Annotated in this window: 52 protein-coding genes (1 of these 52 only partly in view); 34 read left to right on the forward strand and 18 right to left on the reverse strand. The window is 72.2% G+C overall.

The window, feature by feature from the left end; translation table 11 throughout:
- From ACFVSL_RS10350 to nirB, 6 genes are all read right to left on the reverse strand, one after another.
- A partial coding sequence (locus ACFVSL_RS10350) for an NAD(P)/FAD-dependent oxidoreductase (RefSeq protein ID WP_386940764.1) occupies nucleotides 1-1,256 on the reverse strand: 1,256 nt, incomplete at its 3' end.
- Entirely contained in the window at nucleotides 1,253-3,415 is a 2,163-nt protein-coding gene (locus ACFVSL_RS10355) for a molybdopterin oxidoreductase family protein (RefSeq protein WP_386940766.1), read from the reverse strand. The genes ACFVSL_RS10355 and ACFVSL_RS10350, both read right to left, overlap by 4 nt.
- Before the next feature lie 11 nt (nucleotides 3,416-3,426).
- Nucleotides 3,427-4,833: an MFS transporter gene (locus ACFVSL_RS10360; RefSeq protein WP_386940768.1), complete on the reverse strand. Its 1,407-nt coding sequence runs from the start codon at nucleotides 4,831-4,833 to the stop codon at nucleotides 3,427-3,429.
- Nucleotides 4,834-4,972: 139 nt separating this feature from the next.
- Nucleotides 4,973-6,103, reverse strand: coding sequence for a uroporphyrinogen-III synthase (locus ACFVSL_RS10365; protein WP_386940770.1), 1,131 nt, complete (start codon nucleotides 6,101-6,103; stop codon nucleotides 4,973-4,975).
- Complete coding sequence (gene cobA / locus ACFVSL_RS10370) at nucleotides 6,100-6,873, reverse strand: uroporphyrinogen-III C-methyltransferase (protein ID WP_386940772.1); 774 nt, start codon at nucleotides 6,871-6,873, stop codon at nucleotides 6,100-6,102. Before cobA ends, ACFVSL_RS10365 begins: the two co-directional genes overlap by 4 nt.
- Nucleotides 6,870-9,473: a nitrite reductase large subunit NirB gene (gene nirB, locus ACFVSL_RS10375; RefSeq protein WP_386940773.1), complete on the reverse strand. Its 2,604-nt coding sequence runs from the start codon at nucleotides 9,471-9,473 to the stop codon at nucleotides 6,870-6,872. Before nirB ends, cobA begins: the two co-directional genes overlap by 4 nt.
- Nucleotides 9,474-9,698: 225 nt before the next feature.
- Between nirB and nirD the strand changes: the two genes are divergently transcribed.
- Nucleotides 9,699-10,052, forward strand: a complete 354-nt coding sequence (gene nirD, locus ACFVSL_RS10380) for a nitrite reductase small subunit NirD (protein ID WP_386940775.1) — start codon at nucleotides 9,699-9,701, stop codon at nucleotides 10,050-10,052.
- A gap of 15 nt (nucleotides 10,053-10,067) precedes the next feature.
- Here the strand turns inward: nirD and map are convergent, their stop codons facing one another.
- Complete coding sequence (gene map, locus ACFVSL_RS10385; protein ID WP_386940777.1) at nucleotides 10,068-10,835, reverse strand: type I methionyl aminopeptidase; 768 nt, start codon at nucleotides 10,833-10,835, stop codon at nucleotides 10,068-10,070.
- Between the two features lie 86 nt (nucleotides 10,836-10,921).
- Here map and ACFVSL_RS10390 point away from each other — a divergent pair, with 86 nt between their 5' ends.
- The 5 genes from ACFVSL_RS10390 (at nucleotide 10,922) to ACFVSL_RS10410 (ending at nucleotide 13,859) form a co-directional block, all read left to right on the forward strand.
- Nucleotides 10,922-11,434: a hypothetical protein gene (locus tag ACFVSL_RS10390; RefSeq protein WP_386940778.1), complete on the forward strand. Its 513-nt coding sequence runs from the start codon at nucleotides 10,922-10,924 to the stop codon at nucleotides 11,432-11,434.
- A 225-nt stretch (nucleotides 11,435-11,659) separates the two neighbouring features.
- Nucleotides 11,660-12,007, forward strand: coding sequence for a 50S ribosomal protein L19 (gene rplS / locus ACFVSL_RS10395; protein WP_022887850.1), 348 nt, complete (start codon nucleotides 11,660-11,662; stop codon nucleotides 12,005-12,007).
- An 80-nt stretch (nucleotides 12,008-12,087) separates the two neighbouring features.
- The gene (gene lepB, locus ACFVSL_RS10400) at nucleotides 12,088-12,837 is read left to right on the forward strand and encodes a signal peptidase I (protein WP_386940780.1); all 750 of its coding nucleotides are present in this window, start codon (nucleotides 12,088-12,090) and stop codon (nucleotides 12,835-12,837) included.
- Nucleotides 12,837-13,529: a ribonuclease HII gene (locus tag ACFVSL_RS10405; RefSeq protein WP_386940781.1), complete on the forward strand. Its 693-nt coding sequence runs from the start codon at nucleotides 12,837-12,839 to the stop codon at nucleotides 13,527-13,529. Before lepB ends, ACFVSL_RS10405 begins: the two co-directional genes overlap by 1 nt.
- 6 nt (nucleotides 13,530-13,535) lie before the next feature.
- The gene (locus ACFVSL_RS10410; protein WP_386940783.1) at nucleotides 13,536-13,859 is read left to right on the forward strand and encodes a DUF2469 family protein; all 324 of its coding nucleotides are present in this window, start codon (nucleotides 13,536-13,538) and stop codon (nucleotides 13,857-13,859) included.
- A 63-nt stretch (nucleotides 13,860-13,922) separates the two neighbouring features.
- Here the strand turns inward: ACFVSL_RS10410 and dprA are convergent, their stop codons facing one another.
- Nucleotides 13,923-15,182, reverse strand: coding sequence for a DNA-processing protein DprA (dprA, locus tag ACFVSL_RS10415; RefSeq protein WP_386940784.1), 1,260 nt, complete (start codon nucleotides 15,180-15,182; stop codon nucleotides 13,923-13,925).
- A gap of 203 nt (nucleotides 15,183-15,385) precedes the next feature.
- On the opposite strand from dprA, the gene ACFVSL_RS10420 reads away from it, so the two are divergent.
- From ACFVSL_RS10420 to ACFVSL_RS10450, 7 genes are all read left to right on the forward strand, one after another.
- Entirely contained in the window at nucleotides 15,386-15,556 is a 171-nt protein-coding gene (locus tag ACFVSL_RS10420) for a hypothetical protein (protein WP_386940786.1), read from the forward strand.
- On the forward strand, nucleotides 15,553-17,070 hold the full coding sequence (locus ACFVSL_RS10425) for a recombinase family protein (protein ID WP_386940787.1): 1,518 nt from the start codon (nucleotides 15,553-15,555) through the stop codon (nucleotides 17,068-17,070). Before ACFVSL_RS10420 ends, ACFVSL_RS10425 begins: the two co-directional genes overlap by 4 nt.
- Nucleotides 17,071-17,366: 296 nt before the next feature.
- Entirely contained in the window at nucleotides 17,367-17,567 is a 201-nt protein-coding gene (locus ACFVSL_RS10430) for a hypothetical protein (protein ID WP_386940789.1), read from the forward strand.
- A gap of 274 nt (nucleotides 17,568-17,841) precedes the next feature.
- Nucleotides 17,842-18,627, forward strand: a complete 786-nt coding sequence (locus tag ACFVSL_RS10435; RefSeq protein WP_386940791.1) for a hypothetical protein — start codon at nucleotides 17,842-17,844, stop codon at nucleotides 18,625-18,627.
- Between the two features lie 409 nt (nucleotides 18,628-19,036).
- Nucleotides 19,037-19,360, forward strand: coding sequence for a hypothetical protein (locus ACFVSL_RS10440; protein WP_386940793.1), 324 nt, complete (start codon nucleotides 19,037-19,039; stop codon nucleotides 19,358-19,360).
- Complete coding sequence (locus tag ACFVSL_RS10445) at nucleotides 19,357-20,358, forward strand: hypothetical protein (protein WP_386940795.1); 1,002 nt, start codon at nucleotides 19,357-19,359, stop codon at nucleotides 20,356-20,358. The genes ACFVSL_RS10440 and ACFVSL_RS10445 overlap by 4 nt, the downstream gene beginning before the upstream one ends.
- Entirely contained in the window at nucleotides 20,355-20,546 is a 192-nt protein-coding gene (locus ACFVSL_RS10450) for a hypothetical protein (protein WP_386940797.1), read from the forward strand. The genes ACFVSL_RS10445 and ACFVSL_RS10450 overlap by 4 nt, the downstream gene beginning before the upstream one ends.
- 126 nt (nucleotides 20,547-20,672) lie before the next feature.
- Here the strand turns inward: ACFVSL_RS10450 and ACFVSL_RS10455 are convergent, their stop codons facing one another.
- From ACFVSL_RS10455 to ACFVSL_RS10465, 3 genes are all read right to left on the reverse strand, one after another.
- The gene (locus ACFVSL_RS10455; protein WP_386940799.1) at nucleotides 20,673-21,989 is read right to left on the reverse strand and encodes a hypothetical protein; all 1,317 of its coding nucleotides are present in this window, start codon (nucleotides 21,987-21,989) and stop codon (nucleotides 20,673-20,675) included.
- Between the two features lie 129 nt (nucleotides 21,990-22,118).
- Entirely contained in the window at nucleotides 22,119-23,573 is a 1,455-nt protein-coding gene (locus ACFVSL_RS10460; protein ID WP_386940801.1) for a YifB family Mg chelatase-like AAA ATPase, read from the reverse strand.
- Nucleotides 23,573-23,929: a YraN family protein gene (locus tag ACFVSL_RS10465; RefSeq protein ID WP_386940803.1), complete on the reverse strand. Its 357-nt coding sequence runs from the start codon at nucleotides 23,927-23,929 to the stop codon at nucleotides 23,573-23,575. Before ACFVSL_RS10465 ends, ACFVSL_RS10460 begins: the two co-directional genes overlap by 1 nt.
- A 174-nt stretch (nucleotides 23,930-24,103) precedes the next feature.
- On the opposite strand from ACFVSL_RS10465, the gene ACFVSL_RS10470 reads away from it, so the two are divergent.
- Nucleotides 24,104-25,018 carry a metallophosphoesterase gene (locus tag ACFVSL_RS10470; RefSeq protein ID WP_386940805.1) on the forward strand — a complete coding sequence of 305 codons (915 nt, stop codon included), beginning with the start codon at nucleotides 24,104-24,106 and terminating at the stop codon, nucleotides 25,016-25,018.
- A complete protein-coding gene (locus ACFVSL_RS10475; protein WP_386940807.1) occupies nucleotides 25,015-25,974 on the forward strand; it encodes a tyrosine-type recombinase/integrase in 960 nt (319 codons plus the stop codon). Before ACFVSL_RS10470 ends, ACFVSL_RS10475 begins: the two co-directional genes overlap by 4 nt.
- Nucleotides 25,975-26,000: 26 nt before the next feature.
- On the opposite strand, the gene ACFVSL_RS10480 is transcribed toward ACFVSL_RS10475, so the two are convergent.
- Nucleotides 26,001-26,591: a M23 family metallopeptidase gene (locus tag ACFVSL_RS10480; protein ID WP_386940809.1), complete on the reverse strand. Its 591-nt coding sequence runs from the start codon at nucleotides 26,589-26,591 to the stop codon at nucleotides 26,001-26,003.
- A 272-nt stretch (nucleotides 26,592-26,863) separates the two neighbouring features.
- On the opposite strand from ACFVSL_RS10480, the gene rpsB reads away from it, so the two are divergent.
- The 9 genes from rpsB (at nucleotide 26,864) to ACFVSL_RS10525 (ending at nucleotide 33,502) form a co-directional block, all read left to right on the forward strand.
- On the forward strand, nucleotides 26,864-27,775 hold the full coding sequence (rpsB, locus tag ACFVSL_RS10485) for a 30S ribosomal protein S2 (RefSeq protein ID WP_386940810.1): 912 nt from the start codon (nucleotides 26,864-26,866) through the stop codon (nucleotides 27,773-27,775).
- Between the two features lie 23 nt (nucleotides 27,776-27,798).
- Nucleotides 27,799-28,623: a translation elongation factor Ts gene (gene tsf, locus ACFVSL_RS10490; RefSeq protein WP_386940811.1), complete on the forward strand. Its 825-nt coding sequence runs from the start codon at nucleotides 27,799-27,801 to the stop codon at nucleotides 28,621-28,623.
- A gap of 174 nt (nucleotides 28,624-28,797) precedes the next feature.
- Nucleotides 28,798-29,529, forward strand: coding sequence for a UMP kinase (gene pyrH, locus ACFVSL_RS10495; protein WP_386940812.1), 732 nt, complete (start codon nucleotides 28,798-28,800; stop codon nucleotides 29,527-29,529).
- Nucleotides 29,530-29,562: 33 nt separating this feature from the next.
- A complete protein-coding gene (frr, locus tag ACFVSL_RS10500; protein WP_386940814.1) occupies nucleotides 29,563-30,117 on the forward strand; it encodes a ribosome recycling factor in 555 nt (184 codons plus the stop codon).
- 87 nt (nucleotides 30,118-30,204) lie between these two features.
- The gene (locus ACFVSL_RS10505; RefSeq protein WP_386940816.1) at nucleotides 30,205-31,110 is read left to right on the forward strand and encodes a phosphatidate cytidylyltransferase; all 906 of its coding nucleotides are present in this window, start codon (nucleotides 30,205-30,207) and stop codon (nucleotides 31,108-31,110) included.
- Between the two features lie 20 nt (nucleotides 31,111-31,130).
- Complete coding sequence (locus tag ACFVSL_RS10510; protein ID WP_386940818.1) at nucleotides 31,131-31,685, forward strand: DivIVA domain-containing protein; 555 nt, start codon at nucleotides 31,131-31,133, stop codon at nucleotides 31,683-31,685.
- Nucleotides 31,686-31,784: 99 nt separating this feature from the next.
- Nucleotides 31,785-32,396, forward strand: a complete 612-nt coding sequence (locus tag ACFVSL_RS10515; protein WP_386940819.1) for a lytic transglycosylase domain-containing protein — start codon at nucleotides 31,785-31,787, stop codon at nucleotides 32,394-32,396.
- Nucleotides 32,397-32,444: 48 nt separating this feature from the next.
- Entirely contained in the window at nucleotides 32,445-32,753 is a 309-nt protein-coding gene (locus tag ACFVSL_RS10520) for a hypothetical protein (RefSeq protein WP_386940821.1), read from the forward strand.
- A 17-nt stretch (nucleotides 32,754-32,770) separates the two neighbouring features.
- Nucleotides 32,771-33,502 carry an alpha/beta hydrolase gene (locus ACFVSL_RS10525; protein ID WP_386941135.1) on the forward strand — a complete coding sequence of 244 codons (732 nt, stop codon included), beginning with the start codon at nucleotides 32,771-32,773 and terminating at the stop codon, nucleotides 33,500-33,502.
- A 1-nt stretch (nucleotide 33,503) separates the two neighbouring features.
- Here the strand turns inward: ACFVSL_RS10525 and ACFVSL_RS10530 are convergent, their stop codons facing one another.
- Nucleotides 33,504-34,568, reverse strand: a complete 1,065-nt coding sequence (locus ACFVSL_RS10530) for an AI-2E family transporter (RefSeq protein ID WP_386940823.1) — start codon at nucleotides 34,566-34,568, stop codon at nucleotides 33,504-33,506.
- Between the two features lie 25 nt (nucleotides 34,569-34,593).
- Nucleotides 34,594-36,207 (reverse strand): DivIVA domain-containing protein, encoded by a 1,614-nt coding sequence (locus ACFVSL_RS10535; protein WP_386940825.1) that lies wholly within the window; start codon nucleotides 36,205-36,207, stop codon nucleotides 34,594-34,596.
- Between the two features lie 183 nt (nucleotides 36,208-36,390).
- Here ACFVSL_RS10535 and ACFVSL_RS10540 point away from each other — a divergent pair, with 183 nt between their 5' ends.
- Together ACFVSL_RS10540 and ACFVSL_RS10545 are read left to right on the forward strand one after the other, a co-directional pair.
- Entirely contained in the window at nucleotides 36,391-38,313 is a 1,923-nt protein-coding gene (locus tag ACFVSL_RS10540; protein WP_386940827.1) for a hypothetical protein, read from the forward strand.
- On the forward strand, nucleotides 38,310-39,257 hold the full coding sequence (locus ACFVSL_RS10545) for a tetratricopeptide repeat protein (RefSeq protein WP_386940829.1): 948 nt from the start codon (nucleotides 38,310-38,312) through the stop codon (nucleotides 39,255-39,257). The genes ACFVSL_RS10540 and ACFVSL_RS10545 overlap by 4 nt, the downstream gene beginning before the upstream one ends.
- Before the next feature lie 51 nt (nucleotides 39,258-39,308).
- Here the strand turns inward: ACFVSL_RS10545 and glgB are convergent, their stop codons facing one another.
- On the reverse strand, nucleotides 39,309-41,510 hold the full coding sequence (glgB, locus tag ACFVSL_RS10550; RefSeq protein WP_386940830.1) for a 1,4-alpha-glucan branching protein GlgB: 2,202 nt from the start codon (nucleotides 41,508-41,510) through the stop codon (nucleotides 39,309-39,311).
- On the reverse strand, nucleotides 41,510-43,522 hold the full coding sequence (locus tag ACFVSL_RS10555; protein WP_386940831.1) for an alpha-1,4-glucan--maltose-1-phosphate maltosyltransferase: 2,013 nt from the start codon (nucleotides 43,520-43,522) through the stop codon (nucleotides 41,510-41,512). The genes glgB and ACFVSL_RS10555 overlap by 1 nt, the downstream gene beginning before the upstream one ends.
- Before the next feature lie 86 nt (nucleotides 43,523-43,608).
- On the opposite strand from ACFVSL_RS10555, the gene glgP reads away from it, so the two are divergent.
- Nucleotides 43,609-46,191, forward strand: coding sequence for an alpha-glucan family phosphorylase (gene glgP / locus ACFVSL_RS10560; RefSeq protein WP_386940833.1), 2,583 nt, complete (start codon nucleotides 43,609-43,611; stop codon nucleotides 46,189-46,191).
- 18 nt (nucleotides 46,192-46,209) lie between these two features.
- Here glgP and ybaK read toward each other — a convergent pair whose 3' ends face one another.
- Nucleotides 46,210-46,710 carry a Cys-tRNA(Pro) deacylase gene (gene ybaK / locus ACFVSL_RS10565; RefSeq protein WP_386940835.1) on the reverse strand — a complete coding sequence of 167 codons (501 nt, stop codon included), beginning with the start codon at nucleotides 46,708-46,710 and terminating at the stop codon, nucleotides 46,210-46,212.
- Nucleotides 46,710-48,797 (reverse strand): glycogen debranching protein GlgX, encoded by a 2,088-nt coding sequence (gene glgX, locus ACFVSL_RS10570; RefSeq protein WP_386940837.1) that lies wholly within the window; start codon nucleotides 48,795-48,797, stop codon nucleotides 46,710-46,712. Before glgX ends, ybaK begins: the two co-directional genes overlap by 1 nt.
- Before the next feature lie 98 nt (nucleotides 48,798-48,895).
- On the opposite strand from glgX, the gene ACFVSL_RS10575 reads away from it, so the two are divergent.
- The 7 genes from ACFVSL_RS10575 to gatA form a co-directional block, all read left to right on the forward strand.
- Complete coding sequence (locus ACFVSL_RS10575) at nucleotides 48,896-50,149, forward strand: cysteine desulfurase family protein (RefSeq protein ID WP_386940839.1); 1,254 nt, start codon at nucleotides 48,896-48,898, stop codon at nucleotides 50,147-50,149.
- Between the two features lie 141 nt (nucleotides 50,150-50,290).
- The gene (locus ACFVSL_RS10580) at nucleotides 50,291-50,818 is read left to right on the forward strand and encodes a DUF1269 domain-containing protein (RefSeq protein ID WP_386940841.1); all 528 of its coding nucleotides are present in this window, start codon (nucleotides 50,291-50,293) and stop codon (nucleotides 50,816-50,818) included.
- Nucleotides 50,819-50,861: 43 nt separating this feature from the next.
- Entirely contained in the window at nucleotides 50,862-51,986 is a 1,125-nt protein-coding gene (gene mnmA / locus ACFVSL_RS10585) for a tRNA 2-thiouridine(34) synthase MnmA (protein ID WP_386940843.1), read from the forward strand.
- A 47-nt stretch (nucleotides 51,987-52,033) separates the two neighbouring features.
- A complete protein-coding gene (gene ligA, locus ACFVSL_RS10590) occupies nucleotides 52,034-54,382 on the forward strand; it encodes an NAD-dependent DNA ligase LigA (RefSeq protein ID WP_386940845.1) in 2,349 nt (782 codons plus the stop codon).
- 45 nt (nucleotides 54,383-54,427) lie between these two features.
- Complete coding sequence (locus ACFVSL_RS10595; protein WP_386940847.1) at nucleotides 54,428-56,155, forward strand: alkaline phosphatase family protein; 1,728 nt, start codon at nucleotides 54,428-54,430, stop codon at nucleotides 56,153-56,155.
- A gap of 36 nt (nucleotides 56,156-56,191) precedes the next feature.
- A complete protein-coding gene (gene gatC / locus ACFVSL_RS10600; protein ID WP_386940849.1) occupies nucleotides 56,192-56,491 on the forward strand; it encodes an Asp-tRNA(Asn)/Glu-tRNA(Gln) amidotransferase subunit GatC in 300 nt (99 codons plus the stop codon).
- On the forward strand, nucleotides 56,488-57,046 hold the 5' end (the start) of the coding sequence (gene gatA / locus ACFVSL_RS10605; protein ID WP_386940851.1) for an Asp-tRNA(Asn)/Glu-tRNA(Gln) amidotransferase subunit GatA. 977 nt of this gene lie beyond the right edge of the window; 559 of the gene's 1,536 nt are visible here — the first part of the coding sequence; its start codon is at nucleotides 56,488-56,490; the stop codon falls past the right edge of the window. Before gatC ends, gatA begins: the two co-directional genes overlap by 4 nt.

A 57,046-nucleotide genomic window follows, 5' to 3' on the forward strand; every position in this document is an offset into this window, starting at 1 on the left:
GTGAGCGCGGTCCACTGCAGGGAGACCTGGTACCCGCCCTCGGGCGCGTCGCCGGGCGGCGGGGGGGGGGGGTCGGGGGCGGGGGGGGAGGGGGTGCCGGTGGCCGGGGCGGGCGGGCCGGGGCGCGGGGCCCCGCCGTCGCCCCCGGGCCCGCGGCCGTGGCCGGCGGCATCCACCGCCTCATCGGAAGCCATGGCCCGGGCCTCGGCCGTGAATCGCGCCGCGAGCCAGTCGGCCTGCCGCCAGCCCGGGCCGATGAGGCCGGCCGGCGCACCGGGCAGGGTGCGCTCGCGCGCGTTCTCCTCGGTGCGCTCGACGATCTGGGCGCAGTCGCCGATCGCGAAGACGGCGGGGTCGCTCCAGGAGGCGAGCCACGGGTGCACGACGATGCCCGCCGCCGTGCGCAGGCCCGCCAGGACTGCGAGCTCCGCCCGGGCGCTGACGCCGCACGAGAGCACGAGCAGCTCGCCGCGGATCTGCTTGCCGTCGGCGGTGACGAGCTGGTCGAAGCGGCGGGTGCCGTCGGCGTCGTCGCGGAACCCGACCGCCTCGGCGCGCGAGTTCGCGACGACCGTGACCCCGGTGCGGCGGAGTGCCGCCCGGAGCACGAGGCCGGCGCCGCGATCCAGGTTGCGGGGCATCGGGTGCCCGCCGTGGTGCACGACGCAGACCTCGGCGCCCGCATGGGCGGCGGCCAGGGCGAGCTCGAGCCCGAGCACGCCCGCACCGAGCACGATGATCCGATGGCGCGCCCGCACCGCGGCGAGCACGCGCTCGGCGTCGGCCAGGTCGCGCAGGGCCGTGATGCCGGCGGGGAGCTCGTCGTCGCGGCCGACGAGCGCCCCGGCGTACTTCTCGAGCGAGACGAGGTCGCGTCGGTGCCGTTCGACGCCGTCGAGGGTCGGCACGTTCGCGCGGGCGCCCGTCGCGAGCACGAGCCGGTCGTAGCCGAGCAGCTCGCCCGACTCGAGTTCGACCGTGCGGGCGTCGCGGTCGATCGACCGCGCGGCGACGCCGAGCCGCATGCCGACGCCCGCCGCCTCGGCGCCCGCGCGATCGCCGACGAGCATCGAGTCGAGCTCGGTGCCGCCGACCGCGTACTCGGCGACGAGCACCCGGTTGTACGCCTCGACGTGCTCGCCGCCGACGACGGTCAGCTCGACCGAGCCGTCGGCGACGGCGGGCAGCAGCCCGTCGACGAACCGGGCGCCGACGGGGCCGTAGCCGATGAGGACGATGCGGTGCGGTGCGGTCATGCGGGGGCTCCGGCTTCTGCGCGGCGGGCGGGGGAGCCGGCGGAGCCGGTCGCGAGGTCGGCTGCGGGGGTGACCCGCACGCGATTCGTCTTGAACTCGGGCATGGCCGACACGGGGTCGACACGGTCGCTCGTCAGCAGGTTCGCCGCCCGGTCGTCGCCGAAGTGGAACGGCAGGAACACCGCCTCGACCCTGACCTCGGTCGTGAGCTTCGCCCGGCAGCAGACGCGTCCGCCCGCGTTGGCGATCTCGACCATCGCGCCGTCGGCGATGCCGAGCCGTTCGGCGGTCGCCGGATGGATCGACGCGCGCAGCTCGGGCTCGGCCGCGAGCAGCTCGGGCACGAGCCGCGTCTGGGCCCCGCTCTGGTAGTGCTCGAGCAGCCGCCCGGTCACGAGCACGAGCTCATCGGGGCCGGGCCCCTCGAGCACCGCGGGCCGCACCGAGACCGTCACGAGCCGCGCGAGCCCGTCGGCGTGCGCGAACCGATCGGCGAAGAGGCGTGGCGTGCCGGCGCTGCCGCGCGGGTAGGGCCAGTACGCGACCTCCCCGCGATCGAGCATCGCGTAGTCGATGCCCGAGTAGTCGGCGAGCCCGCCCTCCGAGGCCAGCCGAAGCTCCTCGAAGACCCGCTCGGGGTCGGTGTCGAACGTCGCGGGGCAGTCGAGCCGGCGTGCGAGCTCGGCGAGCACCCAGAGCTCGTCGCGGGTGCCGTCCGGCGGCTCGATCGCCCGCCGCCGTCGCAGCACGCGCCCCTCGAGCGAGGTCATCGTGCCCTCCTCCTCGGCCCACTGTCGCACCGGCAGCACGACGTCGGCGAGCGCGGCGGTCTCCGAGAGCACGAAGTCGCACACGACGAGGAGGTCGAGCGCCGCGATGCCCGTGCGCACGGCGGCGACGTTCGGCGACGAGACCACGAGGTTCGAGCCGTGCACGAGCAGGGCCCGCACGCCGCCGTCCCTGCCGAGCGACTGCAGCAGCTCGATCGCGGGCAGCCCGGGCCCGGGGATCCGCTCGGGCGCAACGCCCCACACCGCGGCGACGTGAGCCCGCGCGGCGGGGTCGGTGATCTTGCGGTAGCCGGGCAGCTGGTCGCACTTCTGCCCGTGCTCGCGCCCGCCCTGGCCGTTGCCCTGCCCCGTGAGGGTGCCGTAGCCGCTGCCCGGCCGCCCGGGCAGTCCCAGCAGGAGCGCGAGGTTGATCGCCGCCGTCGCCGTGTCGGTGCCGTCGACGTGCTGCTCGACGCCCCGCCCCGTGAGGACGAAGGTGTTCCCGCCCGCGGCGAGGCGCCGGGCGAGCCGGCGGATCGAGGCGGCAGGAACGCCCGTCACCGACTGCACGCGCTCGGGCCACCAGCTCGCGACCGAGCGCCGGAGCGCCGCGAACCCGAGCGTGCGGCGGTCGACGTAGTCGGTGTCGACGAGCCCCTCGGCGATGACCTGGTGGATGAGGCCGAGCAGGAGCACGAGGTCGGTGCCTGGCGCGGGCTGCAGGTGCAGCCCGCGCCCGTCGTCGGTGAGGCGCGCCGTCGCCGTGCGGCGCGGATCGACGACCACGAGTCCTCCGGCCGACTGCGCGCCCGCGAGGTGCCCGATGAACGGGGGCATCGTCGCCGCGACGTTCGACCCGAGGAGGAGCACGGTGTCGGCGCCGTCGAGGTCCTCGACGGGGAACGGCAGGCCGCGGTCGACGCCGAACGCCCGGTTGCCCGCGGCGGCCGCCGACGACATGCAGTAGCGGCCGTTGTAGTCGATGCGGCTCGTGCCCAGGGCGAGCCGGGCGAACTTGCCGAGCAGGTACGCCTTCTCGTTCGTGAGGCCGCCGCCGCCGAAGACGCCGACCGCATCGGCGCCGTGCTGTTCGCGGATGCCTCGGAGCCGCCCCGCGACGAGGTCGAGCGCCTCGTCCCAGCCCGCCTCCGCGAGCAGGCCGTCCGCGCCCCGCACGAGCGGGACGCGGAGCCGCGCGGTGCTGCCGAGGAGCTCGGCCGACGTCCACCCCTTCTTGCACAGCCCCCCGCGGTTCGTCGGGAAGTCGCGGGCGGAGACGCTCACCGGCGCCCGCGACGAGGGCGGCGCCGCGGCATCCGGTTCGCCGAGGGTCATCGCGCACTGCAGGGCGCAGTACGGGCAGTGGGTGTCGGCCGAGGCTCGTGGCATCCGTGCTCGATTCAGATCTGCTGCGCGCGCGCCCGGCCGGGGCGCACGTAGACGAGGGCGGTCAGGACGAGGAGCACGGCGTAGCCGGCGACGAAGCCGAGGAAGGCGCCCGCGTAGCCGCCCGTCGCCTGGAACGAGAGGTTGAGCGCCTGCGGGATCAGGAAGCCGCCGTACGCGCCGATCGCCGAGATGAGGCCGAGCGCCGCGGCCGCCTTGCGCTTGCGGGCCGTCTCGTCGCCCGAGGCGCGCAGCGCGAAGACGATCGGCACCATCCGGTAGGTCGAGCCGTTGCCGGCGCCCGCCGCGGCGAACAGCAGCAGGAACAGGCCGAGGAAGCCCCAGAAGCCGGTGACCGGCAGCGCGAGGACGACCGCGAGGGTGATCGCGGCCATCGCCGCGAATGCGCACATCGTGATGCGCGCACCGCCGAAGCGGTCGGCGAGGCGCCCGCCGTACGGGCGCGCCAGCGAGCCGACGAGCGCGCCGAGGAAGGCGAGCCCGATCGAGGTGCCGCCCACCTCGATCGTCGAGAAGGCGGGGAACTGGTCGACGATCAGCTTCGGGAACACGCTCGCGAAGCCGATGAACGAGCCGAAGGTGCCGATGTAGAGCAGCGACAGCACCCAGAGGTGCGGCTCCTTGAGGGCCGCCGCCGAGCCGGCGAGGTCGGCCTTCGCGTTCGAGAGGTTGTCCATTCGGCGCCAGGCGCCGAGCATCGCGACGAGGATGAACGGCACCCAGATCCAGCCGGCGAGCGGCAGGTTGAGGGATGCCCCTGCGCCGATCGTGATGACGACGGGCACGACGAACTGGGCGACGGCGGCGCCGAGGTTGCCGCCCGCGGCGTTGAGCCCGAGCGCCCAGCCCTTCTCGCGCTGCGGGTAGAAGTACGTGATGTTCGACATCGAGCTCGCGAAGTTGCCGCCGCCGAAGCCGGCGAGCGCCGCGACCGCGAGGAGGACGCCGAACGGGGTCTCGGGGTTGCCGACGCAGACGGCGAGGGCGATCGCCGGCGCGAGCAGGAGACCGGCCGAGATGATCGTCCAGTTGCGGCCGCCGAACCGCGGCACGAGGAACGAGTACGGGATGCGCAGGGTCGCGCCGACGAGGCTCGGGATCGAGATGAGCCAGAAGATCTCGCCGGTCGAGAGCTCGAAGCCGGCCTTCGGCAGCGTCACCGCGACGATCGACCACAGCTGCCAGACCACGAAGCCGAGGAACTCGGCGAAGATCGACCAGCGGAGGTTGCGGCGCGCGATCGCACGGCCGTCCGTCCGCCACTGCTCGTGGTCCTCGGGGTCCCAGTGGTCGATCCAGCGGCCCGGCCGCATCACGAGCGCGGGTGCGGCGCCGGCGGGAGCGGCGGCGGTGGGCGCGGACTGCGGTTGGTGCTGCTCGGTGCTGACGGTGTCGGTCATCGGTGCCTCCGGTGCGGTCGTTCGTGCGCGGAACTCGTGCGGCCGACGCTACGGAGCCGGTGTTTCAGCCGATCGTGCCGCCCGTGAACGCCCGGTCTCGAGGTGCTCACCCGATGCCCGTCTGGGTGTGAGGCGAGGCTCAGACATCGATCCGGTACCCGCGCTTGACCACGGTCGCGATGAGCCCCGGCACCCCGATGGTCTGCCGCAGCCGGCTGAGCGCGACCTCGAGGGCGTGCGGGTCGCCCGTGCCCGGCAGGCCGGAGGCGAGCCGGTCGCGGGCGACGACGGCGCCGTGGGCGAGTACGAGCGCGCGCAGCAGGGCGAGCGCGACGGGAGCCAGGGGCACCCGCCGGTCGTCGATCTCGAGCATCGCCCCGCGCAGGGCGAGCTCGCCGTGCCGGGTCTCGAGCCGGAGCACCCGGGACTGCTCGAGGTGCTCGCAGACGAGGCGGATCAGGGCGCCCATGCGGAACCGCTCGGGCTGGATCGGCACGATCCCGGCGTCGAGGAGCGGCGCCGCGGTCACAGGGCCGACGGCGGCCGCCACGACGGGCCCGCACATCGCATCGACGAGCTCGTCGTAGCGACCGCGGGCCTCGGCCGCGCCGAAGAGCGCGTGCACGGCGGGCGCGCTCGTGAAGGTGACGGCGTCGAGTCCGCCCGAGCAGGCGGCGTCGATCAGCCGGTCGACCCGATCGTCGTCGGCGTCGGTCTCCACCCAGCGGTAGGGCTCGACGGTGAGCACCCGTGCGTGGGCCGCGCGCAGGCGATCGAGCTGGTGCGCCTGGAGGAACCCGTGCAGCTGCACCGCGACCGTGAGCCCGGGCGGGTGGTGGTCGAGCACCTCGTCGATGAGCGACTCCGTCGTCTCCTCGACGCTCATGCCGACGTCGTTCAGCCCCGCGGCCCTGATGCCGCCGCGCGCCTTCGGCCCGCGCACGAGGATCGCGGTCGACTGCAGGGCCTCGACGAGGTCCTCGCCGAGCCCCGCCGCGTCGGCGACCTCGAACCAGCGACGCACCCCGTAGGCGGTCGTCGCGAGCAGCACGTCGGGCCGGGCGGCGATGATCGCCCGAGTGTCGGCGATGACGGGATCGTCGCTCGCGGCGTTCGCCATCCGGAGCGTGGGCGCGTGCAGCACCTGGGCGCCGCGACGGGCGAAGGCGTCGATGAGGTCGGCAGAGCGCCGGTCGCTCGTGACGCCGATGCGGAACCCCGCCAGCTGGTCCGGGCGGAAGCCGGGCGGGCACCCCGTGGCATCCGTCATGCGATCACCGACATCGCCGACGCCCGGGCCATCAGCTCGCTCGCCGACGCCTCGCCGTCGTGCGCGAGGCGCACGACCTCGCCGACGACGACCACCGCGGGCGAGGCGACGCGCGCCCGGGCGGCCGTCGCGACGATGTCGGCGAGCGTGCCGATCGTGGTGCGCTGCCCGGCGCTGAAGCCGCGTTCGACGACCGCGACCGGATGCTCCGCCGGGAGGCCGTGCCTGGCGAGCCCGGCGACGAGCGAGGGCAGGGTCGCGATGCCCATGAGCACGACGATCGTGCCGCCGAGCCCGGCGAGGTGGGCGAGCTCCTCGTCGCTCAGCGGGGCGTGCCCCGAGACGACCGTGAAGAGGCGGCTCACCTCGCGGTGCGTGACCGGGATCCCGGCGGCGGCGGGCACGGCGATCGCGCTCGTGACGCCCGGGACGACCTCGACGGGGATCCCCGCCGCGTGGCAGGCGAGCACCTCCTCGCCGCCCCGGCCGAGCACGTACGGGTCGCCGCCCTTCAGGCGCACCACGTGGGCGCCGGATGCCGCGTACCGCACGAGCATCGCCTCGATCTCGCGCTGCGGCACGGCGTGATGGCCCGGCGTCTTGCCGACGTCGACGATCTCCGCGCGCGGGGCGAGGGCGGCGAGGTCCTCGTGGGGCGCGAGCCGGTCGACGAGCACCACGTCGGCCTCGGCGAGGGCGCGCGCCGCGCGCACCGTGAGCAGGTCGACCGCGCCGGGGCCGCCGCCCACGAGCGTGACGCGCCCGCTCATCCGAGCGCCTCCCGCGTCGGAATGGTCGACCCGGCGATCAGGACCGTCCGTCCGTCCGCGCGCTCCTCGGCCGTCGCGGGCCGGAACTGCTCGCGCTCGGCGACCCGCGCGATCGAGGGGTCGGGAGTGTGCGGGGCGTTCACGAAGGAGCGGAACCGGCGCAGCCGCTCGGGGTCGGCGAGCGTCGCCGCCCACTCGTCCTCGTAGTGGTCGACGTGGGTCGCGACGGCCGCCTCGAGCTCCGCCGCGAGGCCGAGGCGGTCGTCCACGACGACCTCGCGCACGTGGTCGAGGCCGCCCTCGAGGTCCTCCATCCAGCGCGCGGTGCGCTGGAGGCGGTCGGCGGTGCGGATGTAGTACATCAGGTACCGGTCGATGTAGCGGATGAGCGTCTCGTCGTCGAGGTCGCTCGCGAGCAGCTGCGCGTGCGCCGGCTGGAATCCGCCGTTGCCGCCGACGTAGAGGTTCCACCCCTGATCCGTCGCGATGACGCCGACGTCCTTGCCGCGCGCCTCGGCGCACTCGCGGGCGCAGCCCGAGACGCCGAACTTCAGTTTGTGCGGCGACCGCAGTCCCCGGTACCGGAGCTCGAGCCGCACCGCCATCGCGACCGAGTCCTGCACGCCGTAGCGGCACCAGGTCGACCCGACGCAGCTCTTCACGTTGCGGAGGGCCTTGCCGTACGCCTGGCCCGACTCGAAGCCGGCGTCGACGAGCTGCTTCCAGATGTCGGGCAGCTGGTCGAGGCGGGCGCCGAACAGGTCGATGCGCTGGCCGCCCGTGATCTTCGTGTACAGGCCGAACTCCTGCGCGACCGCGGCGATGACCGCGAGCTTCTCGGGCGTGATCTCGCCCGCCGGGATCCGCGGCACGACCGAGTAGGTGCCGTCCTTCTGCATGTTCGCCATGGCACGGTCGTTCGTGTCCTGGAGGCCGCCTCGGCCGCCGTCGAGGATGTAGGAACCGTGCTGCGTGGCGAGGATCGAGGCGACCACCGGCTTGCAGATGTCGCAGCCGCGACCCGTGCCGAGACGCTCGACGATCTCGTCGAACGAGGTCAGCCCGATGACGCGGATCGACTCGAACAGCTCCTGGCGCGAGAGCTCGAAGTGCTCGCAGAGGGCCCGCGAGAGGGCGACGCCCGACTTCTTCAGCTCGCCCTCGAGGAGCTTCTTCACGAGCGGGACGCACGAGCCGCACTGGGTGCCCGCGCGGGTGCACGTCTTCAGTGCGCCGAGCTCCGTGCAGCCCTCGGCGTGCCCGTCGCCCGCGATCGCGTCGCGGATCGTCCCCGCCGTCACGTTGTTGCACGCGCAGACGAGCGCGGCGGACGGGAGCTCGTCGCCCGCGGGCGGCTCGACCCCCGACGCCGAGAGGTACGCGGCCGGCTCGCTCGAGAGCTCGGTGCCGACGAGCGGGCGCAGGCTGGAGTACGGCGAGGCGTCGCCGACGAAGATCCCGCCGAGGAGCGTCTTCGCGTCGCCCGTCATGACGAGCTTCTGGTAGAGCCCGCGGGCCGGGTCGGCGTAGACGATCTCGAGTGCGTGCTCGGTGCGGGCGAGCGCATCGCCGAAGCTGGCGACGTCGACGCCCGAGAGCTTCAGCTTCGTCGCGTCGTCGACCGTCGTGAACTCGGCCGCGCCGCCGAGCAGGCGGTCGGCGACGACCTCGGCCATCGCGTTCGCCGGGGCGACGAGCCCCGTGCAGCGGCCCTCGAAGCTCGCGACCTCGCCGATCGCGTGCACGTTCGGCAGCGACGTCGCGCAGGCCGAGTCGATCGCGACGCCGCCGCGCGGCCCCAGCTCGAGGCCGAGCTCGCGGGCGAGCTCGTCGCGCGGGCTGATGCCGATCGCGAAGACGACGAGGTCGCAGTCGATGCGGCGCCCGTTCGCGAGCTCGACGCCCACCACCGCATCGCCGTCGACGACGAGGGCGGTCGGCCGGACCCCGAGGTGCAGGCCGATGCCCTGGCCCGCGATGATCCGGCCGAGCGCCCGCCCCGCGCCCTCGTCGAGCTGGGCCGACATGAGCCAGCCGCCCGAGTGCACGACGGCGGCGTCGGCGCCGAGCGCCGCGAGGCCGCCGGCCGCCTCGAGCCCGAGGAGGCCGCCGCCGGCCACGACCGCCCGGGCCGGCCTGCCGCGCTCCGTCGCGATCGCCGCCGTCTCCGCGACGAGCGCGTCGACGTCCTCGATCGTGCGGTAGACGCGGGCGTGCTCGGAACCGGGGAGCTCGGGCACCGGTGCGCTCGAGCCGGTCGCGAGCACGAGCTCGTCCCAGTGCAGTCGCCGCCCGCTCGACGTCGTCGCGGAGCTCGCGTCGGGGTCGATCGAGACGACGCGCTCGCCGACCACGAGCTCGACGTGCCCGTCCTCCCACATGCTGCTCGGCTGGAGCGCGAGGTCGACCGCACCGTCGGCGAGACGCGTGCTGAGGGCGACCCGGTCGTAAGGCGCGTGCGGCTCCTCGCCGACCACCGTGACGCGCAGGGTGCGGCCCGCGTCGCGGGCGTGCAGGCTGTCGGCGAGTCGCTGCGCGGCGGGGCCGCCGCCGACGATGAGGACGTCGCGCACGTCGGCGCTGCGGCGGTGCTCGGTCATGCTGCCTCCCCGGATCGGATGAGGCGAGCGTAGGAGCGCGTCGTTTCGGGGCTGTTTCGGCGGGGTAACCGAGATGCGCGTCGGACGCACTGCGGCCGTCGTCGGATGTGAGGCGGTCTTCACGGGGCCGAAACACCGCGACCGGCCGGCCGAAACGATCCGCCGTTAGCGTCGAGCGCATGCCTCGCCGGGCGGGAGCGCCCGGCACGACCCTGGAGGATCCGCATGACGTCGACCGCCACCGCCACGACGACCACCTGGCTCACGGCCTGCGACCTCGACGAGCTCGAACCCGGGTGGGGCGAGGTCGCGCTGCACGGCGACCGTCAGATCGCGCTCGTGCGGCTGCGGGCCGACGAGGTCTATGCCGTCGACCACCTCGACCCCCACACCGGGGCGCCCGTCATGGCGCGCGGCATCGTGGGATCGCGGGGCGAGCGCCCCACCATCGCCTCGCCGCTGCACAAGGAGGTCTACGACCTCGGCACCGGCGAGTGCTTCACCGACGCGACGCTCGCGCTCCGCACCTACCGCACGCGGATCGTCGGCGGCATGATCGAGGTCGAGCTCGACCGCTGAGCCGCCTCGGCGCGGTCAGCCGCGCTGCGTGAGCACGATCGGGTCGCCGTCGGTGATGGCGATCGTGTGCTCGGAGTGCGCGCCGCGCGAGCCGTCGGCGCTGCGCAGCGTCCAGCCGTCGGGGTCGGTGAAGATCTCGTCGGTGGTCTGGAGGAACCACGGCTCGATCGCCACGACGAGGCCGGGCTTCAGCGGCAGCCCGCGGCCGGGCCGGCCGTTGTTGGGGATGTGCGGGTCGCCGTGCATGGTGCGCCCGACGCCGTGCCCGCCGAAGTCGGTGTTGATCGAGTAGCCGTCGGCCTTCGCCACATCGGCGATGGCGCGCGAGATGTCGCCGATGCGGTTGCCCGGTCGTGCGGCGGCGATGCCCGCGTCGAGTGCGCGCTGCGTCGTGTCGATGAGGCGCAGGTCCTCGTCGCGGGGGGTGCCGACGACGATCGAGATCGCCGAGTCGGAGACCCAGCCGTTCAGCGAGGCCGCGAAGTCGAGGCTCAGCAGGTCGCCGTCGCGCAGCGTGTAGTCGCGGGGGAGTCCGTGCAGCACCGCGTCGTTCACCGAGGTGCAGATGACCTTGCCGAACGGGCTCGCGCCGAACGACGGGTGGTAGTCGATGTAGCAGCTCTCCGCGCCCGCCTTGCGGATCATCTCGTGCGCGAGCGCGTCGAGCTCGAGCAGGTTGACGCCGACGGCCGCGGCCTTCGACGTCGCCTCGATCACGCTGGCCACGAAGCGGCCGGCGGGCCGCATCTCCTCGAGCTCGGCGGGGGTCCTCAGTTCGATCACGCTCATCCTCTCCGAGACCATTCTGTCGCCTCCGCCCTGAGTGAACACCCGGCGCGCTCGCAGCCGGGGCGGATTACGCTGGCCTCATGCTCATCCGGCGCCTCTTCTACCGCTGGCAGTTCATCGCGATCGTCGCACTGCCGGTGTGGCTCCTCGTGGGCTGGGCGATCTTCGGATCGGGCGGCTGGGGCACCCTCGGGCTCGTGATCGTGGTGCCCGTCGCCTTCCTCGCGCTCGGCGTCGTCGCGCTCCTCGTGAACGCGCGACCGACGGTGCGGAGCGAACGGGCCGTCTCGTGGACGGACGTCGGCGTGATCGGCGCCTGGCACGCAGCCCTCATCGCGACCGGCTTCTACACCGCCGGAGCGACGTTCTTCGGCATCCTCGCGATCATCGCGGCGATCGCCGCCTTCTGGGTCTCGCTCTGGCAGCTCGTGAAGGACGGCGCGAAGCGCATGAACGCCTCGATGGCCGAGTTCGAGCGACTCGCGGCCGAGCAGCAGGGCGGCATGCCGCGACAGGATGCCCCGGGCACGCGCCGTCCGCCGTTCGACGACGGCGACGACGACGTGATCATCATCCACGAGGTGCGCGACTGAGGCCTGCGTCGGCGACGCCGGGGCGTCCGCGGGGCGAGGCTGGCCGCTTTGCCTGCCGGGCACCCGGCATGGCACAATAGAGGATTGTGCCGCTGCGGGAGCGATCCCGCCGACGACTCTGCCTCCGGGGAGCATGCGACGCACGGTCTTCCGTGCGAGGCGGCACCAGACACTTTCCATTCAAGATCCGCGTTCGACCGGTGGCGGGCGCAGAGAGCGAACATCATGCACATTCTCGACCATGTCGACGCCGCGAGCCTGCGGTCGGACATCCCCGACTTCCGCCCCGGCGACACCGTCAAGGTGCACGTGAACATCATCGAAGGCACCCGCTCGCGCATCCAGGTCTTCCAGGGCGTCGTCATCGGCCGCTCGGGCGAAGGCGTGCGCGAGACCTTCACGGTCCGCAAGGTCAGCTTCCAGGTCGGCGTCGAGCGCAAGTTCCCGGTGCACTCGCCGGTCATCGACCACATCGAGGTCGTCACCCGCGGTGACGTCCGTCGCGCGAAGCTCTACTACCTGCGCAAGCTCCGTGGCAAGAAGGCCAAGATCAAGGAGAAGCGCGACGCCTGATCGTCTGCGCGAATCGCGGTCGTCCGCGAACTCCGACCGAGCTCCCCACCAATAGACTGGTGGGGAGCTCGGGCGGTTAAATGACAGAAGACACCACCATGCGCGAAGATCGCGCTGGTTCGGCATCGGCACGCGGCAGGCAGCGCGGGGTACTCCTCTTCCTGAGGGACCTGCTCGTCATCTTCGTGGTGGCGGTGCTCGTTTCGTTCCTCATCAAGACGTTCCTCATCCGGTCGTTCTTCATCCCATCGCAGTCGATGGAGATGACGCTCGTGAAGGACGATCGCATCATCGTGAACCAGCTGGTTCCCGAGGTCACGCCGATCTCGCGGGGCGACGTCGTGGTCTTCAAGGATCCGGGAGGCTGGCTGCCGGCCCGCGTCGAGGAGCCGCAGCCGCCGCTCGTCGCCGCGATCGACTGGTTCACCGCCTTCGTGGGGCTCTCGGCGCCCGACTCGAACGATCACCTCGTCAAGCGCGTCATCGGCCTGCCGGGCGACCACGTCACCTGCTGCAACGCCCTGGGCCAGATGAGCGTGAACGGCGTGCCGCTCGACGAGTCGGCCTATGTCGCCCTGCCGCCGGGCGAGACCAAGGTCTCGGAGGTCGACTTCGACGAGACCGTGCCCGAGGGGGCGCTCTGGGTGATGGGCGACAACCGCGGCAACTCCAAGGACTCGCGCTACAACGGCGACACGCCGCTCAAGGGCTTCGTGCCGATCGACAACGTCGTCGGCCGGGCGTTCGTCGTCAGCTGGCCGATCTCGCACTGGGCGTGGCTCGACAACTACCCGACCGTCTTCGAGGGCGTCGACGAAGGCGAAGGGTGATGGCCGGGCAGGCGATCCCGAACCTCCGCGCCGAGCGCGAGCTCTTCGACGAGGGGGCGCCGTTCGTGCTCGCCTGCGACGAGGTCGGCCGCGGCGCGCTCGCCGGCCCCGTGACCATCGGCCTCGTCGTCATCGACCCCGCCGTGCGGCGGATGCCGGCGGGCCTGCGCGATTCGAAGCTCATGAGCGAGCCGCGTCGCGACGCGATGGCGCCGCGGGCCGGCGCGTGGGTGCGCGCCTGGGCGGTGGGCGAGGCATCGGCGGCCGAGATCGACGAGCTCGGCATCATGGCGTGCCTGGGGCTTGCCGGCGCCCGCGCGTTCGCCGCGCTCGCCCCCGGCACGTCGCTCGCCGATGCGGTGGCCGGTTCGCCGCTCATCCTCGACGGCAACCACGACTGGCTGAGCCCCGCCATCGAGCGGCGGGTCGCCGTGCGCACCCGGATCAAGGCCGACCGCGACTGCGCCTCGGTGGCGGCGGCCTCGGTGCTCGCGAAAGTGCACCGAGACGGCGGGATGCGTCGCGCACACGCCGACACCCCGCTCTACTCGTGGGACGAGAACAAGGGCTACTCGAGTCGCGCGCACTTCGCCGCGATCGACGAGCACGGCCCGAACGCACTGCATCGGCGCACCTGGCTGCATGAGCGGGTGCCCGAGGCGCCGGCCCTGTTCGACCTCGGCGTAGGATGAACCACGATGGATGAAGACGAGTTCGAAGACTACGACCGCGAGGTCGAGTTGGCCCTGTACCGCGAGTACCGAGACATCGTCTCGCAGTTCAAGTTCGTGGTCGAGACCGAGCGACGGTTCTATCTCGCGAACGAGGTCGAACTCGTGCGCCGTGACACCGAGCACGACTTCTACTTCGAGCTGACGATGAAGGACGTCTGGGTCTGGGACGTCTACCGTGCCGACCGCTTCGTGAAGGCCGTGCGGGTGCTGACCTTCAAGGACGTCAACGTCGAGGAGCTGGCGGCTCGCGAGTTCGAGCTGCCGAAGGAGCTCGCGCTCGACGAGTAGCCGTCGGCACGGCACGTCGATCGGGTGGTGGGGCTGGGCGCCGGTGCGGCACTCCCTGGTCGGTCATCGACGCCGCGCTCGGCGCTTCCAGTCGCCGTCGACGTCGCGGACCGCTCGGCGATCGACCTCGAGTTCCGCGAGCGTCGACATCACCAGGCCGGGCGCCATGCCGCTGCGTCGGGCGAGCTCGTCGACCGAGCGAGCGCTCCTCGAGCTGAGGGCGTCGAGCAGCCGGACGGCGTCGGGCGAGGGCTCGGGCGACGCCGGTGCCGCGGCCGGCGGGCGGCCCGCCGCCCCACCGTGGATGCCGAAGCCCATGCCGGAGGCAAGCTCGGCCATCTGCGCCGCGTCGACGACGCACGTGGCATCGCGCTCCCGCATCAGCCGGTGGCATCCGGCCGACGACGGGCTCGTCACCGGCCCGGGCACTGCGCCGAGCGGGCGGCCGAGCTGCGTCGCGTGGGTCGCGGTGTTCAACGAGCCCGACCGGAGCCCGGCCTCGATCACGACCGTCGCCTCGCCGGCGGCCGCGATGAGCCGGTTCCGTTGGAGGAAGCGCCACTTGGACGGGGCGGTGCCGCAGGGCACCTCCGAGAAGATCGCGCCCGACTGGGCGATGCGGGTGAGCAACGACTCGTGGCCCGCAGGATAGAACCGGTCGATGCCGCCGGCGAGGAACGCGACCGTCGTGCCGTCGCTCGCGAGCGCCGCGCGGTGGGCGGTGCCGTCGATGCCGTAGGCGCCGCCGGAGACGATGAGGAACCCGCGATCGACGAGGCCGGCCGAGGCGTCGGCCGTCACGTGCTCGCCGTAGCCGCTCGCCGCGCGCGCCCCGACGAGCGAGATCGTCGGCTGCGCACCGGCGAGGGCGCCGGCGCGGCCGCGCACCCAGAGGGCGAGCGGGGCGTGCGCGCCGAGATCGTCGACGCCGGTCGGCCACTCCGCGTCGCCGGGCAGCAGGAGACGCGCGCCGACGCGGGCCGCCTGCTCGAGCGAGCGCACGAACGCCCCGGCGTCGACGCGCGGGCGCCAGCGCTGCAGCCCGTGCTCGATCGACGACTCGGCGAGCGGCTCGCCCGACGCGCGGAGGGCGGCGGCGAACTCGGCGGGCGCGGCGCCCCCGACGACGAGGTCGAGCACCGCGGGTGCCCCGACGGAGGCGACGAGGTGTCCGAGCACGCCGTCGCCCGGCTCGGAGAGGAATCCGAGCGCCGCGCGGGCGGCGGCCTCGGCGCGGCGCTCCTCGTCGTCGGGCGCGCGGCCGTCGCGGACGGCGTCGATCGCGGAGGAGTGTGCGGCGACGGTGCGGAGCGTGGCGCTCATGACGTGACTCCCGACTTGAAGAACATGGCGCGACCGACGTGCTCGGCGCTCGGCGTGGTGCTCCCGGCGAGGTCCGCGAGGGTCCAGGCGACACCGAAATCGAAATAGGACGTAACTCGCACTAAAATTCAAGGGAGACAACAAGAAGCGCTCCCGGGACGGCCATCCCGGGAGCGCAGTGACCGACTGGATTGGAGTCGATCGTGACCAACCGTACCTTCACCGCCCTTGTGCGGACTGAGCAGCACGTCGAGGAGATCGAGGTCGTAGCCGACCTCGACACCGTTGAGCAGGCGGTCCTCGCCGAGTTCCAGCACCGCCCCGACGTCGTGATCCTCGACATCGTGGAGGCCGACCGAGAGGAAGCCCGATGACCCGCACCGCCCTGTACGCGAGGCAGTCGCTGTCGAACGCCGAGGGCGTCGACCGGCAGATCGTCCGGTGCACCTCACTTGCAGACCTGCGCGGCTGGGACATCGTTGACCGCTTCGTTGACGATGGCAAGAGCGCGTCGAAGCCGCGCGGTCCGGGCACCGCATGGCACCGCCTCCTTGAGGACGCCACGGCGAAGCGATTCGACGTCGTCATCGCAGTCGACCAGGACCGCCTCCTGCGGTCGATCGGCGATCTCGTGCCGTTGCTCGCGACCGGCGTCCGTGTGGTCACGGTCGACGGGGAGATCGACCTCACGACGGCCGACGGCGAGTTCCGGGCGACGATGGCTGCCGGTCTCGCGCGGTTCGAGGTGGCGAGGAAGTCGGAACGGCAGAGGCGGGCGAACGAGTTCAGGCGGACCCGGGGCCTGCCTGCGAACGGTCGGCGTGCGTTCGGCTACACCCGGGTCCGGCCCGGTGCGGGCGGGACCACGGCGACCCGTCTCGACGAGCACGGCCGGGAGTGGCCTGACTTCGGTCACGAGCCGATCGTGAAGGAGGCCGAGGCGATCGTCCGCGGCTACGCGATGCTGTTCGCCGGGGCGTCGCTCGTCGCCATCGCGCGCCGGTGGAACGCCGACGGCTTGACGACGACTGACGGGCAGCCGTGGACCGCGGGGGCGGTGCGGAACGTGATCGCGAGCCCGCGCCCGGCGGGCCTGATCGCGCCTCCCCGAGACCCGGCGGCGTCATCGGCCGGGCACGTCCTCGACCAGCCGATCGACGCGTTCCTCCCGGGCTCGTGGGAGCCGATCGTCAGTGTGGACGAGTGGACGGCAGCGAGGGTGCTCCTGACGGTGCCCGGGCGGCGGACCGGCCCGGGCGCGCCTCCGAAGACGCTGCTCTCGGGCATCGCGCGGTGCGGCGTCTGTGGGGCAACGGTGAAGGGTGGCCGTACGAAGGACGGCAGCGACACGTACCGGTGCAGCGAGTCGACGCACCTCAGCCGGAAGCGCGACGGCGTCGACGAACTCGTCGCCCACCTGATCATCGGGCGGATGAGCCAGCCGGATGTCACCGCCCTGCTGCACCGGTCGGACGCACCGGACCTCCACCGCACCCGTGACGAACTCCGGGCGGCGCAGGAGGCCGAGACGAACCTGCTGAACCTCGTGGGGAAGGGGCTCACGACGCTGGCGCGGGCGACGAGCGCGCTGCGGGATGTCCGGCAGCGGATCGGCGAGTTGGAGGCCAGTATGCAGGATGTTGGGAAGTCGACGGCGGCGCGCGGGCTGATTGAGGCGACCGAGGCGGCTGGTGCGGACTGGTCGGACCGGTGGGCGGCGGCGGCGACGTTCTGGGAGGGCATGACGATCGACGAGCGCCGGGCGGTGACCGAGTCGCTGATGACGGTGACGGTGCACTCACCGGGGAAGGGGTCGCGGCCTCCTCGCGACCTCGCGGGACGTCTGGCTCATGCCGAGGCGTGCACCGGCATCGAGTGGCTGGCCTGAGCCGACCGACCTCCTCGACGACCCCCGGCAGTGTGCCGGGGGTCGTCTGTGTTCGGGCGGACGTGGCGGGATGCCCGCCACCCCCACGCGGTTGATATGCCCAAGGCATACTCCCTGATCAGCAGGTAGTTTCGGGGTTTCATTCCGGTGGTGCCAACCGATAGCATCGGATTCGATACCAACCGAGTTCTCACGCACCCTCAACTGAACATCCCGGTTCTGCGGGAAAGGCACGCGGACCTCCGCTTCGGAGGCCGCGGAAATCGGCAGGCCCACTACTCGAAAGTGGCCACACCTTGCCTACGCTCACCCAGACCGCCGGAGCGAACTACGCCCGAGCGATTCGTCTCAACTACGCGCCTGAGATCATCCGTGCGAGAAACCTCGACATGTGCGCCGCGCGCATCGAGGACGTCCTCCTGTGGCAGCCCGGCCTCCGACAGGAGGATGCCGACCGGCTTGCCGCGATGCTGCAGAGCAAGGTCGTCCCCGAATGATCGAGCCGCCCGATGAGGCGGCGCGGGCGATCCTTGACCGGGTCCTCGCCGACGCGCCACCTCTCAGCCAGAGCCAGCAGCAGCAACTACTCGTCATGACAGCAGGCGTTCGGAGCGTATCAGCAGGCTCGACCATCCTCGGACCCGATTTCGTCGCGGAGACGCCTGAGATCGGCGCTCGGGGTTCGTCGGTGCCGACTCCTCGACGAGATCGCGGCCGAGGATGGGCGAGCACGCAGATGCAGCACGCGGCAGCCCGCCGGGAGGCGGGCTGATGGCGTGGAATCACACGCAGGTGCCGACGTGGCGTCGCGGGCTCGTGCCGCCGACGCCCCTCGCCGTGTACGTGGTGCTGCTCGACCGGCGCAGCCTGACGACGGGAGAGACACCGGAGGGGCTGTCGTACGACGAGATCGCGGCCGACGCCCTGATCTCCGCTCGGGGCGTCGCGAGGGCGATCCGCTGGCTTCGTGATCATGGGCTCACCGAGGTGTCGAAACGGATGACCTCGACCGGCTGGGAGAACGTCTACACGCCGTGGACCGACCTCGATCGTCCTCCTGCGAAGTTGACCTCAGGCCAGATTGGCACGACCCCTCACGCCAATCTGGCACGACCCCTCGCGCCAGATTGGCACGACAGAAAAGAGAGCCCTCTTAACGAGAACAACGTACGTAGCGATGCCGACCGCGAGGCTGTGGATAACTCCGAGTCCGACGGCTTCGACCTCCGGGGCGAGCGTCGCCGCTACATGACGCAGACCCTCCGCGAGATGGAGGACCGCGGCCTCCTCGACGACGAGGACGTCGTGGCCGTGCTCGGCCTCCTCGGCTCGGGAACCTTGACCCGGGACGAGGGCAGCGATCGGATGAGCCGATGGTTCAAGGCCAACCGGCGTTCCAAGCACGGCAACCGACACCCGGACATCACACTCCTGCTGAGCGAAGCACACGCATGGCGGGCGAACCACCCGGCCGAGCCCACGCCGATCTGCACGCACGGGCGGATCGCAGCGAGCGGATGGTGCACCGACTGCGGTCAGCGCCCGGAGGTGGCCTAATGGCGCTCTCCGAGGCTCCGGGGGAGCCCGGATCGACCACGACCCTCGGAAACGCCTCCCGAACGCGGGAAACGGGCATCTGGGGCCGATTCGAGGCACATCGGTGGCCGAGCGAGGAGGACGAGATGACCGACACGCACCGGAACCAGCCGCCGAGGCCCGGCCAGTGCGAGCACCGGTGGTCCCGACCGCACCCCGAGACGGGATGGCGGGCGTGCTCCTGGTGCGGGCACGTGCAGCGCCTCGACCGCGCCGACCCGACACCGAGACCGGTGGACTTCTCCGAGCCGACGCACGAGCGGGGTGACTCGTGAACCGCGCGGACGATCGCGGCGAAGTGTTCGAGGCGCTGGCGCAGGCGTGGGCGTTCCGGTCTCCGCATCGGGTGTTCCTCGATAGAACCGCGGACGTGCCGCCCGGCTTCGGCCTCTTCCGTCTCGCCCGGGTGAGCACGTGCGTCCGGCTCCTCCGCACGGATGCGCCCGTCGAGGTTCAGGCGAGGTACTACGCGTACGTCCTCGCGAACCTCGTGGGCCGGTGCGCGCACTGCGACGCGGTCGCAGTCCTGCACTACGAGCCCGAGCAGCACCCGACCTCGTGGGCCGAGGTGCCCATCACCCTGCACGTGCCGCACGACCCGGCCTGCCCAGCGGTGTTCGTGGCGAGCGACGCCCAGTGGCTCGTCGAACCCGACGAGGCCACCGTCATCGAGTGGATGGAGAGTAGATCATGACTGACCCGAACACCGCCGAGGCAGAACTGCTGGCTTCACATGTGAGGCCCTTCGGCGTTCGCGCGCTGAACCCCGAGGAGCGTCCGTGCGCGGTCTGCGGTGTGGGAGTCAGTTCGGGTGAACTCGTCGAGTTCGACTCGCAGATCGTCGACCGCACGCGCAGGATCGTGCTGCACGAGGGAACGATCACGTTCCGCACCTGCCCTGACTGCACCGAGCGGCACCGGCTCGCCGACGGCCTGCTGTGGACGCAACCGGCGGTGCAGCGCCAGATCGGTAGCCCATCCATCGGCGTGCACCGGCTCTCACTCGCTCTCGACGTCCTTGCGGCCGTCGGCCAGCCCCTGCCGACGCACCTGAGCGCCGAAGGGATGCGCCGGGCGATCAGCGTCCTCAGCCCGGTCGCTCGGCGGTGGTCGTCGAGGTTCGCACCCGTCGTCGAGGAGGGTGCGCTGCGCACGTCGTGTGCGGATTCCCCGTGGGAGTGGATCGGTGCCGACGGCCTCGCTGATCTCCGCCGCGCGGCCGCCGAATGGCTCGCGTGGTCCCTGCCGCCGGTCGACCACGTCTCGCCGACCGGCGCTTGCGGGGCCTGCGGCATCGGCTCGATCTCTGCGCCGAGACCGGCCCGGCCGTGGGTCGAGTATCGACTGCATCCCAGCATGCTCGGCGGCTCCGGTCCGAGGGTGCTCGTCGTAAACCTCTGCCAGCCGTGCCAGCGCGCGTTCGACGATCCACTGCCGACCGGCTCCCCGGTTCAGACCGCGCTTCTAGCGCACGTCGATCCCGACGGCCGTCTCCGGGGCGCGAACATGGCCGGCGACCTCGAACTGCTCGGCGTAGTCGGCTGGGCCGTCACCGGGCGAACGAAGCCGAACCGGCAGCCGTGGGCACACCTGAACCCCGCTGCCGTGAGACGACTGCTTGAGGGGCATGGGTCGAACGACGATGGCCTCGCCGATCTGCTGGGGCGTCTCGTCGGAGGGAGCGAGTCGTGAACTCGGTGCCCCGCGGGCTCGATCAGCGAAGCAGGGCCCGCGTGCTCGTCGACCTCGACCACAGTCGCGTCATCCCGGGCGCGATCCAGCGGCCGTGCCCCGAGCACGGGAAGCCGGGCGAGAAGTGCTTCGATCACGGCATCTGCGGCGTCCGAATCCGGCTCTGGATGCGCGACCGGTTCGCCTGACGCGACGCAATTTCCATACTTTCCGTCGTGGTCCACGCGCGCGTGCACGCGAGGATTCGCCGTATTCGCCATAGTGGTCCACGCGCGCGTGAGTAGGTGGCTAATCCCGGTCAGGTCCGGCTCTGATCAATGAACACGGTCGTCGGAGCGCTCCCAGTCCGGCGGCAACACAGGATCGCGCAGATCGCTCACCCACTCGGGACTCTCGCCCGGCCACGTCGTAGGGGCTTCGGGTCCGGCGAAGAAGAAGTCGCCCTCGCCAGAAGCGGCTCCCATCGCGAGGTATGAGCCATTCGGCATGCGCCTCCAAGTTCGCCAGCGCTGTCCGTCTGCGGAGGTCTCAGTCGTGAAACCGTGATCCTGGGGGAGTCCGTGACGCTCTGCGTTGACCATCATGTCGGTGAGGTCGTCCCAGTAGCGTCCTCCGTTTCCGTCGTAACGCCCCATCTGGGTGACCGCGATGTAGCGAAGGCGGTCCTTCGTGACGCCGTACTCTCGACGGTCAAGTTGCGCTCCGTCATCGAAGGTTCCGGCAACGCCCGAAAGTCGTTCGAGAGTTTCCGCTTGCTCGGCTTGCCCCTGCTCGCGTGCCGCAACATCTTCGCGGAAGCGCCGCATGTATCGCCACGCCCCCCGGAACGTGCGCTCCCTCGACAAGCCCTTGTATCGCCCCGTGAACTTCGCGGCGAGTTCGACGCTGAACCGTAGCCCGAGGATGAACGCGAAGTGCACGCGCAGCGGCATGCGCTCGTTGGCGCGGAAGCGCAATCGGCTCAGCGCGCTTTCGGCGTGCGCCGAGAACGCGACGACGTAGAAGTAGGGGATGAGCAGCAGCGGGAGCCAGAGCGTCAGGAGGAATGCGTCCCGCATCCCGATCCAATCGATGTGATCCCAGTCCGAGATGAGGGAGGTAGTTGTCCATGCGAAGGAGCCCAGAACGGCCAGCGCCAACAGCACGACGAAGAACGGCACCAGCCTCCTCGAACTCTCCTGCCTCGCGGCGGTGAAGCAGAGCAGCGCCACGAGGGTTACTAGTGGTTGGATCGCAAGTTCGGCCCACAGTGGAAATGACGCGAGGTTCAGGTAGAAGGCCAGCAGTGCGGTTGCGCCGACCGAGTCCAGAACGACCCGCTTGAGCAAGGCACCGCCGGACGACATCGAGATCGAATGAAAGAGCATCGGGAACCCGAAGGCGAACACGATGATGAGGGTGTCCTTCAGCAGCGCGAGATTCCACAGGCCGACCCACCAGCCGACGAGCACGCACAACGCCGACCACGCGAGGAGCATGCCGAACACCAGCAGGATGCGGGGCTTGAGGGCGGACTCTACGACCGCGCGAACGGATGGGCCCATGTGATGCCGGAGCTTCGGCACGAGTACGAACGTCGCGACGATCGCGACGAGCCAGATGACACTGGCCCACTCCCGTTCAGTTGGCAACGCCTCCTCCTCTCAGACCAAGGCGAAGTGCCAACGCTAGGAATGGCTTGGGCATATACGCCATAGTGGTGTCGCGAGCACGAGACGATCCCATCTTGACCCCGCGAATCGGTCACTTGAGATGCAACTTTATTGCGACACACCGACCTTCAGGATCCGGTCGTACCCGCGCATCGTGATGCCGCCCCGTTCGAGCAGGCGGTCGAGGGTGGTCGTCGCCCGGCTCCCGGGATGGAGCCGACCGGCCCCGCGGAGCCACGGTCCGGGCATCTCGGCGTTGGTCCGCCAGGGGGTGCCGCGCAGGCGCTCGGCGGCCGCGGTGCGCGCCGTCGAGACCATCGTGCGTCCCTGCGCGGTGGAGATGCCGCCGCCGTCGGCCATCCGCATCGCCGCGACGGTCACCCGGGGAACCCGCAGCTGCAGGTCGACCCGATCGAGCAGGGGGCCCGAGAGCCGCGAGAGGTAGCGGCGCTGCACCATCGGCGCGCACGTGCACGCGTCGGTGCCCGAGTTGCCGCACGGGCACGGGTTCGCCGCGAGCACCAGCTGGAATCGAGCCGGGAAGGTCGCGACGGCGTTCGCTCGATGGATCGAGATCGTGCCAGACTCGATCGGCTGACGCAGCACGTCGAGGACGGCCCGCGGGAACTCGGGCGCCTCGTCGAGGAAGAGCACTCCGTGCGTCGCCCGCGCCGCCGCACCCGGCCGGATCAGCCGGCTTCCCCCGCCGACGATCGCCGCCGCGGTCGCCGTGTGGTGCGGTGCCTCGAAGGGCGGCCTGAACGAGAGCTGCGCGCCGGGCCGGCGACCCGCGAGCGAGTGGATCGACGCCACCTCGAGCGCGGCATCCGCGTCGAGGTCGGGAAGGAGTCCGGGCAGGCGGGAGGCGAGCATCGTCTTGCCCGCGCCGGGCGGGCCGAGCATCGAGACGTGGTGTCCGCCGGAGGCGGCGACGAGCATCGCCTCGACCGCGTCGCTGTTGCCCGCGATCTCGGCCAGGTCGCCGGCGGGCTCGGCGGCGTCGCTCGCGGGCAGCTGCCCGGGCACCGGGTCGCACGCCCGCGGCTCGAAGGCACCGCCGTGCCAGATCGCGGCGTCGAGGAGCGAGGCGACGCCGATGACCCGTGCGCCGGGCACGAGCGACGCCTCCTCGGCGTTCGCCGAGGGCACCATGACGAGGTCGTGCCCCGAGCGGACGGCCGCGAGGACGGCCGGCAGGATGCCGTCGATCGGCCGGAGGCGGCCGTCGAGCCCGAGCTCGCCGAGGTGCACGACGCGGGCGACCGACTCGCTCGAGAGCTCGCCCGCCGCGGCGAGGCAGGAGATCGCGATCGCGAGATCGAAGCCCGACCCGTGCTTCGGGAGGGCGGCCGGCGAGAGGTTGACCGTGAGGCGCCGGCTCGGCAGCGGGCAGCCCGCATTGCTCGCCGCCGAGCGCACGCGGTCGCGCGCCTCGCCGAGGGCGGCGTCGGGCAGGCCGATGATGACGACGCCCGGCAGTTGTGCGGAGAGATCGGCCTCGACCTCGACGATCGACCCGGTGAGGCCGAGCAGGGCGACCGAGGTCGTGCGGGCGACGGGCATCAGCTCACCCCCTCGAGATGCTCGATGACGGCGGGTGCGTCGCGCGGCACGGTGATCGCGATCGCGTCGATGCGGATGCGCGCGGAGCCGGTGCCGGACTGCTCGCACCAGGCGGTCGCGAGCCGGCGCAGCCGGGCGAGCTTCAGCGGCGTGATCGCCTCGAAGGGATGCCCGTAGCCGCGACCGGATCGCGCCTTGACCTCGACGAAGACGACGACGCCGCCGTCGCGGGCGATCAGGTCGATCTCGCCGAGCCGGCACCGCCAGTTGCGCTCGATCACCGACATGCCGCGCGCCTCGAGATGGGCGGCGGCGAGTCGTTCGCCGTGCCGGCCGAGCTCCGTGTTGTGGGCCAAATCGACCACCTCCGCGTCGAGCGTGGCGTGCGGACCGAGCCGGTCGGCCTCGCCACCCGGTTCGGTGGAACGCCCGTGCGAGGCGCGCACTGTGAGGGAGAAGTGCGCGGGGCGGCCCGTCGTCCACCGCCTGTCGGTGCCGGATCGTAGGCTGGCCCCGAAGAGGTGGGGGAGATGACGAGACTCGGCAGGTACCCGGCGGCGACGACCGTCATCGCGCACGTCAGCGACACGCACCTGCTCTCGGGCGGCGCCCCGCTCGGGGGCGCGGCCGACACGGTCGCCGCCCTCGCGCAGACCGCGGCGCAGCTCGAACGCCTCGGCTCCTCCCTCGACGCGATCGTCGTCACCGGCGACGTCGCCGACCTCGGCGAACCCGACGCCTACGTGCGCGCGCGTGCCGCCCTCGATCCGCTCGCCCTCGCGACCGGGGCGGAGCTCGTCTGGGTGATGGGCAACCACGACGAGCGCGCGGCCTTCCGGGCGGGCCTGCTCGACGAGACGCCCGGCGGGGCGGCATCGTCCGACGAACCGGTGCACCGGGTCATCGACCTCGACGGGCTCCGGATCATCGCGCTCGACACCACGGTGCCCGGGTACCACCACGGCGAGCTCGACGCCGGCTCGCTCGACTGGCTGGCCGCCGTGCTCGCCGAGCCCGCCCCGCGCGGCACCGTCATCGCCATGCATCACGCGCCGATCGCGACGCCGCTCGCCCTGATGGACGTCCTCGAGCTCCGCGGACAGGACGAGCTCGCCGAGGTCGTGCGCGGCCGCGACGTGCGGCTCTTCCTCGGCGGTCACCTCCACTACGCGACCCACGGCGCGTTCGCCGGCATCCCCGTCTCGGTCGCCGGGGCGACCGCCTACACGATGGACCTCTCGGCGCCGCCGCGCGAGCTCGTCGGCATCGACGGGGGGCGCTCCTTCTCGCTCGTGCACCTCTTCGAGGACGCCTTCGCGGCCTCGGTCGTGCCGGTCGGCCCGTTCGACGTCGTCACGAGCTTCGGCGAGGCGTACCTCGCCGAACTCGAGGCGATGACCCCGGCCGAACGACTCGAACGCTTCTCGCGCAAGCCGCCGCCGTGACCTCGCCGCTCGATGTCGTCGTCGACGACTACCTCGCGCACGTGCGCACCGAGCGCGGCTACTCCGAGCACACGGTCGCCGCCTACCGGGCCGACCTCGTCGACCTCCTCCGCTTCGCCGACGAGCACGGCGTCGCCGAGGCGGGCGGGATCGACCTCCCGATCCTCCGGGACTGGCTCTGGTCGGCGACCGAACGCGGGCTGGCCAGGGCCACGATCGCGCGCCGCGCCGCCTCCGCCCGCGGGTTCACGGCATGGATGGCCCGCCGCGGACTCGTGCCGGTCGATCACGGTGCGCGACTGCGCGCTCCCAGGGCTCAGCGCGCGCTGCCGCGCGTCGTCTCCGCGCCCGCGCTCGACGAGGCCCTCGCCCGGCTCGAGGCGCGGGCCGTCGCGACGAACGACCCGATCGACGTCCGCGACGTCGCGATCGTCGAGCTCCTCTACGCCTCGGCGCTCCGCGTCTCCGAGCTCGTCGGCATCGACCTCCGCGACGTCGATCGGCGGCGCCGTACCGTGCGAGTGGTGGGCAAGGGGTCGAAGGAGCGGGTCGTGCCGTACGGCGCGCCTGCGGCGCGGGCCCTCGACCGGTATCTCGACCTCGGCCGACCGGCGATCCTCGAGCGGATGAAGGGCGACGACACGGCTGCTCCGAGACCGGCCCGCACCGCCTCGAACGCCGATGCGGCCTTCCTCGGCGCACGAGGTGCGCGCATGGGCACCCGCAGCGTGTACGCGCTCGTCGCCGGGCTCCTCGCCGAGATCCCGGGAACCGGGCCGAGCGGTCCGCACACCTTCCGCCACACCGCGGCGACGCACCTCCTCGACGGCGGTGCCGACCTCAGGGCGGTGCAGGAGTTCCTCGGCCACGCGAGCCTCGGCACCACGCAGATCTACACCCACGTCTCGGCCGAGCGGCTGAAGGAGAGCTACCGCACCGCGCACCCGCGCGCCTGACGCGCGCGTCGGCACGACCGCGCGCGTCACGCCGATGGCAGCAGCACCGCGCGCCGAAGGCCCCCGAGGAACAGGAACGGCGAGACGTACTCGCCGTCGACCCTGACGCCGAAGTGCACGCAGTCGCCCGTGCAGTGGCCGCCCCGGGCGGCGGTGCCGATCGCCGCGCCGGCCGCGAGCTCGTCGCCGGTCGCGACAGCCGGGTCGATGGGCTCGATCGCGCTCACGACCCCGCCGCCGTGGTCGATGGAGACCACCCCGCGGCCGGCGACCATGCCGGCGAAGCGCACGACGCCCGACTCGGCGGCCACGAGCGGCGCCCCCGGCTCGATCTCGAGGTCGATGCCCCGATGTCCGGAGGCGTACGGCGTCGGCGGGGCGCGGAACGGGGAGACCACCCGGATGGGGGCGGGCACCGGCCAGACCCACTGCGTCGTCGTCGCCCGCTCGGACGCGGCGGGCGTCGCGGCGGGCGCGAGTCCGAGCGCGAGCGCCGCGGGCGGCGAGACGGCGGCGAACGCGATGGCGACGGCGAGGGCGAGCGTCGCGGCCGCGAGCACCGAGGCGAGCACGTGGCGCCGCGGGTGCGGAGCGGAGGACGGCGAAAGCGGGATCATGACGACGATCCTGCGGCGGCCGCGGGGCATCCGACCCGCTCGGCCGTCGCCGGCGGGCGACCGGTGCCCGCGGCGCGGTTGGGGAGGAGGGGTGCCGATGGTAGAGTGTCAAGAGCGCCTCGCCCGTCGAGGTGACTACGCGTGCCCATTCGGCGACCGACTCCATTCAGTCCGACCCCTGAGAATTCAGGGTGACGGCGGAGCCGTGCCGGGCACCAGGGCTCCCGGCCGCCGGCCGGTTGCGACAACTGAGAACAGAAGGAGAACGGCTCATGGCCGTCGTCACCATTCGCCAGCTGCTCGACAGCGGCGTGCACTTCGGGCACCAGACCCGCCGTTGGAACCCGAAGATGAAGCGCTTCATCTTCACCGAGCGTTCCGGCATCTACATCATCGACCTGCAGCAGTCGCTCGCCTTCATCGACAAGGCGTACGACTTCGTCCGCGAGACGGTCGCCCACGGCGGCACCATCCTCTTCGTCGGCACGAAGAAGCAGGCCCAGGAGTCCATCGCCGAGCAGGCGACCCGCGTCGGCCAGCCCTACGTCAACCAGCGCTGGCTCGGCGGCCTCCTCACCAACTTCCAGACGGTCTCCAAGCGCCTCGCGCGCATGAAGGAGCTCGAGGAGCTCGACTTCGAGGGCACCACGAGCGGCTTCACCAAGAAGGAGCTCCTCATCAAGAAGCGCGAGCTCGACAAGCTGCACAAGTCGCTCGGCGGCATCCGCAACCTGTCGAAGACGCCGTCGGCGCTCTGGGTGGTCGACACCAAGAAGGAGCACCTCGCGATCGACGAGGCCAAGAAGCTCGGCATCCCCGTCATCGGCATCCTCGACACCAACTGCGACCCCGACGAGGTCCAGTACCCGATCCCGGGCAACGACGACGCGATCCGCTCGGTGAGCCTGCTCACCCGCATCATCGCCGACGCCGCGGCCGAGGGCCTCATCGAGCGCCACCAGAAGCCCGAAGAGGCCGGCAACGTCTCGGCCGTCGAGCCGCTCGCCGAGTGGGAGCAGGAGCTCCTCCAGCAGAGCGCCGCGACCGAGAAGACCGCCGAGACCGAGGCCGAGGCCAAGGTCGAGGCCGCCGAGGTCGTCGACGAGGCAGCGACCGAGGTCGCCGCGACCGAGTCGGCCGCCGACGCCGAGGCCGCAGAGGCCGCCGCCACTCCCGCCGAATAAGTCCCCGAAGGAGACAGCCAGACATGGCAATCAGCATCGCTGACATCAAGACCCTGCGCGAGCAGCTCGGCACGGGCATGGTCGACACCAAGAAGGCGCTCGAGGAGGCCGACGGCGACCTCGAGAAGGCCACCGAGATCCTGCGTCTCAAGGGTGCCAAGGGCAACGCGAAGCGCGCCGACCGCTCGACCACCGAGGGTCTCGTCGCCGCCAAGCAGTCGCCGGCCGGCTACACGATGATCCAGCTCGCCTGCGAGACCGACTTCGTCGCGAAGAACGACAAGTTCGTCGCGCTCGCCGAGAAGGTGCTCGACGCGGTCGCCGCCGCCGGTGCTGCCGACGTCGCCGCCGCCCTCGCGGCGCCGGTCGACGGCAAGACCGTCGGCGAGGTCATCGACGAGCAGGCAGCGACCCTCGGCGAGAAGGTCGAGCTCGCGAAGGCCGTCACCCTCTCGGGCGACGAGTTCGCGGTCTACCTGCACAAGACCTCGAAGGACCTGCCGCCGCAGATCGGCGTGGTCGTCGCCTACACGGGCGCCGACGCCGAGACCGCTCGCGCCGTCGCGCAGCACATCGCGATGTTCGACCCGCAGTACCTCACCCGTGAGGACGTGCCGGCCGAGCTCGTCGAGAAGGAGCGCGACATCGTCACCGAGATCAGCCGCAACGAGGGCAAGCCCGAGGCGATGCTCGAGAAGATCGTCGACGGCCGTCTCACCGGCTTCTTCAAGCAGATCGTGCTGCTCGAGCAGGGCTACGCCCGCGACGACAAGCAGCAGGTCAAGAAGGTGCTGGAGGACGCCGGTCTCACCGTGACCGGGTTCGCCCGCTTCAAGGCCACGGCGTAACACCCTGGTGAGGGAGTCCGGATCGTGCAGTCGATCCGGACTCCCTTTTCCATGCGCGGATGCTTCCGCGCCGACGTCATCCCGACGGCGGCGCGCCGCGCGCGACTCGCCCGGCACTGTGCCCGGGCGCGGCGAAGCACTAGTTTTGACACGGGTACCGGAAGGACGGCGGGGATGACGGAACGCAAGCGCAGAGTGATGCTGAAGCTCTCAGGAGAGGCATTCGGCGGGGGAGCGCTCGGGGTCAACCCCGATGTCGTGAGCGCCCTCGCCCGCGAGATCGCGGACGCGGCCAAGACGGTCGAGGTCGCGATCGTGGTCGGCGGCGGCAACTTCTTCCGCGGCGCCGAACTCAGCCAGCGCGGCATGGACCGCGGCCGGGCCGACTACATGGGCATGCTCGGCACCGTGATGAACTCCCTCGCGCTCCAGGACTTCCTCGAGCAGGCGGGCGCGGAGACGCGCGTGCAGTCGGCGATCTCGATGACCCAGGTCGCCGAGCCCTACATCCCGCGCCGCGCCGAGCGTCACCTCGAGAAGGGGCGCGTCGTGATCTTCGGCGCCGGCGCCGGTCTCCCGTACTTCTCGACCGACACGGTCGCGGCGCAGCGCGCGCTCGAGATCGACGCCGAGGTCGTGCTCGTCGCGAAGAACGGAGTCGACGGCGTCTACTCCGACGACCCGCGCACCAACCCCGAGGCGACGAAGATCGACCGGATCAGCTACCAGGAGGCCCTGCAGCGCGGCCTCAAGGTCGTCGACTCGACCGCCTTCAGCCTGTGCATGGACAACGGCATGCCGATGCAGGTGTTCGGCATGACCCCCGCCGGCAATGTGACCGCTGCGATCCTCGGCGCCGACCTCGGCACCGTGGTGAGCAACGGTGTGGAGCCGACCAGTCGATAGACTGGCCCGAGTAGCGAACCGTAAGGAGTTCCCGTGATCGCGGATGTACTTTCCGATGCCACCACCCGCATGCAGAAGGCGGTCGAGGTCGCCAAGGACGACTTCGCGACCGTCCGCACGGGGCGGGCGAACCCGCAGCTCTTCCAGAAGATCATGGTGAGCTACTACGGCACCCCGACGCCGCTCTCGCAGCTCGCGTCGCTGCAGAACCCCGAGGCGCGCACGCTCGTCGTCACTCCGTACGACAAGGGCGCGATGAAGGACATCGAGCAGGCCATCCGCGACATGCCGAACCTCGGCGCGAACCCGACGAACGACGGCAACCTCATCCGTGTGACGCTGCCCGAGCTCACCGAGGAGCGCCGCAAGGAGTTCGTCAAGATCGTGCGCTCGAAGGGCGAGGACGCGAAGGTCTCCGTGCGCAACATCCGCCGCAAGGCGAAGGACGACCTCGACGCGCTGAAGGGCGAGGTCGGCGATGACGAGGTGGCACGCGGCGAGAAGGAGCTCGAGCAGATCACGAAGTCGAACGTCGACGCGATCGACGAGGCGCTCAAGCGCAAGGAAGCCGAACTCCTCGAGGTCTGAGGGAGCGAGATGACAGGCGTCCCAGAAGAGGGCAAGACGGACGCCGGGGGGCATGAACGGACCGCGCGTGGCGAGTTCCGCGCCCAGGTGAACGCACGCAAGGCCGGCCTCGAGCGTCAGTTCGAGGCATCCAAGGCGCAGTTCGACGAGGCGCAGGAGAAGATCAACGCGCGGACCGGTCGCAACCTGCTCGTGGCGATCCTGATCGGCTTGGTATTCGGCGGAGCCGTGCTGCTGAGCCTGCTCGTCGTCAAGGAGCTCTTCATGCTCCTCGCCGTCGTGATCGCCGGCTTCGCGAGCTACGAGCTCGCGCAGGCCCTGCGCAAGGCCGAGTACCGCGTCCCGCGCATCCCGACCGTCGTCGTGGCGGTCGCCGCGGTGCCGGTGGCGTACTACGGCGGAGCGGGCGGCCAGCTGATCGCCGTCCTCGGCGGCATCGCGATCGTCACGGCCTGGCGTCTGGTCGAGCAGGCCGTGCCGTCTCGTCGCACGGACGGGCGGGGCCTCGTGCGCGACCTCGCCGCCGGCGCCTTCGTGCAGGGCTACGTGACGTTCCTGGCGACCTTCGCCGTGGTGCTCACGGCGGCCGACGGGGGCGAACTGTGGACGCTCGCGTTCGTCATCGCGGCCGTCGCCGCCGACACCGGCGCCTACGCGTTCGGGCTCATGTTCGGCAAGCACAAGATGGCGCCGGTGATCAGCCCGAAGAAGACATGGGAGGGCTTCGCGGGCGGCGCGGCGACCAGCATCGTCGCCGGCCTGCTGATCTCGCTCCTCCTGCTCGGCAACACCTGGTGGTTCGGGCTGCTGTTCGGCGCGGCGATCTTCCTCACCGCGACGCTCGGCGACCTCGTCGAGTCGCTCATCAAGCGCGACATCGGCATCAAGGACATGAGCTCGTGGCTGCCGGGGCACGGCGGATTCCTCGATCGCCTGGACTCGATCCTCCCGTCCGCTGCGGTCGCGTTCGTGGCGTTCCGGATCTTCGGCTGAGCGTGCGCGATACTGGTGCGGTGGATCCGACCTTCCCGCTCGCCCGAAAGCCCCGCCTCGGCTACAACACCGCCCAGGTCGAGGCGTTCCTGCAGCGCGCTCGACGCGCGTACGACGGCGCCGCGCTGCCCGACGACGAGCCGCTGACGAGCGAGCAGATCCGGCTCACGGCGTTCGCGATGCAGAAGCGCGGCTACTCGACGGATCACGTCGATGCCGCGCTCGCGCGCCTCGAGGACGCCTTCGCCGCGCAGGAGCGCCAGGTCGCCGCCAGGCTGCACGGCGACGAGGCGTGGCTGCGCGAGGCCAGGATGACGGCCCAGGTCGTCTCCAACCGCCTCGCGCGCCCCGAAGGCGAGCGGTTCGAGCGGATGAACCCGCTCGTGCTCGGGTACAGCGTGCGCGAGGTCGACCGCTTCACCGATCGCCTCACGCGCTACTTCCGCGACGGCTGGCCGATCTCCGTCGAGGACGTGCGCTCGGTGGTCTTCGCGACCCAGCGCGGCGGGTACCGCGAGGCGCAGGTCGACCTCGTGCTCGACGCCGTCGTCGACGTGATGCTCGCCGTCCGATGACGTGCCGCGTCGCGGTCGACGTGCCCGCCCGCGCTCCGATACACTCGACGAATCGTGGGTAGACACAATGGATCAGACGCGGCCGTGCAGCAGGCGCCGGTGACGAGGAGTCGACCCACCAGGGGTCCGGTCAAGCAGGCCGCTTCAGTGCTCTTCGCCTTCTTCGCCGCGTCGGGCCTCGTGCTCGTCAACATCGTCGACCCGTACTCGGGCGCGACCGCGTCCGCCGAGTTCGCGTTCGACGGCGATCGCTTCGGCGGCGAGGCCGCGCAGTCGGTCGCCGCGGGCACCGGCTACGAGGTCACGCTCGGCGGCCCCGAGAACTACGTCGTCGAGGAGAAGCCCGAGGTCGTGGTCGTGCCCGCCTCATCCGGCGAGGGCTGGGCGCCGCCCGCGGTGACGCCCGACCCGGGTTCGGCCCAGGCCTATGCCGCCGGTGCGGTGGCCGCACGCGGGTGGGGCACGGGCGAGTTCGACTGCCTCGTCGCACTCTGGAACAAGGAGTCCGGCTGGAACGTGAACGCCTACAACGCCGGCAGCGGCGCATACGGCATCCCGCAGGCGCTCCCCGGCTCCAAGATGGCCACCGCGGGTGCCGACTGGGAGACCAACGCCGGGACGCAGATCGAGTGGGGCCTGGGGTACATCTCGGGTCGCTACGGCACCCCCTGCGGTGCGTGGGGTCATTCCGAGTCCGTCGGCTGGTACTGAGTCCGACGAGGGCGGAGGGGCGGTTCGCGTCGCCCTAGACTTGACGACATGGCGCGTTCGAACCGATCCCGGGGTCGCGCTGCTCGCGCACGCGAGGGGCATCCAGACCTCGACGTCGAGCGACTCACGGCCGGCTGGCGGCGCACCGAGGTGCACGCCGGGCGCGAGTGGAACGTCCAGCCCGTCTCGGAGGCGCAGGCGCTGAAGGCGTATCTCTGCCCCGGTTGCGGACTCGAGGTGGCGCCGGGCGTCGCGCACCTCGTCGCCTGGCGCGCCGACGGCGTCCTCGGCGACGCCGCCGATCTCGCGGGGCGGCGGCACTGGCACACGCACTGTTGGAGGTTGGGCGCACGGTGAGCGGAACAGACGAGTCGATCGAGATCCGGGCCGGTGTCGAGCTGCCCGCCCGTCGGGAGGAGATCGAGCTGCGGACGAGCGATGGACTGCGCCTCGTCGGCGAGCTCGCGCTGCCGGCCGAGCGCGACCCCGTCGCGACGCTGGTCACGCTGCACCCGCTGCCGACCGCGGGCGGCTTCATGGACTCGCACATCCTCCGGAAGGCCGCGGCGAGGCTGCCGGCGCTCGCCGACCTGGCCGTGCTGCGCTTCAACACCAGGGGCACCGCATCCCCGCGCGGGACGAGCGAGGGCGCGTTCGGCGAGGGGCTGGCCGAACGGGCCGACGTGGCCGCGGCGATGGCGTTCGTGGCCGAGCGGGGGCTGCCGCATCCCTGGCTCGTCGGCTGGTCGTTCGGCACCGAGCTCGCGCTCAAGTACGGGCTCGACCACGGCATCGACGGGGCGATCCTGCTCTCGCCGCCGCTGCACCGCACGAGCGACGCCGAGCTCGCCCGCTGGCGGGACGCCTCGCCGGCGCTCGTGGCGTTGATTCCCGAGCACGACGACTACCTGAAGCCCGCCGAGGCCGCCGAGCGGTTCGCGGGGCTTCCTCGCCTGCGGCGCATCGACGTCGCGGGAGGCCGCCATCTGTGGGTGGGGGAGTCGCAGACCCGGCGGGTGCTCGACGAGATCGTGTCCGTGGTGAACCCGGCTGCGGCGCCGCTGCCCACCCACTGGCCGGCGCGCGCCGGCGCCGCGAGCGAGTGACCTAGCGCTCGTTCTGCCGCGGGATCACGACCTGCTTGATGATCAGCAGGAACGCGGCCGCGACCGGGATCGCGACGAGTGCACCGAGGATGCCGCCGAGCGCGCCGCCCGCGAGTGCCGCGATGACGACGAGGGCGCCCGGGACCTTGACCGCGCGGTTCATGATGCGCGGGCTCAGCACGTACGCCTCCACCTGCATGTAGATCACGTAGTAGATCGCCGCGGCGAGGGCGGTGAGCGGCGAGCCGATCGTCGGGATGAGGCAGACGAGCACGATGATCACCGAGCCCGTCAGGGTGCCGACGAGGGGGATGAGCGAGAACATGAAGGCGAGGAACGCCAGCACCGCCGTGAACGGCGCGCCGATGATCGACAGGTAGATGAAGCTCAGCGCGCCGTTGACGGCCGCGAGCGAGACCTGCCCGAGCACGAAGCGCCCGACCGACTGGGTGATCTGCTCGGTGAGATCGGCGAACCGTGCGCGCTTCGACGCGGGTACCAGCTGGTAGGTCGCCCGCTTCATCGTGTTGAGCGACGCGGTGAAGTAGAGCATCAGGATGAAGACGATGATGACCGCGAACACGCCGGTGCCGATCGCCACGGCCACCTGCAGCACGCCGCCCGCGAGCTCGGAGAGCTTGTCGGGGTTCGTGAAGAAGTCGGTGAGCGCGGCCGTCACCTGGTCGGCGATCTCCTCGACCTTGAGCAGCGGGAACTGCTCCTGGAGGAACTCGAGCCAGTCCTGCGAGCTGACCTGCTGGACGATCCGGGGGATCTCGTCGATGAAGTCGCTCACCTGCTCGACGATGGTCGGCACGACCGCGAGCACCAGCGCGGCGAAGATGAGCCCGACCCCGCTCATCACGATGAGGATGGCGGCCCAACGCGGAAGCCCTCGGCGCTCGAGCCAGCTGATCGCCGGATCGAGGCCGAGGGCCAGGAAGAGTGCTGCTCCGATGTAGGTGATGATCGCCGACAGGCTGACGATCGACGCCAGGATGAAGAGCCCGACGCCGACCCCCAGCGTGCCGACGAGGCCGATGCGGAACGCGTTCTGGATCTTCACGGGAAACGCGCTCCTTCGGGCCGGTCTACTTCGATTCGGCGGCGATCTGCTCTGCCTGAGTCAGGACGCCGCGCAGGCTCTCGAAGTAGCCGGCGACCGCGTCGCGCTCGATCCTAATCTGCGAGAGGCGGTCCTCCGCGTCCGCCACGAGGGCGCGCGTGCGCTCTTCGGCGTCGGCGATGAGCTTGCGGGCCTGGTCGTGCGCGGCGGCGACGCGCTCGCGCGCCTCCTCGTCGGCCTTGTCGCGGACGCCCGCGATCTCGGAGCGGACCTCGGTCTCGAGTCGCTCGGCCTCGGCGCGGCTCGCCGCGGTGCGGGCGACGGCCTCGGCCAGCTCGGCATTCGCGTCCTCGAGGAACTGCTGCGTCTGGGCGACGGCCTCCTGGTGCGCTGTGAGGCGCTCCTGCTCGGACTCGTCGCGCTTCGCGGTGAGCTCGGACTCGAGGTCCAGGTGCGCCTTCTCGATCTCACGACGCATCCGGTTCACCTCGTGCGTCGTCTTCTTGCGCATCGCGGTGAGCTGGTTGTCGAGGTCGATGCGCGACTGCTCGGACTCGGCGTCGAAGTCGGCCCGGGCCTGCTCCTGCTCGAGGGCGAGGTCGGCGCGCATCTGGTCGAGGTCGGCGGCGTGCTTGGCCCGGATGCGGTCGAGCTCGTGCTGGAGCTTGAGGCGCGCGGCCTCGGCCTCGCGCTCGAGGTCGACCTTGGCCTGCTCGCGCTGCTCGGCGAGCTCGGCACGGCTGCCGGCGAGTTCGCGGTCGAGGTCGGTGCGCGCCTGCTCGAGCTCGTGCACGAGGGCGGCACGGCGCTCGGTGATCTCGGCGTCGATGTCGGAGCGGGCCTCGGCGGACTCGCGCTCGAGGTCGAGCTTGGACTGCTCGGTCTCGCGGGCGAGGTCGATGCGGGCCTGCTCGGTCTCCTTCGCGAGCTCGGCGCGGGCGCGGTCGAGCTCGATGGCGACCTCCGCGCGCGTCTGCTCGGTCTCCTGCGTGAGGCCGGCGGCGGTGGCGCGCGCCTCGCTCGCCTCGGTGTTCGCGGCGACGAGGATCTCGGAGGACTTCCGCTCGGCGGCCGACACGAGCGCAGCGGACTCGCGCTTCGCGGTGGTGCGCAGCTCGGCGGTCTCGGTGGCGACGGCGCCCCGGATCGCGGCGGCGTCGCGAGCGGCGTCCTGGCGCAGCTGCTCGCTCGTCTCGTGGGCGCGGGCGACCATGTCGTCGGCCTCGACGCGGGCGTTCTCGAGCACGCGGTTCGCCTGGGCGCGCGCCTCGGTGAGCGTGCGCTCGGCGAGCTCGTGGGCGTCGGAGCGCATGAGGTGCGCCTCGTCCTCGGCGGCACGGCGGAGCTTCTCGGCGTCGATGTCGGCCTGCGCGATGAGGCGGGTCGACTGCTCCTCGGCGACGCGCAGCGTGTTCTCGAGCTTGGTGCCGAGGCCCGAGAAGGTCGGGCTGCCGACCTCTTCGAGCTCTGCGGTGAGCTCTTCGATGCGCGCGAGCAGGCGCTTGTTCTCCTTCACCGAGTCGGACGACTGGTTGTTCGCGGTGATGATGTCGCGACGAAGGCCGTTGATGGCCTTGTCGACCTCGTCCTTGTCGTATCCGCGGAACACCTGTGTGAACTCGGTCTCTTCGACGGCCATGCTTCCTCCGGGTCGTGTCCCGCGTTTGTGGGGGCTCATGCGGGAATCGTTCCGATTGTACGGGGCTTCGGGATGCCTCGGGGTCCGCTCGTTGCCAGCGTTCGGTGAGGCGACTCACAGACTCAGCCGGTAGTGTGGAATGTCTTTGTCGGATGCCGCCACGCGCGGCTTTGGAGGTTGTTCGTGCGCTTCGCCCTCGCAATCGTGGCCTTCGTCGCCGCGGCCGTGATGATCGGGCTCGGCATCGCCCAACGCACGGTGTTCATGGAACCCGATCGGGTCTCGATGTCGGCGGAGTCCGACGGTGAGAGCGCGTTCCTCGTGATCGGTCCCGACGCGCTGGCCGCGAACCCGGGCAAGCAGGAGATCTCGGTGACGGGCGACGGGCCCGTCTTCATCTCCTACGGCCGCACGACCGACATCGAGGCGTGGCTCGGCGAGATCCCCTACGTGTCCGTGGGCTACGACCCCGAGGAGAAGGCGCTCGTGACCGAGACGGTCACCGCCGCGCCGGGCGACGACCTCACGGCCGAGACCCCGGCCGAGACGCCCGCGACCCCCGCACCGACCGCGACCCCGGCTCCGGCGGCGACCGAGACGCCGGCTGCGACCGAGGCCGCACCCGACCCCGAGGCGCTCGCGGCGGCGACCCCCGTCGGTTCCGACCTCTGGCTCGACGAGTTCACCGGAGACCGCTTCGTGACCACGACCATCGACGTCCCCGAGGGCATCTCCGTGCTCGTCGCGTCCGACGGGCTCTCCCCGGCGCCCGCCCGCGTGTCGCTCGACTGGCCCACCGACACCGTGACGCCGTGGGCCGGTCCGCTGATCGTCGGCGGCGCGCTCGTCTTCCTCGTCGGGCTCGCCCTGCTCGCGTCGGGGTTCATCCGTCACAAGCGATCGCGCGGTCCGCGACGCAACCTGCCGAAGGGCCCGCGCGGCCGGCTCCCGAGCGCCCCGAAGCCGACCCGCAACCAGGTCGCCGGCGGCGGCCGCCGTGCCATCGGGCGCGCCAAGCGGGTCGCGATCGTGCCCGCCCTGCTCGTGCCCGCCCTCGCACTCTCCGCATGCTCGGCCGACTACTGGCCGAGCTTCGACGGCGCGGGCGCCCCGGCGACGACCGCGCCGGCGACGCCGCCCGCCTCCGGCGACGCCGAGGCCGAGGCCGAGGTCGATCCCGAGGCGCCGACCGTCGAACCGGCCGTGACGGTGCCGCAGATGGAGCGGATCATGCGCCGCCTCGCGGTCTTCACGAGCGAGGTCGACGAGTCCCGCGACGCCACCGCCGCCGCCGAGCGGTTCGTGGGCCCGCCGCTCGAGGCCCGTGCGGCGAACTACACCATCCGGGGCACGCTTCCCGACCACCCGCTTCCGCCGGCGATCCCCGCCGCCCCGGTGACGCTCACCCTCCCGCAGCAGTCCACGGGCTGGCCCCGCACGGTGCTCACGATCGCGAAGAACGCCGATGACGAGACGATCGCGCCGACGGCGCTCGTGCTCGTGCAGGAGACTCCCCGAGAGAACTACCACGTCATCTCCCAGACGGCGCTCGTGCCCGACACCGACGTGCCGGAGGTCGCCCCGGCCTCGATCGGCGCCCCGCCGATCTCGCCCGAGTACAAGGGCCTCGTGATGCCCACGGGCCAGGTCGCCGCGGCCTACGCCGACATCCTGCAGAACGGTGCGGAGAGCGCCTTCGCCCCGATGTTCGCCCTCGACGACTCCGATCTCGACGAGGCGCTCAACGCCGCGACCCGCAAGAAGGCGGCCGAGACCGAGAACCCGACGGCGACGCTGACCGTCTCGACGGCCGCGGGATCGATGCCGCCGATCTCGTTCGGCACGATCGACGCCGGTGCGATCGTCGCGGTCGACGTGCTCCGCGGCGAGAATAGCGTGCCCAACGACGGCGGCACCACCGGCTTCCAGGAGGGCGGCAGCGCCGCGGCGCTGTCGGGCTTCACCGAGCAGAGCGCCAAGGGCGTCTCGCGGGCGAGCGGCATCCAACTGCTCTTCTACGTCCCCGGCGTCAGCGCGGGCGAGAACGCGCAGATCCAACTCCTCGGCTGGTCCGAGAGTCTCATCCGAGCAGCGGAGGTCAAGTGACGAACCCGATTCCTCCCTCAGGGGCGGCCCTCCGCGGCGCCGTCGACCTGTCGTCGCTCGTGCAGCGTCAGCAGTCGGCCGCAGCCCCCACCGGGGCGCACGCGCCGTCGTCGGCCGACCGGATCGTCGTCGAGACCGACGACGCCGGCTTCGGCGCCGTCCTCGAACTCTCGCGCACGGTTCCCGTCGTCGTCGCGCTCTGGGCCTCGTGGAGCGAGCCGTCGCAGGCGCTCCTCGGAGCCCTCGAACGACTGGTGCGGGCCCGCGACGGCCGACTGGTCCTCGCCGCGGCCGACGCCGACCGCAGCCCGCAGCTCGTGCAGGCGTTCCAGGCGCAGGCGATCCCGACGGTCGTCGCGCTCGTCGCAGGGCAGCCGGTGCCGCTCTTCGCGGGCGAGCAGCCCGACGACGTCATCTCGCAGCTCTTCGACCAGCTGCTCGAGCTCGGCGCCCAGCACGGCGTGGCCGGCCGCGTCGAGCCCGGCGAGGGCGACGCCGAGGCGACCGCGCCCGAGCCGGTCGAGGCGCCGCTGCCCCCGCTGCACCAGGAGGCGTACGACGCGATCGAACGTCGCGACTACGACGCGGCCGCCGCGGCGTACCGCACCGCCATCGCGCAGGACCCGCGGGATGCGCTCGCGGTCGCCGGACTGGCCCAGGTGAACCTCCTCGGCCGACTGGCGGGCAAGACCCTCGACGAGATCCGCCAGGCGGCCGCCGGTGCGCCCGACGACCTCGCCGCGCAGCTCGACGTCGTCGACCTCGACGTCTCGGGCGGTCACGTCGACGACGCGTTCGACCGGCTCCTCTCGATGTTCCCCGCGCTCGACGCCGACGGCCAGAAGCTCGTGCGCGAACGACTCGTCGAGCTGTTCGAGGTCGTCGGCACCGAGGACGCCCGTGTCGCGGCCGCCCGTCGTCGCCTTGCGAGCCTGCTCTACTGAGCCGAGCGACCACGTCGTGAAGGCGGTGCCGTACGGCACCGCCTTCACGCGTCAGGCGTCGAGCTCGAACCAGACCGCGCCGAGCGGCGGCAGGGTGAAGCTCGCCGAGGCGGGGCGCCCGGCCCACGGCACCGGCTGGGTGTCGACGCCGCCGATGTTGCCGACGCCCGAGCCGCCGAACTCCGCGGCATCCGAGTTCAGCACCTCGCGCCACCGGCCGGTGAACGGCAGGCCGAGCCGGAAGCCCTCGTGGGGCCGCCCGGCGAAGTTCACGATGCAGAGCAGCGGGCGTCGCTCCCGGTCGAAGCGGAGGAAGGCGAGCACGTTCTCGGCCGCGGCGCCGCCCTCGACCCATTCGAATCCGGCGGCGTCGTCGTCGAGCTGCCACAGCGCCGCCGTCTCGCGATAGCGGCGGTTCAGCGCGCCGACGAACTCGGCGAGCTGCCGGTGGCTCGGCTGGTCGAGGATCCACCAGTCGAGGCCGCGCTCCTCGCTCCACTCGCTGAGCTGCCCGAACTCCTGGCCCATGAACAGCAGCTGCTTGCCGGGGTGCGCCCACATGAACGCGAGGTAGGCCCGCACGTTGGCGAGCTGCTGCCAGTGGTCGCCGGGCATCTTCCGCACGAGCGAGCCCTTGCCGTGCACGACCTCGTCGTGCGAGATCGGCAGGATGAAGTGCTCGCTGAAGGCGTAGAGGAACGAGAAGGTCAGCTCGTGGTGGTGGTGCGAGCGGTGCATCGGGTCGCGACGGACGTACTCGAGCGAGTCGTGCATCCACCCCATGTTCCACTTGTAGCCGAAGCCGAGCCCGCCCGACGAGGTCGGGGCGGTGACGCCCGGCCACGACGTCGACTCCTCGGCGATCATCACGATGCCTGGGTTGCGCTTGTACGCGGTCGCCGTGGCCTCCTGGAGGAAGGCGATCGCCTCGAGGTGCTCGCGGCCGCCGTGCACGTTCGGCAGCCACTCGCCGTCGGCGCGCGAGTAGTCGAGGTAGAGCATGGATGCCACCGCGTCGACCCGGAGCCCGTCGACGTGCATCTCCTCCAGCCAGAAGAGGGCGTTCGCGACGAGGAAGTTGCGCACCCGGGGGTTGCCGTAGTCGAAGACGAGGGTGCCCCAGTCCTTCTGCTCGCCGCGCCGGGGGTCGGCGTGCTCGTAGAGGGGTTCGCCGTCGAAGCGGGCGAGCGCCCACTCGTCCTTCGGGAAGTGCCCGGGCACCCAGTCCATGATCACGCCGATGCCGGCGCGGTGCAGGCGGTCGATGAGGTGCTTGAGGTCGTCGGGGGAGCCGAACCGGCTGGTCGCGGCGAAGTAGCCGGTCACCTGGTAGCCCCAGGACCCGCCGAAGGGGTGCTCGGCGAGGGGCATGAACTCGACGTGCGTGTAGCCCAGCCAGCCGAGGTACTCGATGAGCTCGTCGGCGACGTCGCGGTAGCCCCTGCCCGGCCGCCACGAGCCGAGGTGCAGCTCGTAGATCGACATGGGGCGTTCGTGCGCGTTCGTCGCGGCGCGATGCGACAGCCAGTCGGCGTCGCCCCACTCGTACGTGCTGACGTCGACGACCGAGGCCGTCGCGGGCGCCTGCTCGGCGCGCCGCGCCATGGGGTCGGCCTTCATGATCCAGTCGCCGGAGCCCGTGAGGAGCTCGAACTTGTAGCGCGCCCCCGGCTCGAGCTCGGGCACGAAGAGCTCCCAGACGCCGCTCGCGCCCATGCTGCGCATCGCGTGCCCCGCGCCGTCCCAGCGGTTGAAGTCGCCGACGACCCGAACGGCGCGGGCGCGCGGCGCCCAGACGGTGAACGCGGTCCCGCTGATCGAGCCCGAGACGCCCCAGTGCTCGCGGTGCGCCGCGCCGAGCGCTCGCCAGAGCTCCTCGTGGCGGCCCTCGCCGATCAGGTGGAGGTCGAGCTCGCCGATGGTCGGGGCGAAGCGGTACGGGTCGTCCGCGATCCACTCCCCGCCGTCGGCGTAGCGGGCGCGGATCAGGTAGTCGCTCGGACCGAACGCCGCGGCTCCCGCCCAGATGCCGTGGCCCACGTGCTCGAGCGCCAGGACCTCGCCCCCCGCGAGGACCGCGTCGACCGAGTCGGCGAGCGGACGGCGGGTGCGGATCGCGGTGAAGGGCCCGGGCTCGCCTCCGCGCGCGAAGCCGTGCTGGCCGAGCACCGAGTGGGGGTCGGCGTGCCGCCCCTCGGCCACGGCGGCGAGGAGCTCGTCGGCGACGGCGGGCGCGGTGATCGGTTCAGGCATCAGGTCCTTCTCACGTGGAGGATGTGCGCGGGTCTGGTGAAGGCGTCGAGCCGCACGTAGTTGGAGGCGCCCCACGTCCAGGTGGCGCCGGTGACGAGGTCGTCGACCTCGACGACCGCGTCGTCGTCGAGCCCGATCGCCGTGAGATCGAGGTGCACCGTGGTCTCCCGGACGGAGTGCGGATCGACGTTCGCGACGACGATGACGGTGTCGTCGACGCCGTCGGGCGTGAACCGCCCGTCGAGGTGCTTCGAGTACACGAGCACCGAGTCGTCGTCGCTGGCGTGGAAGCGCAGGTTGCGGAGCTGGCCGAGCGCGGGATGCTCGGCGCGGATGCGGTTCAGGATGCCGAGGTAGAGGGCGAGCGAGCGGCCGGCCGCCTCGGCGGCGGCGAAGTCGCGGGGCTTGTACTCGTACTTCTCGTTGTCGATCGCCTCCTCCGCGCCGGGGCGGGCGACCGACTCGAACAGCTCGAAGCCCGAGTAGACGCCCCAGAGCGGCGCCGCGGTCGCTGCGATCGTCGCGCGCACCGTGAATGCGGCGGGCCCGCCGAACTGCAGGTACTCGGTGAGGATGTCGGGCGTGTTCACGAAGAGGTTCGGACGCATGAAGTCGGCCGTCTCCTGCGAGACGGAGGTGAGGAACTCCTCGAGCTCGGCCTTCGTGTTGCGCCAGGTGAAGTACGAGTACGACTGCTGGAAACCGGCCATCGCGAGCGCCTGCATCATCGCCGGGCGGGTGAACGCCTCCGCGAGGAACACGACGCCCGGGTCGTCCGCGTTCACGGCGCCGATCAGCCGCTCCCAGAACTCGAGGGGCTTCGTGTGGGGGTTGTCGACGCGGAAGATGCGCACACCCTGCTTCATCCAGTGGCGGACGATGCGCAGGACCTCGTCGAAGATGCCCTCCGGGTCGTCGTCGAAGTTCACCGGGTAGATGTCCTGGTACTTCTTCGGCGGGTTCTCCGCGTAGCGGATCGTGCCGTCGGGCAGCTGCGTGAACCAGTCGGGGTGCTCGGCCACCCACGGGTGGTCGGGCGAGGCCTGGAGTGCGAGGTCGAGCGCGACCTCGATGCCGAGCGCATTCGCGCGGCGCACGAAGGCGCGGAAGTCGGCGAGCGTGCCGAGGTCGGGATGCACGGCGTCGTGGCCGCCCGGGCTGCCGTCCTTCATCGGACCGCCGATCGCCCACGGCGAGCCGGGGTCGCCCGGACCCGGGGTCAGCGTGTTGTTCGGGCCCTTGCGGTTCGTCACGCCGATGGGATGGATCGGCGGCAGGTAGACGACGTCGAAGCCCATCGCGGCGACCGCGTCGAGGCGCCGCTGCGCCGTGCGGAAGGTGCCCGACCGCCAGGTGCCGTCCTTCAGGCGCCGGGCGCCCTCCGAGCGCGGGAAGAACTCGTACCAGGCGCCGACGCCGGCGTGGCGGCGCTCCACCACGATCGTGTGCTCGGCCGAATCGCTCGAGAGCCGTGCGAGCGGGCGGGCGTCGAACTCGGCGAGCAGCGGGTCGTCGACGAGCGGCCGGCGGTCGGCGACGGATGCCCCGGGGTCGCGCAGTCGCCCGGCGAGCGCCGCGATCCGGGTGCGCACGGCCTTCGGCCGTGCGGTCTCGGCGGCGGCGCGGTCGAGGAGTCGCGCGCCGATCTCGAACATGAGGAGGGCGTCGACCCCCGCGTCGATCTTCACGGCGGCGTCGTGACGCCAGGTCGCGACCTCGTCGTCGAAGCCCGTGACGTGCCAGCGCCATTCGCCGAGCTCGTCGAGCCGCACGAGCGCCTCCCACCGATCGGTGCCGGGCGCCATCGGCGCCATGCGCTCGCGCCGCACGGCGCCCGACGGGGACGTGATGACGAGCATCGCCCCGACGCGATCGTGGCCCTCGCGGAAGACCGTCGCCCGGAACGGCACCACCTCGCCGTCGAACGCCTTCGGACGCCAGCGTGGATCGGGTACGGCCGGGGTGATCCGGGTCACGGGGATGCGGCCGGCGAGAGGGGAAGCGATGCTCACGTTCCGACCGTAGCGCGTCGCCCGGCGATTGAACCCCGCAGCACGCTGTTCACACGTTCGACACGGTCGCCTCCTAGTCTGAGGGAGTGAAGTCGATCCGGAAGTTCACCGTCCGTGCCGTCGTCCCCGCCCGCCTCGGCGCCCTCGAGGAGCTCGCGGCGAACCTCCGCTGGGCCTGGCACGAGCCGACGAAACGCCTCTTCGCGCACATCGACCCCGATGGGTGGGCTCGTTCCGAGCGCGATCCCGTGACCTTCCTCGGCGAGGTCGACCCCGCTCGGCTCGATGCGCTCGCAGGCGACGACGAATACGTGGCCTGGGCCGACGCCGAGCGCGACGGCCTGCGCGGCTACCTCGCCGAGCCGCGCTGGTACCAGGGGCTCGGCGCCGGGACGCCCCGGCTCGTCGCCTACTTCTCGCCCGAGTACGGCATCGCCGCCGCGCTGCCGCAGTACTCGGGCGGACTCGGCATCCTCGCCGGCGACCACCTGAAGGCGGCCTCGGACCTCGGGGTGCCGATCGTCGCCGTCGGGATCTTCTACAAGGCGGGCTACTTCTCGCAGTCGATCTCGTCGGACGGCTGGCAGCAGGAGCGGTATCCCGTGCAGGATCCCGACGGACTGCCGCTGAGCGTCCTCCGCCGCCCCGACGGCAGTCCCGTCCAGATCTCGATCGCGCTGCCCGGCGGGGCGATGCTCGCGGCGCGCGTGTGGAAGGCCGCGGTCGGCCGGGTGACCCTGCTGCTCCTCGACACGGACGTCCCCCCGAACGCCGACGAGCTGCGAGGCGTCACCGACCGGCTCTACGGCGGCGGTAGCGAGCACCGGCTGCTGCAGGAGCTGCTGCTCGGGATCGGCGGGGTGCGGGCGATCCGCGCGTGGTCCGAGCTCACGGGCTCGCCCGACCCCGAGGTGTTCCACATGAACGAGGGGCACGCCGGGTTCCTCGGCCTCGAGCGCATCTCGAGCTACATCGGCGAGGGCCTGGCCTTCGACGAGGCGCTCCAGCTCGTGCGCTCGGGCACGGTGTTCACGACGCACACGCCCGTTCCCGCGGGCATCGACCGGTTCGACCGCGCCCTCGTCGAACGCTACGTCACGGCCGAGCTGCTGCCGGGCGTCGACCCGGCCGACGCGCTCGCGCTCGGCGTCGAACCGGGCTCCGACCCGGCGACGAGCGCCTTCAACATGGCGATGATGGGGCTCCGCCTCGCCGGGCACGCCAACGGCGTCTCCGAGCTCCACGGCGCCGTGAGCCGGCGGATGTTCGGCGCGCTGTGGCCGGGCTTCGACGCCGACGAGGTGCCGATCACCTCGATCACCAACGGCGTCCACGCGCCCACGTGGACCGACCCGGCGCTCGTCGCGCTCGCCGAACGCGCCCTCGGCACCGACGACAGCGAGCACGCCGACTGGCTGAGCCCGGCGCTCGCCGACGCCGAGCTCTGGGCGGTCAAGCGCGAGATGCGCACCCGCCTCGTCGACGACGCCCGCCGCCGGCTCGCCGCGGGCTTCGTCGAGCAGCACCCCGGGGCATCCGCACCCGACTGGATCACCGGCGCCCTCGACCCCGAGGTGCTCACCGTGGGCTTCGCCCGGCGGGTGCCGACGTACAAGCGGCTCACCCTGATGCTCCAGGATCCCGAGCGCCTGACGGCGATCCTCACCGACCCCGAACGGCCGGTGCAGTTCGTGATCGCCGGGAAGTCGCACCCCGCCGACGACGAGGGGAAGCGGCTCATCCAGCAGCTCGTCCAGTTCGCGGCCCGACCCGGGCTCCGCGAGCGCATCGTCTTCCTGCCCGACTACGACATGGCGATGGCGGAGACCCTCTACCCGGGCTGCGACGTCTGGCTGAACAACCCGCTGCGCCCCCTCGAGGCGTGCGGCACCTCCGGCATGAAGGCGGCGATGAACGCCGCGCTCAACCTCTCGATCCTCGACGGCTGGTGGGCCGAGTTCGCCGCGGACGACTTCGGCTGGGTCATCCCGTCGGCCGATTCGGCCGGCGACGCGGCCGAACGCGACGCCCGTGAGGCGGCGGCGCTCTACGACCTCCTCGAGCACCGCATCGTGCCCGCGTTCTACGATCGGCCGGCCGCGGCCGACCCGGCCCAGACCGGGTACTTCGAGCGCGACGCCGACCGGGTCCCGGCCGAGTGGGTCCGGATGCTCCGGACCACCCTCGCCCGGCTCGTTCCCGAGCTCGGGGCCGACCGCATGGTGCGCGAGTACGTCGATCGCCTCTACCGGCCCGCGGCCGCGCGGTTCGGCACCATGCGCGCCGACGACGCGCGGGCGGCGCGGGGCTTCGCCGCGTGGGCGGCGAAGGTGCGGGCCGCCTGGCCGCGGGTCGCGGTGCTGCACGTCGAATCGGGCGGCCTCGACCAGCCCGCGGTCGGCGACGAGCTGCACGTGCGCGCCGAGGTCGCGCTCGGCGGGCTCGACGTCGCAGACGTCGCCGTCGAGCTCGTCTCCGGTCGCAGCACGGCCGCCGACGACCTCGCCGATGCCGAGCGCACGCCGCTCGCGGCCACCGGCGGCGGCAGCTGGGAGGGCACCGTGACCCTCGATCGGGCCGGTTCCTTCGGCTACACGGTGCGCGTCGTGCCCGCGCACCCGCTGCTCGCGGATCCCTCGGAGCTCGGCCTCGTCGCCGTCGCCGGCTGAGCCGGACGTCGACCGGGCTCAGCGGTCGCGGGCGATCGAGGCGAAACGGCCGCCGGTGACGTCGAGGAGGTCGTCGGGTGCGAGTTCGAGGTCGAGGCCGCGGCGGCCTCCGGACACGTAGATCGTCTCGCACAGGATCGCGGACTCGTCGAGCACGGTCGGCAGCGGCGTCTTCTGCCCGATGGGGCTGATGCCGCCGACGACGTAGCCGGTCTTGCGCTCCGCGAGGCGCGGGTCGGCCATCTCGGCGCGCTTGCCGCCGAGCGCCGCCGCGAGCGCCTTGAGGTCGAGCTGCCGGGCGACCGGCACGATGCCGACGGCGAGCTCGCCGTCGATCTGCGCCAGCAGGGTCTTGAACACCCGGTCGGGGTCGAGGCCGAGCTTCTCGGCGGCCTCGAGCCCGTACGCCTGGGCACGCGGGTCGTGCTCGTAGGCGAGCGCCGTGAACGCGACCCCGGCGCGGGCGAGGGCGAGCGTCGCGGGCGTGCCGGCCGCGGAGGCATCCGTGCGCCTGGCCATCACGCGTCGCCCTCGGCGCGGAACAGCCGCATCGACGGCCCGGTGACCGCCATGCGCTCGCCGGGGCCGTGCGTCGCCGGGTCGTCGCCGCGGCCGCCGGCCGGGGACTCCTCGGCCGAGTCCCAGAGCAGCGTGTACCCGGTGACGCCCGGCGCGGCGGGCAGCACGACCTCGGTCGCGGTCTCGCGCGCGTGCACGACGAGGAGGATGCGATTGGGCGCCTCGGTCTCGGGGGTCGAGGCGGCCAGGTACTGGAGGGTCCGCTCGGCGGGGGAGTTCCAGTCGTCGGCGTCCATGGTCTCGCCGTCGGCGTTGAACCAGTCCATCTGCGATGCGCTCGGGATGCGTTCGCCGCTGCGCCCGAACCGGATCGGGCGCAGTGCCGGGTTCTCGGCGCGGAGCCGCAGCAGGTGCCGCGTCGTGGCGAGCAGCTCGCCGGCGAAGCGAGGGCGGTCCTCCGCGGCCCACGCCAGCCAGCTGAGCGGGGAGTCGTGGCAGTACGCGTTGTTGTTGCCGCGCTGGGTGCGGCCGAACTCGTCGCCCGCGGTGAGCATGGGCACGCCGGCGGAGAGCAGCAGGGTGCCGAGCAGGTTCCGGATGCTGCGACGGCGGGCCGCCCGGATCGCGGGGTCCTGCGCCTCGCCCTCGACGCCGTGGTTGTACGAGTTGTTGTTGTCGGTGCCGTCGCGGTTCTGCTCGCCGTTTCCGAGGTTGTGCTTGACGTCGAACGCCGTCAGGTCGGCGAGGGTGAACCCGTCGTGGGCGGTCACGAAGTTCAGGCTCGCGAGTGGGCCCCGCTCCTGCGAGAACGTGTTCGACGAGCCGGCGAGGCGGGTGGCGAAGCGGCCGATGCCGCTGCCGGCCGAGCCCGTCTCGCGCTCGCGGCGCAGGTCGCCGAGCCAGAAGTCGCGCATGCGGTCGCGGTAGCGGTCGTTCCACTCGCTGAAGCCGGCCGGGAAGTTGCCGGTCTGCCAGCCGTCGGGGCCGACGTCCCACGGCTCGGCGATGAGCTTGGCCGCCCCGAGCACCGGGTCGGCGAGCATGCGCTGCAGCAGCGGGTGCCCGGGGGAGTAGCCGCCGTGGTCGTCGCGTCCGAGGGTCACGCCGAGGTCGAGCCGGAACCCGTCGACCTGGAGTTCCTCGGCGAAGTACCGCATCGAGTCGAGCGCGAGCCGCACGGGGGCCTCGTGCCCGAAGTCGAGCGTGTTGCCGCAGCCCGTCGTGTCGACGTAGCGGCCGTGCGCGTCGTGCCGGTAGTAGCTCGCGTTGTCGATGCCGCGGAAGCTGTACGTCGGCCCCTGCCTGCCCTCTTCGGCGGTGTGGTTGTAGACGACGTCGAGCACGACCTCGAGGCCCGCCTCGTGCAGGCGTCGCACCATGCCGGCGAACTCGCGCCGCACCGCGTGCGCGCCCTCGGCCTGCGCCGCGGCGCTCGCGTACGGCGCGTGCGCGGCGAAGAAGGCGAGCGTGTTGTAGCCCCAGGCGTTCACCCGCCCCTGGCGCACGAGCCGCTCCTCCGAGACGAACGCGTGCACGGGCAGCAGCTCGACGGTCGTCACCCCGAGGCCGGTGAGGTACTCGAGCGAGGCGTCGTGGGCGAGTCCGGCGTAGGTGCCGCGCAACGCCTCGGGCACCGCCTCGTTGAGCCTGGAGAAGCCGCGCACGTGCGTCTCGTACACGACGGTGCGGTCGAGCGGTACCCGGGGCTTCTGCACCCCGCCCCAGTCGAAGCCCGACTCCTCGAGCGCACCCAGCACGACGCCGCGCCACGAACCGTCGTCGGCGCGGGCGAGCCCGCGCGCGTAGGGATCGAGCAGGGTGTGCACGGGGTTGAACGCGTGGTCGAAGTCGGCCGGTCCGTCGACGCGGAGTCCGTAGTGGGCGCCGGGCACGAGCCGCGCCGACTCGCCCGACCACACGCCGTGCGCGTCGCGCGAGAGCGGCGTGCGCTCGACCGCCCAGTCGAGGTCGTCGGGGTCGAACACGACGAGGTCGATCGCGCTCGCATGCTCCGACCACACGCGGATCCGCCCGCCGTCGGCGCCGGCGCGGACGCCGAGGGCGTCGAGGGCGTCGGGCGCTGGCATGCGTTCTACAGTAGTTCTTGCGGGCGATCGGCCTGCAAGCGCGTGCAGGCGGCGCGCCGGAGCATCCCGCCTGTTCGTCGGAGCTCTCGGGAGGGTGCATGGTCTACCTCGACCACGCGGCGACCACGCCGATGCTGCCCGAGGCCGTCGAGGCGCTCACCGCCGCGCTCGCCGTGGTGGGCAACCCCGCCTCGATCCACAGCGCGGGCCAGCAGGCGAAGCGGCTGCTCGAGGAGTCCCGCGAGCAGATCGCGGCGACGCTCGGTGCCGACGGCATCGAGATCGTGTTCACCGGCAACGGCACCGAGGCGGTGAACCTCGCGATCAAGGGCCTCTGGTGGCAGCGGCGCACGCCCGCGCACACCGGGACGGGGGCGAGCGGCGCCGCACGCACCCGCATCCTCGTGCCCGCGGGCGAGCACCACGCCACGATCGACGCGGTCGAGTGGCTCGCCGAGCACGAGGGCGCCGAGGTCGTCGAGCTCCCGATCGACGAGGAGGGCCGCCTCCGGCTCGACGTGCTCGCCGACGAGCTCGCCCGCGATGCGGCCTCCGTCGCACTCGTCACGATGCTCTGGGCGAACAACGAGGTCGGCACGATCCAGCCCGTCGAGGAGGTCGCGCGCCTGACCGCGGAAGCCGGCGTGCCGCTGCACGTCGACGCCATCGCGGCGTACGGGCAGGTGCCGGTCGACTTCCACGGCCTCCGCCGGGCGACCGCGGCGCCGCGCGGGGCGGGGCTCGTCGCGCTCAGCGTCTCGGCGCACAAGATCGGCGGGCCCGCCGGCATCGGTGCGCTCGTCCTCGACCGCTCGGCCGCGGTCGAGCCGCTGATCCACGGCGGCGGGCAGCAGCGCAAGGTGCGCTCCGGCACGCAGGACGTCGCGGCCGCGGCGTCGTTCGCGGCGGCGGCGACGGCGGTCGCCTCACGGCTGGGCGACGATGCGGCGAGGATGTCGGCGCTGCGCGACCGGCTCGTCGCCGGGGTCGGGGCCGCGGTGCCCGAGGCGCGCCTGTCGGGCGCCCTCGGCCCGGGGGCCTCCGTCCGGCTGCCGGGCAACGCGCACTTCTCCTTCCCGGGGTGCGAGGGCGACTCGCTCCTCTTCCTCCTCGATGCGGCCGGCGTCGCCGTCTCGACCGGCTCCGCGTGCCAGGCGGGCGTGCCCGAGCCCTCCCACGTGCTCATCGCGATGGGCCGGAGCGAGGCCGACGCCCGCGGCGCCCTGCGCATCACGATCGGGCACACCTCCACCGACGCCGACGTCGACGCGTTCCTCGCGGCGCTGCCCGCGGCGCACGCGCAGGCCGCGAAGGCCGGTCTCGCGGCCAGGGCGACCTCGTTCGACCGCTGAACCCCGCTCGATCCTGCCGACACCGTCACCGTCACCCGAATCGGGTGATGCACGCGGTGTCGCGCCCGTCCTAGGCTGCGGCTGACACTCGCATGCAGTCCGGCGGCACCGAGGTCGCCGGCGAGAACCGGGGGGCGTGGAATGACCGATCAGCGGGTTGCGGCGATCGCAGCGCAGTACGACGACGAGGCGACGGCGAAGACCGACTTCGCCGAGGTCGCGGCGCACTTCAAGGACTCCGAGCACAGGCACGAGTCGTTCGACGCGGCACTGATCCGACGCGGGCTCGGCGGCGAGCTCACCGTGGTCGAGCGCGAGCTCAGCGGACACCACAGCGCCAGGACGGGCCTCGGCGTCGGCCTCGCGACGGGACTCGCGGTGGCACTGTTCCCCGCCGTCGCGCTCGGCGGCGCGCTCGTGGTCGCGGGCGGCTCGGGGGCCGGCATCGGCGCGATCGCCGGGCACTTCGCCCGCAAGTCGCCCTCGAAGGACCTCGCGGCGATCAGCGAGACCCTCGACGCCGGCAGCGCCGGGATCGTCGTGGTCGTGGACCCGTCCGACGCCGACGAGGTCGCGACGCTGCTCGCGAAGGCGGCGAAGGTGACCAGGAAGGACCTCGCGGTCGACCGCGACGAGCTCGACGACGAGCTCGACGAAGCGTACGAGTGAGGCCGCGGGGCATCCGTTCAGGCGGCCTGCCTACACTGGAGGGGTGAAGGTTCTCGCAGCGATGAGCGGCGGCGTCGACAGCGCCGTCGCCGCTGCGCGCGCCGTGGAGGCCGGGCACGAGGTCGTGGGCGTGCATCTCGCGCTCAGCCGCATGCCCGGCACCCTCCGCACCGGCAGCCGCGGCTGCTGCACCATCGAGGACTCGATGGACGCCCAGCGCGCCGCGAACGTGCTCGGCATCCCGTACTACGTGTGGGACTTCTCCGAGCGCTTCAAGGCCGACGTCGTCGACGACTTCATCGCCGAGTACTCGGCCGGGCGCACCCCGAACCCGTGCATGCGCTGCAACGAGCGCATCAAGTTCGCCGCCCTCCTCGAGAAGGCGCTCGCGCTCGGCTTCGACGCCGTCGCGACCGGCCACTACGCGAAGGTCGTCACCGGCGAGTCGGGCGCGCTCGAGCTGCACCGCGCGAACGCCGAGTCGAAGGACCAGTCCTACGTGCTCGGGGTGCTCACCGCAGCGCAGCTCGCCCACGCCTACTTCCCGCTCGGCGACACCGCCTCGAAGCAGCTCGTGCGCGCCGAGGCGGCCGAGCGCGGACTCAGCGTCGCGCAGAAGCCCGACTCGTACGACATCTGCTTCATCCCCGACGGCGACACCAAGGGCTGGCTCGCCGAGCGCGTCGGCACCGAGACGGGCGACATCGTCGACCGCTCGGGCGCCGTCGTCGGCTCGCACGAGGGCGCCCACGCGTTCACCGTGGGCCAGCGCCGCGGCATGCGCCTCGGCACGCCGGCGGCCGACGGCAAGCCGCGATTCGTGCTCGAGGTGCGCCCGAAGGAGAACACGGTCGTCGTCGGCCCGAAGGAGGCGCTCGCGATCGGGCTCATCGCCGGGTCGCGCTACTCCTGGGCCGGCCTCGGCCCCGTGGCATCCGGCCTCGTGACCGCCGACGGCGAGCCGTTCGACTGCGAGGTGCAGATCAGGGCGCACGCCGACCCCGTTCCCGCGTCTGCCGTGCTCGAGGCGGGCGAGCTCGTCGTGACCCCGGTGCAGCCGCTCGACGGCGTGGCCCCCGGCCAGACGGCCGTGATCTACGTCGGCACCCGCGTGCTCGGCCAGTTCACCATCGACCGCACGGTGAGCGCGGTGCCGGTCGAGGCGTGACCGCCCGTCGCCGACGCGCCGTCGGGGGTGGCTCATAGGATGGCGATGTGAGCGAGACCCCCGCCGAGAACGACCTTCCGACCGACTTCGACGCAGCACGAGCCGAGGCCGACGCGCTCACGGCGCGCATCGAGGGCGCGCGGCTCGCCTACTACGGCGACGGCGACTCGCCGCTCTCCGACGCCGAGTACGACACCGCGTTCCACCGGCTCGAGGCGATCGAGCGCGCGTTCCCCGAACTCGCCGGGCAGGACAGCCCGACGCAGCAGGTGGGCGCCGCGGTCGTGTCGGCCGGGTTCCCCGAGCACGAGCACGCCGAACGCATGCTGAGCCTCGACAACGTGTTCTCCATCGACGAGTTCCGCGAGTGGGCGGCGAAGGCGCAGGCCGCCGCCGGGCGACCCGTGCACTGGCTCTCCGAGCTCAAGATCGACGGCCTCGCGATCAGCCTCGCCTACCGCGACGGCGTGCTCGAGACGGCGACGACCCGCGGCGACGGCCGGGTCGGCGAGGACATCACCGAGAACATCGACCTGATCCCCGTGATCCCGCGACGGCTCGAGGGCTCCGGGTACCCGCCCTTCTTCGAGGTGCGCGGCGAGGTCTTCCTCCGCACCGTCGACTTCGAGGCGCTGAACGAGCGCCAGCACGCGCTGCAGGCGGCGTTCGAGGCCGAGTGGCTCGCGAAGGGCCGGCCCGCCGACGCGGTGCCGACGCGCTACCCCGAGTTCGCGAACGCCCGCAACACCGCGGCGGGCAGCCTGCGCCAGCGACGCGAGAAGAAGAGCGGGTTCGAGCTCGAGCTCATGCGCGAACGGCTCGGCCGGCTCTCGCTCTACCTGCACGGCATCGGTGCGTGGGCGTCCCCCGAGGTCCAGGCGCAGTCCGAGATCTACGGGCTGCTCGCCTCCTGGGGGCTCCCGGTCTCGCCGCACTCCCGCGTGTTCCTGTCGGTCGACGACGTCGCCGACTACATCGTCGACCGGGGCGAGCACCGCCACGACGTCGAGCACGAGATCGACGGCATCGTGGTGAAGATCGACGAACTCGAGCTCCACGCCGAGCTCGGGGCGACGAGCCGCGCGCCGCGCTGGGCGATCGCCTACAAGTACCCGCCCGAGGAGGTGCACACGAAGCTCCTCGACATCGTCGTCGGCGTCGGCCGCACCGGCCGCGCGACGCCCTACGCCGTGATGGAGCCCGTGAAGGTCGCCGGCTCGACCGTGCGGCAGGCGACGCTGCACAACCAGCAGGTGGTGCGCGCCAAGGGCGTGCTCATCGGCGACACGGTCGTGCTCCGCAAGGCGGGCGACGTGATCCCCGAGATCCTCGGCGCGGTCGAGCAGCTGCGCGACGGCAGCGAGGTCGAGTGGCACATGCCCGAGCGCTGCCCCGAGTGCGGCACGCCGCTGCGGGCGATGAAGGAGGGCGACATCGACCTCCGCTGCCCGAACGCGAAGTCCTGCCCGGCGCAGGTCCGGGGCCGGGTCGAGCACATCGGCTCGCGCGGGGGCCTCGACATCGAGGCGCTCGGCGAGGTCACCGCCGCGGCGCTCACCCAGCCCTCGGTGCCCTCCGAGCCGCCGCTGGCGACCGAGGCGCGCCTCTTCGACCTGACGCTCGACGAGCTCGTGCCCATCGAGGTCGTCGTGCGCGATGCAGAGACGGGCGAGCCGAAGATCGACGAGGCCAGCGGCGAGCCGGTGCGACGCGCGCCCTTCCAGAAGGTGCGCATCACGTATCCGCCCGGCACCGAGCAGCTGACGCCGGGCGAGCGCCGCGCGGCGGGCGTGAAGAAGGACTTCCGCGAGGTGGGCCCGTCCGAGGCGGCCACGAAGCTCCTCGCCGAGCTCGAGAAGGCGAAGACCAAGCCGCTCTGGCGTCTCATCGTCTCGCTCAACATCCGCCACGTCGGGCCCGTCGCGGCGCGCGCGCTCGCCGACTGGTTCGGCTCGCTCGACGCCGTCCGCGCGGCGTCGCGCGACGAGCTCGCCGAGGTCGACGGGGTGGGCGGCATCATCGCCGACTCGCTGATCGACTGGTTCGGCGTCGACTGGCACGTCGAGATCGTCGACCGATGGACGGCGGCGGGCGTGCAATGGGCGACGCCCGGCCACCCGGGTCCGGGCGCGGCCGCCGCGGCCGGGGGAGTGCTCACCGGCCTCACCGTCGTCGCGACCGGCAGCCTCGAGGGGTTCACCCGCGAGGGCGCCCAGGAGGCGATCATCGCCGCGGGCGGCAAGGCGGCGTCGAGCGTCTCGAAGAAGACCGACTTCGTCGCCGCAGGGCCGGGGGCCGGGTCGAAGCTCGCGAAGGCCGAGGAGCTCGGCATCCGGGTGCTCGACGCGGCGCAGTTCGCCGTGCTGGTGAGCGAAGGGCCGGCAGCGCTCGGCTGAGCGACGGCGGTCGTGGCGGGGGCCGGGGCCGGGAAGCAGGGGGAGATGGCGGACGAGGCGAGCGGCACCGAGCGCGCGGCGGCGACGCGGCGCGACTTCCTGAAGCTCGGCGGCGCTGCCGCGGCCGGGGCGGTCGTCGGCGGGGCGGCGGGCGCCGCGATCACCGCCGCCGTCGCCGGGGCGGCGAGCGCCGGGCCCAGCGCGAGCCCCGTGGCATCCGGTGGGCCGATCGCCCACTGGGTCGTGCTCATGGGCGAGAACCGCTCGTTCGACAACCTGCTCGGCCGGCTCTACACGCCCGACTCGCCGCCCGAGGGCTCGGGTTTCGACGGGCTCGCGTTCGGCGACTACGCGAACGACGACCGCGACGGCACCCGCATCGCCGCGCACGTCTACGACGGACCGACCGACGCGATCATGGGGCGACCCGATCCCGACCCCGGCGAAGAGTATCCGCACGTCAACACCCAGCTCTTCGACACCATCGACCCGGCGTCGAACGAGGGCAGCGGGGTCGGCGAGATGACCGCGCCGTTCAACGCCCCCGACGACACCTCCTCGCCGCCGATGAGCGGCTTCGTGCGCGACTACCGCTCGCACCTGCAGGCGCTCCGCCACGGGCGGGAGCCGGGCGACCACGAGGTCCGGCAGATCATGGGCGGCTTCTCACCCGAGATGCTGCCGGTGCTCTCGACCCTCGCCCGCGAGTTCGCCGTGTTCGACCACTGGCACTGCGCGGTGCCGTCGCAGACGTTCTGCAACCGCTCGTTCTTCCACGCCTCCACCTCGCACGGATTCGTGACCAACGTCGAGCACGGCGGCTACCGCAAGTGGCTCGACGCCGATGCCGCTCCGACGATCTTCAACCGGCTCGACGACGCCGGGCTCACCTGGCGGGTCTACTTCGACGAACTGCAGCTGATCTCCTTCACTGGCTTCCTGCACGCCCCGTCGCTCGAGAAGTACTGGCGCACCGAGCACTTCGCGACGATGGCCGACTTCGAGCGCGACGCGGCCGACGGAACCCTGCCGGTCTACGCGTTCATCGAGCCGCGCATGGTCTACGACCACAACGACTTCCACCCGCCGGTGGGGCGACCGCGCGAGGGCGAGGCCGACGGCGAGCTCATCGTCGACAGCGCGGTCTCCGACGTGCGCGCCGGCGACGCGCTCGTGCACCGGGTCTACGAGGCCGTGAAGAACGCGGCGACCGCGACGGGGTCGAACGCGCTCAACACGCTCCTCCTCATCACCTTCGACGAGCACGGCGGCACCTACGACCACGTCGCGCCGCCTGCGGCCGCCCCGCCCGGCGAGAAGGACGCCGAGGGCGAGATGGGGTTCGCCTTCGACCGGCTCGGCGTCCGCGTGCCGGCGATCGCCGTCTCGGCGTACACGCGGGCCGGAACGGTGGTGAACGACGAGTACCACCACGCGGCGCTCATCGCGACGCTCGCCCATGCGCACGGCCTGCGCGAGCTCACCGAGCGCGACCGCGGCGCGCGTCGCCTCGATGCGGTGCTGAACCTCGACGCTCCACGCGATCCCTCCACCTGGCCGTCGCCGACGCCGCAGTTCGTGCCGCCCAATCCCGAGGCCGCCGACCACCCGGGAACACGGCATCCCGACCGCCCGCTCAGCCCGCCGGGCCGGGGCCTGCTGGGGCTGCTGCTCGCGAAGTTCGCGCCCGACGAGCCGCTGCCCGAGACGTACGCCGACGCGCTCGACGTGCTCGAGCGGCACGGGCACGGGCTCTTCGGCGCGCCCCGATAGAATCGTTGGATTCCCACCACGAGACGACGGAGCAGCATGTCCGAAATCAGTGCGGAGCAGGTCGCGCATCTCGCGAACCTCGCACGTATCGCGCTCACCGATGAAGAGATCGGGCACTTGACGACCGAACTCGCCCAGATCATGCAGGCGGTCGAGAAGGTGAGCGAGGTGGCCACGCCCGACGTGCCGCCGACGAGCCACCCGATCCCGATGCAGAACGTGTACCGCGACGACGTCGTCGGCAACACGCTGACCGCGGAGGAGGCGCTCTCGGGCGCCCCCGAGTCCGACGGCTCGCGCTTCGTCGTCACCGCCATCCTGGGAGAAGAGCAGTGAGCGACGAACTGATCCGCCTGTCCGCCGCCGAGCTCGGCGAGAAGCTCGCCGCGGGCGACGTCTCCTCGGTCGAGGCCACGCGCGCGCACCTCGATCGCATCGCCGCCGTCGACGGCGCGGTGCACGCGTTCCTCCACGTCGAGGGCGATCGCGCGGTCGAGACGGCCGCCGAGATCGACCGCCGCCGCGCCTCGGGCGAGGCCCTGGGCCCGCTCGCCGGCGTGCCGATCGCCATCAAGGACGTCCTGGTCACGAAGGGCATGCCCTCGACCTCGGGCTCGCGCATCCTCGAGGGGTGGATCCCGCCCTACGACGCGACCCCCGTCACGAAGGTCCGCGAAGCGGGGCTCATCCCGCTCGGCAAGACCAACATGGACGAGTTCGCGATGGGCTCGTCGACCGAGCACTCGGCCTACGGCCCGACCCACAACCCGTGGGACCTCGACCGGATTCCAGGCGGCTCCGGCGGCGGTTCGGCCGCCTCGGTCGCCGCGTTCGAGGCGCCGCTCGCGCTCGGCAGCGACACCGGCGGCTCGATCCGCCAGCCCGCGCACG

The sequence above is a fragment of the Agromyces sp. NPDC058064 genome, from assembly GCF_042885275.1.
Lineage (GTDB): Bacteria > Actinomycetota > Actinomycetes > Actinomycetales > Microbacteriaceae > Agromyces.

Excerpts from the sequence above, each read along its gene's own strand:
- ACFVSL_RS10355 (WP_386940766.1), bottom strand. The coding sequence starts at position 3,415 with ATGCCACGAGCCTCGGCCGACACCCACTGCCCGTACTGCGCCCTGCAG.
- ACFVSL_RS10360 (WP_386940768.1), bottom strand. The coding sequence starts at position 4,833 with ATGACCGACACCGTCAGCACCGAGCAGCACCAACCGCAGTCCGCGCCC.
- ACFVSL_RS10365 (WP_386940770.1), bottom strand. The coding sequence starts at position 6,103 with ATGACGGATGCCACGGGGTGCCCGCCCGGCTTCCGCCCGGACCAGCTG.
- cobA (WP_386940772.1), bottom strand. The coding sequence starts at position 6,873 with ATGAGCGGGCGCGTCACGCTCGTGGGCGGCGGCCCCGGCGCGGTCGAC.
- nirB (WP_386940773.1), bottom strand. The coding sequence starts at position 9,473 with ATGACCGAGCACCGCCGCAGCGCCGACGTGCGCGACGTCCTCATCGTC.
- nirD (WP_386940775.1), top strand. The coding sequence starts at position 9,699 with ATGACGTCGACCGCCACCGCCACGACGACCACCTGGCTCACGGCCTGC.
- ACFVSL_RS10390 (WP_386940778.1), top strand. The coding sequence starts at position 10,922 with ATGCTCATCCGGCGCCTCTTCTACCGCTGGCAGTTCATCGCGATCGTC.
- rplS (WP_022887850.1), top strand. The coding sequence starts at position 11,660 with ATGCACATTCTCGACCATGTCGACGCCGCGAGCCTGCGGTCGGACATC.
- lepB (WP_386940780.1), top strand. The coding sequence starts at position 12,088 with ATGACAGAAGACACCACCATGCGCGAAGATCGCGCTGGTTCGGCATCG.
- ACFVSL_RS10405 (WP_386940781.1), top strand. The coding sequence starts at position 12,837 with ATGGCCGGGCAGGCGATCCCGAACCTCCGCGCCGAGCGCGAGCTCTTC.
- ACFVSL_RS10410 (WP_386940783.1), top strand. The coding sequence starts at position 13,536 with ATGGATGAAGACGAGTTCGAAGACTACGACCGCGAGGTCGAGTTGGCC.
- dprA (WP_386940784.1), bottom strand. The coding sequence starts at position 15,182 with ATGAGCGCCACGCTCCGCACCGTCGCCGCACACTCCTCCGCGATCGAC.
- ACFVSL_RS10425 (WP_386940787.1), top strand. The coding sequence starts at position 15,553 with ATGACCCGCACCGCCCTGTACGCGAGGCAGTCGCTGTCGAACGCCGAG.
- ACFVSL_RS10435 (WP_386940791.1), top strand. The coding sequence starts at position 17,842 with ATGGCGTGGAATCACACGCAGGTGCCGACGTGGCGTCGCGGGCTCGTG.
- ACFVSL_RS10445 (WP_386940795.1), top strand. The coding sequence starts at position 19,357 with ATGACTGACCCGAACACCGCCGAGGCAGAACTGCTGGCTTCACATGTG.
- ACFVSL_RS10460 (WP_386940801.1), bottom strand. The coding sequence starts at position 23,573 with ATGCCCGTCGCCCGCACGACCTCGGTCGCCCTGCTCGGCCTCACCGGG.
- ACFVSL_RS10470 (WP_386940805.1), top strand. The coding sequence starts at position 24,104 with ATGACGAGACTCGGCAGGTACCCGGCGGCGACGACCGTCATCGCGCAC.
- ACFVSL_RS10480 (WP_386940809.1), bottom strand. The coding sequence starts at position 26,591 with ATGATCCCGCTTTCGCCGTCCTCCGCTCCGCACCCGCGGCGCCACGTG.
- rpsB (WP_386940810.1), top strand. The coding sequence starts at position 26,864 with ATGGCCGTCGTCACCATTCGCCAGCTGCTCGACAGCGGCGTGCACTTC.
- tsf (WP_386940811.1), top strand. The coding sequence starts at position 27,799 with ATGGCAATCAGCATCGCTGACATCAAGACCCTGCGCGAGCAGCTCGGC.
- pyrH (WP_386940812.1), top strand. The coding sequence starts at position 28,798 with ATGACGGAACGCAAGCGCAGAGTGATGCTGAAGCTCTCAGGAGAGGCA.
- ACFVSL_RS10520 (WP_386940821.1), top strand. The coding sequence starts at position 32,445 with ATGGCGCGTTCGAACCGATCCCGGGGTCGCGCTGCTCGCGCACGCGAG.
- ACFVSL_RS10535 (WP_386940825.1), bottom strand. The coding sequence starts at position 36,207 with ATGGCCGTCGAAGAGACCGAGTTCACACAGGTGTTCCGCGGATACGAC.
- glgB (WP_386940830.1), bottom strand. The coding sequence starts at position 41,510 with ATGCCTGAACCGATCACCGCGCCCGCCGTCGCCGACGAGCTCCTCGCC.
- ybaK (WP_386940835.1), bottom strand. The coding sequence starts at position 46,710 with ATGGCCAGGCGCACGGATGCCTCCGCGGCCGGCACGCCCGCGACGCTC.
- glgX (WP_386940837.1), bottom strand. The coding sequence starts at position 48,797 with ATGCCAGCGCCCGACGCCCTCGACGCCCTCGGCGTCCGCGCCGGCGCC.
- ACFVSL_RS10575 (WP_386940839.1), top strand. The coding sequence starts at position 48,896 with ATGGTCTACCTCGACCACGCGGCGACCACGCCGATGCTGCCCGAGGCC.
- ACFVSL_RS10580 (WP_386940841.1), top strand. The coding sequence starts at position 50,291 with ATGACCGATCAGCGGGTTGCGGCGATCGCAGCGCAGTACGACGACGAG.
- ACFVSL_RS10595 (WP_386940847.1), top strand. The coding sequence starts at position 54,428 with ATGGCGGACGAGGCGAGCGGCACCGAGCGCGCGGCGGCGACGCGGCGC.
- gatC (WP_386940849.1), top strand. The coding sequence starts at position 56,192 with ATGTCCGAAATCAGTGCGGAGCAGGTCGCGCATCTCGCGAACCTCGCA.